This is a genomic window from Candidatus Jidaibacter acanthamoeba (assembly GCF_000815465.1).
Classification (GTDB): domain Bacteria; phylum Pseudomonadota; class Alphaproteobacteria; order Rickettsiales; family Midichloriaceae; genus Jidaibacter; species Jidaibacter acanthamoebae.
The window spans coordinates 1-57,671 of the sequence record NZ_JSWE01000124.1; the positions used below are offsets into that span (position 1 = coordinate 1).

A 57,671-nucleotide genomic window follows, 5' to 3' on the forward strand; every position below is an offset into this window, starting at 1 on the left:
GTGACGTCATTTGAAATCTACAGACTTGTACTTTTTCATATAGCTAATTATTAAGTTGCTTGCCTTACCTTATATTGTTATGAAGGATTTTGCCAAGTTTAAATTTTTTATAAATGGGATAAACTAAGATAAATCTCTTCAATAAGCTGCAAGGTATCTTGAAGTGTATTTAATTTAATAGGGTTAAACTTTTCTAAGGTGTTATTAACTATATGATAAATATCTAAAAATTTTATCTTGCCTTGCAGAAAAGCCTTAACCGCTACTTCATTAGCAACATTTAAGGCAATAATTTCGGATTGGCTTTTGCTTGCGGTATCGATTGCAAGTTTAAGCAAAGGAAACCTAATATAATCCGGTGCTTCAAAATGTAGTTTACTTAGCTCACTTAAGTTTAAAGCTTTATGTTTAATATTTAAACGATCGGGGTAAAATAATGCATAAGAAATGGGAACGCACATATTGGGGTGACTAAGTTGGGCTATAGTTGAGCCGTCATCGTAATTTACCAACCCGTGAATTATCGATTCAGGATGGATTATTACCTCTACCTTAGACGGAAGAAGATTGAAAAGCTTACAAGCTTCAATAAGTTCTAAGCCCTTATTCATAAGAGTTGCGGAATCTACTGAAATTTTGCCGCCCATCTTCCAATTCGGATGATTTACTGCCTCTTCAGGGGTAACATTCTCCATTTCTTTTAAGGTTTTATTTCTAAAGGGGCCGCCTGAAGCAGTTAAAGTTATGCTAGCTACTTTATCTTTCTGGGATAAATCAAGTGATTGGAAAATTGCGCTATGCTCGGAATCAACCGGTATTATCCGGGTTTTATATTTATAAGCTGAGGAAAGCATTATTTCTGAAGCGCAAATTATACTTTCTTTATTTGCTAAGCCGATCACTTTAGAACTTTTAATTGCAGCAACAGTAGGTTCTAGTGCATTAACCCCCATTATCCCGGCAATAGTAACATCGTATGGTTTTCCGGCAATCTCAATGAGAGCATCACTTCCTGCATGGATATTAATCTTTTTGCCCGATAAGCTTGATTTTAATTCATTATAAAAACTTTCATTTTCAATAATTATATCCTCTACATCAAATTCCACTGCCTGCTCGGCAAGCAGTTTCCAATTAGATCTTGCAGATAAAGTTTTTACCTTAAACTTGTCAGGATGCTCTCTTATGATTTTTAAAGTTTGGGTGCCGATAGAGCCGGTTGAGCCTTGAATTTGTACTGTTCTTATATCCATTATAGGTTGCCGTTAATTAAATAATATCCTGCAATAAAAACCGAAGCGGTTACTACGCTATCTATTCTGTCTAAAACCCCGCCATGCCCGGGTATAAGTGCGCCGCTATCCTTAACTTTAAAAATTCTTTTAAAACCGGATTCAGCTAAATCACCTATTTGGGCTACTATAGAAAGAAAAAAACACATTGGAAGCCAAGATGGTATATTTAATCCTGAAAATTTAATATATGCTCCACCGATTATGCATGAAAAAATAATTGCTCCTAAAGCGCCTGACCAGGTTTTAGAAGGGCTGACTAGGGGCATTAATTTTGCTCCCCCGAATGCTATACCGAACACATATGCTCCTATGTCCGATGCCCAAACAGTAAGCAACAGCCATAATATAATATTTAAACCGTTGTCAAGTTGCCTTAAATAAATTAGAGAAAGGCAGGGAAGGGCTATATAAAAAATACCAAGTAGGTACCATAACTTTTTATATTGTCTAAGCGGATTTGAATTTACGATATGCACCCATTCCATACTCATCAAAAGTGCAAGCAAGGTAATTAGAGAATTAAATAAGTAACCCCCTTTATATACTAGATAAAGTATAACCGGAGCAAGTATTACCGCAGATATGGTTCTGGGTAATAAATTTTGCTTTATATAGCGTTCTTTTATATTATTATCTTCCATATCTTCTGGTTCTCTTATTATAATCATTAATCGCTTCACTCAGTTCTTTTTCACCAAAATCCGGCCATAATTTATCAGTAAAATAAAGTTCCGAATAAGATAGCTGCCATAGTAAAAAGTTGCTGATTCTATATTCTCCTCCCGTTCTAATTAAAAGATCGGGGTCGGGTATATTATTCGTATAAAGAAACTGATCAAATTCTTCTTTTGCTATTTCTTTTATATTCTTGTTTTCTTGTTGTATATAGTGAGCAAAGTTTAGTGCAGCCTGCCTAATTTCATCCCTGCCTCCGTAACTTAAAGCAATGATTAAGGTGAAAGTGTTGTTCATTGATTCCTTCTCAGCCTTATCGATTAACTCTTGGATTTTCGTTGAAAGATTGGTACGCTCACCGATAAATTTCACTTTAATTCCTTCCTTGATAAACTTTGAAATATTATTAATTAAATAATCTTTCAGTAAATTCATCAAATATTTAACTTCTTCCTCAGGCCTTTGCCAATTTTCAGAAGAAAATGCATATAATGTAAGATATTCCACTCCCATTTTTCGGCAAGCTTTAATTATTTTTTCAGCTGCTTCCGCGCCTTTCTTATGCCCTAAATTTTTAGGCAGTAATTTAGCTTTTGCCCATTTGCCGTTACCATCCATAATAATTGCTATATGCTTAGGTGGTGTTAAATGCATTTAATTTCCTTATCTTAGAAGTAGCTGGAAGTTATAAATTATTTATAATAAATTCTCAAGTTTTTTAGAACTCTTAAGATACTTCTAAATAATCTAAAAGCACTTTTTTAGTGCTTGTTTTTTCAAATGCTACTTGAGCGTTATCATCGGCAATAGAAAGAATAATTCCATAGCCGAATTTTTTATGAAAAACTCTTTGCCCACGTCTAAGCCTATCAGCATTAGAAGCGCTTGAAGATAAGAAAGAGGGAAGGGAACAATCAAAGGCTTCTTCTTTCTTAAATTGCGGTTTTAAACTTCCGAAGCTATTGATTATTTCAAAATGCTCTTTGGGTAATTCATCAATAAACCTTGAAGGTTGGTTATATTGATAATTACCGTAAATTCTACGGTTGTTGGCAAAGGAAATGTAGAGCTTTTCTTTAGATCTGGTAATCCCGACATATGCAAGTCTTCTTTCTTCTTCTAAACCAAGCTGGCCGCTCTCTTCAATTGATCTGCTGCTCGGAAAAATCCCTTCTTCCCAGCCAGGTAGGAAAACCGCCTTAAATTCCAATCCTTTAGCTCCGTGCATAGTCATGATATTGACAACGTTTTCATTAACAATACTATCTAAATCACTTACTAAACTGACATGCTCCAGAAACTCGCTTAAAGAGCCGTATTCTTCTAAACTTCGAATTAACTCCCTAACGTTATCCAGTCTTTCTCTCGCTTCTTCGGTTGCTTCCGTTTTCCACATATCTATATAGCCAGACTCATTGAGCATTAAATCAACTGTTTCGGTATGAGATAAAGTTTTTAATGTTTCCGTCCATCGACCAAATTGTTGCATAAGTTCGGCTAAGGATTGCCCGGCCTTACCTTTTAATTGTCCGGCATTTAAAAGCATTTTTACTGCAGCAAAGAGAGATATGTTTTTTTCTCTTGCCGAAATATGTATGTTTTGCAGTGATGCCGCACCGATTCCGCGCTTAGGCGTATTGATAATTCTCTCGAAAGCAAGGCTATCATTAGGGTTTACTAATGCTCTGATATAAGCAATCGTATCCTTGATTTCAGCACGTTCGTAGAATTTCATTCCGCCTATAATTCTATAAGGTATTCTTTGGTAATTTAGACTTTCCTCAAAGCTTCTGGTTTGGTAACCGGCTCTAAGTAAAATCGCTATATCGGAATAGGGTAAGGAATGGAATCTTTTTAATGAATCGATTTCATCTGCTATATATCTGGCTTCTTCCTTATCGTCATAGAATGAATTCAACCTAATTTTTTCACCGTGTTGCTGATCGGTCCATAGGATCTTTCCATGCCTTTCCTGGTTAAAGGAAATCAACTTGGTTGCTGCACCGAGTATATGATTGGTCGATCTATAATTTTGTTGCAGCCTTATAACTTTAGCACCGAGAAAGTCCTTATCGAATTTAAGTATATTAGTGATTTCTGCTCCCCGCCAACCGTAAATTGATTGATCATCATCTCCGACGCAGCAAATATTATTGTGTTGCTGAGCAAGTAACCTAAGCCATAAATATTGTGAGACGTTAGTATCCTGATACTCATCAACTAATATATATTTAAACTTCCTTTGATATTCCGATAAGACGTCAAGATTATTATTAAAAAGTTCTATATTATATAGCAGAAGGTCACCGAAATCCACCGCATTTAAGTTTTTAAGACGATTTTGATATTCCGCATATAGTTCGCTTAAACTTTTGCTGCCGAAAAAATATGAATCATTATAAGGGACTTTGTTATGAGTAATTGCTTTATCTTTAAGCCTGCCAATTTGGTATAAAAATAATTTCGGGGAATGCTTTTCAGTATCAATGTTAAAATCGTTAAAAATCTGTTTTATAAGACGCAGCTGGTCATCAGTATCGATAATAGTAAAGTCTTGATTTAAACCGACTTCCTTAGCATGCCTTCTTAAAACTTTTGCGGCAATTGCATGAAAAGTGCCGAGCCATAAACCTTCAACTGCAATACCATTTAAGGTCTCAACTCGGTGCTTCATCTCTTTTGCAGCCTTATTAGTAAAAGTTACGGCTAAGATTTGACTTGGGAAAGCATTTCTAAGGTTTAAAATATGAGAAATACGAGTGGTAAGCACCTTAGTTTTACCCGTTCCGGCTCCGGCAAGAACTAAAAGGGGCCCTTCTATAGTGGTTACTGCCTCGAATTGATCTTTATTAAGATTATCGAGATGTTGCATTTTAGTTTCCTGGGATATCATTTTATTTGGCTTGCAATTTTTTTGATTATTTCGGTTGCTTGCTGTTTGGATTCCGGATTATTTAAAGCTAATTCTATATTTGCTTCAAAGAAACCCATCGGTACTCCGCAATCTAACCTCTTACCTTGTAGTTTATACCCCCAAAACTCTTGATTATGAAGCATTAATTTCATTGCATCGGTAAGTTGTATTTCACCACCACTGCCTTTTGGGGTTTTTTCCAGATAATCAAAGATAGTTGAATCCAATATATATCTGCCGATTATTGAAATATTCGAGGGGGCATTTTCAGGTTTAGGTTTTTCTACCATATCCTCAATTTTTAATACTCTCTCGGAAGAATTATTTCTTGTTTTTATAATTCCGTATTTATGTGTTTCATTGAGCGGGATTTCAGATACGGCAACAAGATTGGATTGAGTTTGGTTATATTGCTCAACCATCTCAGCTAACAAACCTTTCGAGTTAGGGGTGATAAATAATTCATCGGCAAGTAGAACAGCAAACGGTTCATCCTGAATTAAGTTGCGTGCGCACCAAACGGCATGGCCTAATCCTAACGGCTGCTGCTGTCTAATAAAAATAATATTTCCGGGTGCTGGCAACCAATCTCTGGTTAAACATAGTGCTTCTGCCTTCTCTTTTTCTGATAATGCTTGTTCAAGTTCAAAAACATTATCAAAATGATTATTGATTGCGCTCTTATTACGTCCCGTGATAAAGATAAATTCTTCAATTCCCGCATTAACCGCTTCTTCGAATGCATGTTGAATTAAAGGTTTGCTGGCAACGGGTAGCATTTCTTTGGGTAAAGATTTTGTTGCGGGCAAAAACCTTGTACCAAGTCCTCCGACCGGAAATACTGCTTTTCTGACTTTTTTCACTTTAATTTATACCTCTTGCGCAAAATAAAAAAATGGTGCCCGAAAGAAGACTTGAACTTCCACAGCTATAAAGCTACTAGTACCTGAAACTAGCGCGTCTACCGATTCCGCCATCCGGGCTTTTTTAATTTAGGAATCTATGGTGAAATTAGATTGTTGTCAAATAGCAAAACTTAGTAAGTAAAATTACTTTATACAAATTTTACGGGTGTAGCTTTTGGTAGTACCATACACCATCATTCTTCTTTAGGGTATTTATCTTCTAAAGAGTTTGAAAACCTTCGTCATAATAAATATACATAGGCATCGCATGTTTACCCCACAGGGGAACTTCAGGACTTATAGGGCAAAATTATAATTTATAAAATGACCTTATCTTTACTTACCTAGTCCTTTGGGCGGTCTGGCTAATGGCATTGGATATATTTGGAGTTGATAGGGTTTGAGAATTACCCTGATTTGGTTGTGATACGCCGGATTGGCTTAGTTGTTCCCCTAGTTTTCTTATATCGTTTTGGTTAGTGGCACCCTGCTGTTGACCTTGACCTTGACCTTGACTTTGACCTTGACTTTGGTTTTGGCTTTGGTTTTGACTTTGGTTCTGACTTTGGTTCTGACTTTGGTTCTGACTTTGGTTTTGACTTTGGTTTTGACTTTGGTTTTGACTTTGGTTCTGGCTTTGATTTTGACTTTGGTTTTGACTTTGATTTTGACTTTGATTTTGACTTTGGTTTTGACTTTGGTTCTGGCTTTGATTTTGACTTTGGTTTTGTGTCCTATCTAGGTTTTGTGTCCTATCTAGGTTTTGTGTCCTATCTAGGTTTTGTGTCCTATCTAGGTTTTGATTTAGATTTTTATCAATTTCTTTACTTACATTATTAAATAAATATTTAGCAATATTTTGACTAATGTTAATTACTTGCTTTATTGCTTCTCTACCAGTTGTTTTATCTCCTAACTTGTTTGTAGCAATATCTGTAGCAGCTTGACCAGATTTACCTAATATCAAATCAGATATATTTTTAATGAATTTTTGAGTAATACTTTGATCATTGTTTTTTTGAGCAGCTTGCTGTGTTTCTAATGAGTTAGCCTTATTAGCTTTATTAAGTTCCGGCTTCTTTTTATTTTCCGAAAGATTAGGATTTGTTACTTGAATACTATTTTCCTTAGCTACTTGAGGAGTATTTTGTTTTATTCCTTCTTCAGGTTTCTGATCATTTTTTATAGCATCTGAAGCTATATCTTTTTTACTACCCGTTACTTTATTAGCAATCATTTTTACCGCAGCTACGGCCAATCCACCGATAACAGTGGTTAATATAGCTATAATTAAGGGCTCTAATCCTGTCATATCAATCTTATCATAATATTACTTATTATATTAAGATTACATTAAAGATAGTTAATGAATAGTTAATGACCCTAAAAGATTATATTTTCTTAATTAAGAGAGCATATTTATATAAGCTCTCTTAATTTGATAAACTTACATATGTATCGGTTTAAAGTAGGTAGCGAGTGCAGCTTCTTTAACCGCTTCGCTTAAGCCCGGGTGGCCATGGCTGGTTCTTGCTATATCTTCGGAAGCAGCTTTATATTCCATTCCGACTACCAACTCCTGAATCAATTCGCCGGCACTAACTCCGATAATATGAGCGCCTAAAATCCTATCGGTTTTTTTATCAGCAATCAGTTTTACAAAACCGTCGGTCTCACCGTTAGCTCTTGCACGGCTATTAGCAAGGAAGGGGAATTTGCCAACTTTATATTCAATTCCTTCACTTTTAATTTGATCTTCGGTTTTACCTACCGAAGCAACTTCAGGATAAGTGTATACTACACCAGGAATTGCATCATAATTTACATGCCCGTGTTGCCCGGCAATAATTTCAGCAACTGCAACACCTTCTTCTTCAGCTTTGTGAGCGAGCATTGCTCCTCTTACTGCATCCCCGATTGCATAAATATTTTTTATACTTGTTTCAAAATGGTCGTTAATAGGAATTCTTCCTCTTTCATCAAGCTTAATGCCGATATTCTCTAAGCCTAAATTAGCAGTGAAAGGCTTGCGCCCAACTGATACTAACACTATATCAGCTTCAAGGTTTTCTTTCTTTCCATCAGTAACCGATTCAAGCTCTAATTTAACGGAGTTGCCATCATTTTTAGCGGAAAGAACTTTGGTGGAAAGTTTAAATTTGATACCTTGTTTATCAAGAATCTTTTGGAATTCCTTAGAAACATCGCCATCCATTCCCGGTAAGACTCTGGGAGCAAATTCAACTACGGTTACTTCAGCACCGAGTCTTGACCAAACCGAGCCCATTTCAAGCCCAATATAGCCCGCTCCGATTACAACCAGTTTCTTAGGAACTTCAGTAAGTTCAAGAACACCGGTTGAAGATACTATTTTCTTTTCATCTATTTCAATCCCCGGGAGTTGCACAACATCTGAGCCGGTCGCTAAAATAATATTACCGGCTTTAATTTTTTCAATTCCGCCGTCATTTAAGGCTATTTCAACCTCATTGCCGCCAAGTAATTTACCATAACCTTTTAAGTAAGTTATTTTATTTTTTGCAAATAATCCTTCAATACCTTTAGTTAGGCCGGAAACTACATTACGTTTTCTTTCCATCATTTTATCTAATGAAAGGCTAACATCTTTGACGTTAATGCCGTGCTCTTCAGCTCCATGCTTGAATTCATGATATTTATGTGATGAATGCAGCAACGCTTTAGAAGGTATGCATCCGACATTTAAACAAGTGCCGCCTAAAGAACCTCTTTTTTCAATACAAGCAACGGATTTTCCGAGTTGCGCAGCTTTAATCGCAGCAACATACCCGCCCGGGCCACCACCGATAACAACAACATCAAATTCTTTCATAACTCTTCACCTTTTTTTATAACTTTTCTTTTTTTATGCTTGAAACTTTTATAATGACAGTTGCCGCATTCGGCTTCAACCAGGTAACGCTCACTTCTAACGCTTTCAGCGGCATTATTAGTCTTTTTTAACGGTTGAGCGACAGCAAAGCTCTCAATTATAGTCTCATTTACTTGAAAATAAGACCAATGTGATTTGCATTTAGGGCATTTATACATGTTTCTAATTGAAATAAAAGTAATAAATGCAACTAGAGGAGCGATAACAACAGCACCTAAACCCAGCCTTATCAGATAATCCGTAGTATGCGGAAACTCTGCAACTTCAAGAGTTATTGACGGAATAGATAACCCGAATAACACACCGATCATTATAGCTTTTTGCCTTGAAGTAGCTTTTAAGTTACTAGGCTTTATATTGCCATAGTGATTTTGATTTTCCTGCATTTGCATAATTTCCGCACTGATTCAATATTTTATATATCAAATAGTAACTTCTCAGGGTTTTCAACCAGTTCTTTAATTTTAACTAAAAATGTTACTGCTTCTTTACCATCAATAATCCTATGATCATAAGAAAGAGCAACGTACATCATCGGTCTTATTTCCACATTACCGTTCACTGCAACCGGTCTTTGTACAATATTATGCATACCTAAAATACCAGATTGAGGAGGATTTATGATCGGAGTAGAAAGGAGCGAGCCATAAGTTCCACCGTTGGTAATACTGAATGTTCCACCCATCATATCCTGCATGGAAAGCTTACCGTCTCTTGCTTTTTTGCCTAAAGATGCAATGCCTTTCTCAACGCCTGCAAATGATAGCTTGTCAGCATCCCTTAATACCGGAACAACTAATCCCTGTTCAGTTCCGACTGCTACACCGATATCATAGTAGTTTTTATATATAATATCATCACCTTCAATTGACCCGTTTACTGCGGGTATTTCTTTTAACACAGCAACACAAGCTTTAACGAAAAAAGACATAAACCCAAGTTTAATACCATGTTTTTCCTGGAATTTTTCTTGGTAAAGTTTACGAATCCTAAATGCTTCGCTCATATCAACTTCGTTAAAAGTTGTGAGAATAGCAGCAGTGTTTTGCGATTCTTTTAATCTTTGGGCAATGGTTTTACGAAGTCTGGTCATTTTAACTCTAACTTCTCTGTTCGAGTTATCTCCGCTTCCTGAAGTTATTGCCTCAGCTTGTTGAGGGAATAACACATCTTCTTTAGTTATTCTACCGTCTTTGCCGCTACCGGTGATCTGATTTACGTCTACTCCTTTTTCTGCTGCAAGTTTATTTGCCGCAGGAGATAAGATTTTATCACTAGAATAAGCAGGGCTTAGAGCAATGGATTGAGGAGCACTTTTCGGTGCCTCGGCTTGAGTAGGTTGAGCAGCTGCCTTACTATTACCTTCGGACATAGTACCGAGTAATTGACCTACCTTAACTAAGTCACCTTCTTTACTTTTTATTTCTCCGATTGTGCCGGAAGCAGGGGCATTAACTTCAAGAGTAACCTTATCGGTTTCAATCTCAACCAGTAACTCATCAACATTGATGAATTCACCTTCTTTTTTATGCCATTTAGCAATGGTTGCTTCAGTCACTGATTCACCAAGCGGCGGGACTACAATATTTACAGACATCTTAACTCCAAAATTTAAATTTAATAAGGTTAACCGAATACTTCTTCTAAAAGCTTTTTCAGCTCAATTATGTGTAATTTCAAGTACCCGACCGCCGGTGAAGCTGAACGGGCTCTACCTATATACCGGGCACGTTTACATGAATGGCCGATATCTTTCAACACCTGCTCGATTCTAGGCTCAACAAAGTAAAAAGCTCCCATGTTTTCATGTTCTTCCTGGCACCAGAAAATCTGAGCATTATTGTACTTTTTAATCACCCCCGCAAGCTCTTTACTTGGGAAAGGATAGTATTGCTCAAGCCTGATAATTGCAATATCATTTGCCCCCAGCTCTTCTCTTTTTTCGGTTAAGTCATAATAAACTTTTCCGCTGCAGATGATTACTTTTCTAATATCGCTTGGAGAAGTAATTTGATTTACTTCATCAATCACAGGTTTGAATGTAGTTTCCTTATCCATTTCTATAAGGCCGGAAACTGCATATTTATGTCTAAGTAATGATTTCGGTGACATAACAACCAGCGGCTTTCTAAAGTTCCTACATAGCTGTCTTCTTAGAACATGGAAGTATGAAGCCGGGGTTGAGCAGTTAACAACCTGCATATTATCTTTAGCACAAAGTTGCAGGAATCTTTCTATCCTTGCCGAGCTATGCTCAGGGCCTTGCCCCTCGTATCCGTGTGGTAATAACAGCACTAAACCGTTCATTCTAAGCCATTTAGCTTCACCTGAAGAAATATATTGATCAATGATAACTTGCGCACCGTTTGCAAAGTCACCGAACTGTCCTTCCCAAATTGTTAAGGTATTAGGTTCGGTAAAGCTATAACCATACTCAAAGCCCATAACTGCAAATTCTGATAAATTACTATTATGAATTTCTAGAGAGGTTTTTTGATCAGAGCTTAAGTTATTTAATGGTGTATATTGAGATTCATTTTCCTGATCAAATAAAACAGCATGCCTGTGTGAGAATGTTCCCCGCTTAACATCCTGTCCGGTCATTCTTACATTGTATCCGTCATTAATTAAGCTTGCAAAAGCTAAGGCTTCAGCGGTTGCCCAATCTATACCTTTACTGGTTTCTATACTTTGTTTTTTGGCTTGTAACTGTCGCTCAATTTTAGGGTTGATATTAAAGTTAGTCGGATAGCTACATAAGGCTGTTCCTAATTTTTGCAGTGTAGAAATTTCTACTCCCGTAACTTCCGGTGCTCGGTTTTTATCAGCCGGCTTAAAGCCTCCCCAGTTACCCTGCAACCAATCCGCCATAGTCGGGTGATAACTTTGTGATTTTTCATATTCTTCATCAAGGAAAGACTTAAAGTTTTTCTTATAAGTTTTATATTCTTCACTGCTAACTAAGCCTTGAGCGCCTAATTTTTCAGCATAGATTGCATCTGGGGTTTTATGATTTGCTATATTTTTATACATAATAGGTTGTGTAAAGAAAGGCTCATCACCCTCATTATGACCGTATTTTCTATAGCAAACAATATCAATAACTATATCTTTTTTAAACTTAGCTCTATATTCAGCCGCAATCTTTGTTGCAAATATTATACCTTCCGCGTCATCTCCATTTACGTGGAAAATCGGGCAGGCTATACTTTTTGCTACATCGGAGCAATATCTCGAAGATCTGGCATCACTCGGGTTTGTAGTAAACCCGATTTGGTTGTTGATAATAATATGTATGGTTCCGCCTGTATGGTAACCTTTTAATTGGCTTAAATATAATGTTTCAGGAACCGAGCCTTGGCCTGCAAAGGCTGCATCTCCGTGAATTAAAAGCCCTAATACCTCTTTTCTTTCGATATCGTTTCTTCTATCTTGCTTAGCTCTTACTTTTCCTAGCACTATAGAATTTACTACTTCCAAGTGCGAAGGATTCGGAGTTAAAGATAAGTGTACTTTTTGCCCGTCGATTTCAACGTCGCTGGAAGTTCCTAAGTGATATTTCACATCCCCCGGAATATCCATATCAGCCGGAAAAGCAAGCTCACCTTTAAACTCTGAAAGCATAGCATGATAAGGTTTACCCATTACCTTAGTTAGTGTATTAAGCCTTCCTCTGTGCGCCATTCCGATTATAACTTCTCTAACTCCGAAGTTTACGGAATATTTTATTGCAAATTCCATTGAAGCAATTGCTCCTTCACCACCTTCAATAGAGAATCTTTTTGCTCCAGGAAACTTAGTATGAAGATAATTTTCAAATACTTCAGCTTCAGTTAAATCAAATAACGCCTTCTTTTTTTCTTCATTGCTGAGGCTATAATCATTTCCGGCGCTTTCAATTTTATTTTGTATCCAATTTTTTTCTTCTAAGTTCTCTATATACATATATTCTATACCGAGGCGTGAGCAATATTTAGAGGAAAGGAATGACATAATATCCCTTAAGGTAGCTTTTTCAGCTCCAAGTATATTTCCTATATATATTTCCTTATCTAAATCTTCTTCGGTAAGTCCGTAAGTTTTGTAGTCAAGCTCGGCATTATACTCCGGCTCTTTAATCGAGAGCGGATCGTAATTTACATATAAATGTCCTAAACTTCTATAAGCTTCAACAAGTTTTACAGCAGCAATAGATTTTTGAATATCTTGGATACCTGAGGTAGCTGCTTCTTTTTTAGCAGGTTGTTCTTTTTTGTCTTGATATCCGATTATAGTATTTTTTCTCGGCTGCCAAGGAGCAGCTGCAAAGGCTTTTTTTATTAATTCGGGAGAATCACTTAAATTTTTAAAATATTCCTGCCAACTTCCATCAACGGATAAGGGATCTTCTATATATTGGTTATAAAGTTCTTCAATAAAAGGTGCATTCGCCCCATAAAGAGGGGTGGTTAATTTTAACTCAGACATATGGTAAAAATATTTTATTTAATATGAATGTATTTTTTAATGATTACATCTAATATGTAAAGCCTTTTTAGCTTATATATGATAAAAAAATTTTCGTGTAATAATCTAATATGGTAGTGAGCCGCATTAAAAACTACAAAATTATTTCTTTAAAAGGTATATAGGAAGCCCGCTTAAAAAGACTGAAATTGATATGATTATCATTTCAGCACTACAGGCAAATAATGCCCAACCGCAGAACAATAGAGCAGCAATAGCTATTATATATGATATTAAGCTAGCCTTATCTCTAGCTAATATTTTTAGTAAACTTAAAATGCATATTGCATAGATAATTAAAAACACAGTGACTGAGTTATCAATTATCTTAGTAAACTGATCAACTAAATTATCGTTTAAGGTAAATAGTATTAACGGCACCATGCCAAGCGAAGCAGCTAAAATACTAAAATATGGAGATCCATTGCTATTTTGTTTAGCAAAAACTTTCGGGAAGAGGCCATCTTGTGCTGCCCCTAAGGCTATCTGACCACTGACTAGAATCCATGCATTAAGCGTGCCAAAGCAAACAACTGCAGCTGCTAGAGAAATAAAATAGTGCAGATTACCTCCAAATGCAAACTTAGCAGCATCAGTAAAAGGAGCTTTAGAGATTTTCAATTGCTCCATCGGAACCACACCCATTATAGCCAGACTGCATAGTAGATTGATTATAGCAACTGTAATAGTTCCAAAAATAATAGCGCGAGGAATAGTTCTTTTCGGGTTATCTACTGAGTCGGCCGGGGTGGTTGCGCACTCAACTCCGATGAACCCCCAGAAAGTTATAAGAGCGGCGGCATTTAATGCACTTAAATTTGATGTACCGGATGTATTAAGAGGTATAAAATTCTCAATTTGAAAGTGTGGGATACAAGCAATGGGCAGCACTATTAAAGGTACTACTTTTAATACTGTAAATACTATTTCTATGTATCCGGAAGCCTTTACGCCTTTTAAATTAATCCAAGTGAAAAACCAAAGAAGTAGTAGCTCTAAAATAAGACCGGTTTTAATGTCAAACCCTCCGAACAATGAGCCAAAATACCCAATTGATGCAATAATGACTGCAGTAGTACTAGACCATGAAATAACCCAATATCCCCAAGCAACAAAGAAAGCTGCATTTTTACCAAATGCTTCTTGAACAAAAACATGAGGGCCGCCGTTTTTCGGAAATCGTTTGGAGAGTTCTGCAAATGCAAGAGCGAGTAAAATAGCGCCACAACCGGTAAAAACCCAACTAAAGGCAGCAATACCACCGAAATGCGCTAGGCTTGCAGGTAGCATAAAAATACCTGAGCCGACTTGACTGCTGATTACAATTGAAACAAGTGACCAGAACCCGATTTTGCGGGCGACAGAACTAGACATGAATAATCCCGGTAAACAAATTTAATATATAATGAAATAGGCTGATAATAATGAGAAAGAATAATAACACGCTGCAACTCAGCGTTTTCGAATAAGAAATTTACAGCTATGAGAAATGATTATACTAAGTATATTCATATATAAATTTTGCATAATTTTTGGTTATTATATAGCAGGGCTTAGAAACACTCAATCTTTTATTTTGGTTTAAATGAGGTTATGTACTAAGTACAAAGTGGTGATTACTTAATTTTATCATTAAGTCTACTGATGCTTACGAAGAAGATCACAGGGGAGAAGAAACAGAGTCAAAATCATAAAGGCAGGAATGTAGCCTAGGAGAAGCTTATGGGTAGCTTTATTTGCCTAATTATAAAGCTACCCATAAGTAACTTTATTCACCTTTAACTTCTATTTTTTTAGTAGCAGGTTGAGCTTCTTTATTTTTCTTAATAGTTATGTTTAATACACCTCCTTTAAATTTCGCCTTTATGCTGTTTTCATCTATATCTTCGGGCAAAGATATGGTTCTTTGGAAGGTACCGTAATATCTTTCATAGCGGTGATACTGCTCATCCTTCTCTTCTTTTTCTTCTTTTTCTTCTTTTTTCTCAGCTTTAATCAGTAGCATTCCTTTATTTATGCTTAGGTCTATATCTTTTTCCTCAACTCCCGGTATTTCAGCTGATATTTTATATTCATTTTCGGTTTCTGAAATATTTATTTTTGGAGTTAAAAAATCAATATCCGCTCCTTTTCCTCTTTCTCTGGGAAAAGTAGGCAAATAATCATTAAACATATCATTCATCATTCTTTCCATATCCGAGTAAAGTTTAGAAAAAGAAGGGTCTTCTCTCCTTATGCTCACTTGATTTCTTTTGCCATTATCCTTAAGCCAATCCCAAGGTATTAAGCTTTTAGCCATATTATCCTCCATAAATTTATATTCAAATAAGGGTGATAATTAATAGTTAGCTAGTATCAAAAAAATTTCAAGGCAGGATAAAGCAAAAAATATTAATAATTGTAAGACTAATATAAACAAATTTATTCTATTATATATAAGCTTAAGTTTTAATTAAATTTTCTGAGATTCAAACAGGGTAAATTGTTTTTTCTTAGAGGAGGGTTTATATATTTTGGAGAAGATTATAGCAAAAGCACCGTTACCTGTTACATTTACAGCAGTGCCGAACGGGTCAAGAAGCATATAAACTGCTGTAATTAACCCTGTCATTTCTCCAGTAAAACCTAAATATTTTTCAAGCAGAGGGCACATGATTATTAGTACCCCACCGGGAACTGCAACCACAGCAAATTTTGCAAGTGCATAATAAAAGGCAAACTTCAACAATGCTGAGGAAGTAGGGAGTTGATAGTCAAAAGTTAAAAGAGTTGCATAAGAAAGAATAATTAGTCCTAAGGCACTTCCGATAGTATGAATATTAATCGTTGCAGGAATTATGGTTTTAACAATTGTAGGATTATTTAAATTCTTTTCAGTTGCAATAATAAGCATCGGCATTGTGGCCATACTGGAAATTGTACTAAACCCGGTAATTGTTGCAGGAAAAACATTTCTTATATAGGTAAAAAAACGCTTTAGAGAAAAATTTGAAGCTATCATATATAATAATATTATATAACAAATTTGTGTCCCGACTATTACAAAAAATACAGGACTATATACTTTTAAAGATTTTAATAAAACTTGATCTGCTTCAAGTTTGAATACAAAACCTAAAATGAAAAGCGGAAGCAGAGGAACAAAAATCCGTTTTAAAAATCCCGTAGAGATTTCATTAAGCTTTTCAGCTATTTTTTCTGCAATAGAGCTTTTTTTTAATGAAAAGAAAATACCAAATAAAAAACCGCCGATTAAAGCAAATTCAGTGGGAATCAATTTCGGTATGCAAAACTCCCATAAAGGCTTAAGTTGAGCCGGGTCATTAAAGGAATTTTGTATCGGCAGATGTAATTTAGGTAAAGCAGTGAAGCTGATGGCAAATCCGGTACAAATAGCTATAAAATTGGAGATAAACACAGCGGAAATTAGTATTACAACAAATTTTATAATATTAGTTTTTAAAGAAATGAGTGAAGAAAATAAAAAACTGAAAATAATTAAAGGAGTGATCAATATTAAAGTACATTTCATAGTTAAACTAATAGCATAAAAAAAACTTTTAATTTCAAGCGGAACAATACCACCGAAAAATAAAGGTATTAATAAAACAAATAATAATATTAAAGGTAGCTTTATATTTTTAATACTGCTTGCTTTTCCTAACATTAATCAACTCAAACCAACAACTATAAGAATTAAATATATAAGAAGTATAATATCTAAATCAATATTAAATATTAAATTATTATATTTTTACGGTATTAATCGAAAACAATTTTTAAGGATTATTCCTGCCTTGTTCGGGTTCATGAGCGCCTAGTACTTTTGCAGTAAACTTGCCGATAACCTTTCTTCCCCTTGGATCAGCATGATGTTCTTCTTTTGAATCTTCTTCTCTTTCAGGTTTAGTAATCAGCTGATCTTCTATGGTGCTTGCCTTATCAAGCTTATTATTTTCTTCAAGTTCATTTTGAAAATGTTGGCTAATAAGGTCAGCCCCCATATTTAAGGCCTTATGCATTGTCTGTTGTGAATATTCTTTGAAATCAGGCATATTTATATTTTATCTCATCTTATTTTTATATTATAAGATATAAATAGTTAACAAATGGTAAACGTATGGGCTTTTCTTTGGGCGATTTTAATCTTTCACTTGCAATCAGATTTCTCAGCATGGATATGGTGGAAAATGCTAAATCAGGGCATCCCGGTATGCCTATGGGAATGGCGGACGTTGCAACTGTGTTATATAAATATTTTTTAAAGTTTAATCCTCAAGCACCCGATTGGGCTGATAGAGATAGGTTTATTCTTTCGGCAGGGCACGGATCGGCATTATTATATTCATTGTTATATTTAACCGGGTATGAAGACATCGATATCAATCAACTTAAGAGTTTCAGAAAACTCGGCTCTAAAACCGCAGGTCATCCTGAATATCATTTAGCTAAGGGTATTGAAACTTCTACCGGCCCTTTAGGGCAAGGTTTAGCTAATGGTGTAGGGATGGCGCTTGCCGAGAGAATGCTCAATGCCGAATTCGGTGATGAATTAGTAAACCATAAAACCTATATAATTGTCAGTGACGGATGTTTAGCTGAAGGAATAAGTCAGGAAGCAATCTCAATTGCCGGACATTTGCGCCTAAAAAACCTAATTATTTTATTTGATGATAACGGTATTACAATCGACGGCCCAATCAATCTTTCAACTTCCGATAACCATTTAAAGCGTTTCGAAGCTTCTAATTGGAATGTGAAACAAATAGACGGTCATGATTATAATCAAATCAGGCAAGCTTTAGAGGTTGCGCAAACTTCGGATAAGCCGATGTTTATAGCCTGTAAGACTAAAATAGGTTTCGGCTCTCCGACTAAGGAAGGAAAATCTTCCGCTCACGGTTCACCTCTTGGCAGGGAAGAGATTGTTAAAATTAGAGAGAAATTTAACTGGCAATCTCCACCTTTTGTTATTCCTAAAGAAATTTTAAATGAATGGAGAAGTATTGCTGCACGAAATCTTGATGAATACAACAGATGGAATAAAGAATTTAATAATAGTAACAAAAAAGATAAGCTAAAAAGTTACTTAAGCGGAGAGATTCCCCTATCATTCAAGCAAGGTTCGGAATCTTTAAAACGAAAATTATGCATTGAAGCGAATACCGATGAACCTAGTCGCAAATCCTCAGAACGCATAGTTGAATTAATGGCGGAGCATATAGAAAATATAAGAGGCGGATCTGCAGATTTAACTCCTTCAAATAACACAAAAGCGCGTAATCAAAACCCTATAACTCCCGGCGATTACAGCGGAAGGTATATTCACTACGGCATTAGAGAGCATGCAATGGCTGCAATGATGAACGGAATAGTGCTGCATGGAGGTTTTATACCGTATGGCGGGACTTTTCTAGCCTTCAGTGATTATTGCCGCCCGGCGATCAGGCTTTCCGCACTAATGGCTTTGAGAGTAATATACGTTATGACTCATGATTCAATCGGGTTAGGGGAAGATGGCCCCACTCATCAACCGGTTGAGCATTTGGCTGCACTAAGGGCTATTCCTAATTTACTTGTTTTTAGGCCATGTGACGTAATTGAAACCTTAGAATGTTGGGATATAGCTTTAAACCAACAAGGCACTCCTTCCGTGCTTGCTTTAAGCAGGCAGAATCTGCCGCAATTGAGAAAAGAATACTTTAAAGAGAATCATTCTGCATTGGGTGCTTATATAATTAAGAAAGAAGAGAAGGAATTAAAGGTAACCATATTTGCAAGTGGTTCAGAGGTAAGTTTAGCGCTTGTTGTTGCTGAAAAACTTGAAGAAGCGGGAAGCGGTGCAAGGGTGATATCCGTTCCGTGTATGGATTTATTTAAAATGCAGGATAAGGAATATCAAGTTTCTCTTACATGTAATAATAGTCTGAAAGTTGCTATTGAAGCGGGTGTAGAGCAGGGCTGGGAAAGGCTGATCGGTGCCCATGGAATATTTATCGGTATGGAAAGCTTCGGTGAATCGGGAACAGCTTCAGAATTATTTAAATATTTCGGGTTTGATCCAGAAAATATTTTTAAAAAAATAACTCCATACTTAAAAAAATAATTTCCAAGGCCTTCCTATAAGTTACCGCATATATTGAGGTCATATATATTTATCAATTAATAATATGATCCGATTACTCAAATTATCAGCATTAATGATTTTATACTTCATTATGCTTTACCCGAGCTTGACTTTAGGCTGTGAGGAAGAAATTTTCCGTAAATGGAACTACTCGTTTTTATAACCGTATTAAAGTGTATGTAGATACCAACGAAGAAAAGTATTTTAAAGAAGCGGTAGAAAAAATTGAGAAGAACTCTAATCCGGGAAATCACGTCTTGTTACAAAACCGAAGGAATGCCCAGGCTGAAATACTTGATTCTACTAAAGATCTTATATACTCAAAACCTAATCAACCTTTGCTTCCCCCTGATGCGGAAATAAAAATAATACCTGCCCATACGATTTTGCCTAGAGGTATAGATAAAATATGGCCAAAGAGGGTAGACAGCGGTTATTATATTTGGCGCACCCGCTTAGATGATAAAGTTAGAGATTCGCATGCAAACTTAGAGGGCAAAGTTTTTGCTCTTGATAATAAGTTAAGCTTCGGCTTGCCGGGAGAGGACTTTAATTGCCGATGTTACAAAGAAGAAATCCCGATTAATGCTGAAATAATTTCCGAGATTATTGAAGTTAAGTATTTAAGGTCAATGAATATTGAGCTTAATATCCTTATAGGAGCGGCAAAAAGTTGTGTAAATCTATTGCAAAATTATGAAAGTAAACCTGGCGGATTTGTGAATTATAATAGTAAAGAATTTTTACGAAAGGAAAATAGTTATCAGGACTAATTTAAACCTCAAAAATATAAAATTCATTTGCGCTTAGTATTATTTATAAATAATATACCTAAAATATTGTTTATAACTTTCTTTAATGTTTGAGAGAATTGTTTCAGAAGTTACTCTTAGCCCGGAAGAGATTCAGGCACTTGCTTCCGATCCCGCCTGTTCAGTTTATCTTTCCGCTTCCGCAGGTACCGGAAAAACCAAAGTTTTAACCGATAGGTATTTAAGGTTACTATTAGATGATACAGAAGCAAAGAAAATATTATGCTTAACATTTACTAACGCTGCTGCCGCTGAAATGCGCCAAAGGATAATGCAAAAGCTACAAAATTGGTCACTATGCAGTCAAGAAGAGTTAGAAAACGAGCTATTGAAATTGCAGGGGAACAAATCCCCGAACTTAATACAAAAAGCAAGGAAACTGCATAAGTATTTTTCTGAAGAAATTGATAGTATTAAAATTCAAACCATCCATTCTTTTTGTTTAGATATTTTAAAAAAATATTCTACATGTGAAAATTCATTTTATTCATATGAAATTATTGAAGACCACTCGAAGAAGAAATTTTTAAAATTAGCTTTTGAACAAGTTTTTAATACTAATACAACAAGTAGTGATCACAATTTAAAATCCTCTGTTGGGCAGTTAATATCCTTTTATGACTATGATAGGCTGGAAGAATTGGTTCAAGCAATCTTAGCTCCCAGAATTAAGTTTTTAAGATATTTATCTAAATTTAATGATGAAGAGCACCTGAAGCAGGGAATCTATCATAAGCATGAAGCGAGCCCTGAGCTATCCGGCCAAGAAATTTTGGCAAAAGCAATGGAGCTTGGTGATCAGATGATTTCTGATAAGATTTTAAATCTGCTAAGTGAAGAAGGTGAACAAATAGGTAATGCTATACTGCAAAACAAAGATTCTTTCATAAGATATAAGAGATGCTTTTTAAAAGCAGATGGAGAAAGGTTTGCCAGATTGGTCAAAGCAAGCTTTGCAAAGAAGTATCCTGATGTTGTTGAGATTTTAACAAGAGAGCAGGAAAGAGTTTATGATGTTGACCAAACATATAAAAAGTATATCTCTGCCGAGCTTTGCTTTTCACTAACTTTATTTTGCAAAAGAATACTTGAGATATATGAAGCATTAAAAGCAGAAGAACAGTTATTTGAGTATGATGATTTAATTATCAAGACTTTAGATTTGCTACAAAACTCCGAAAGCTCTTATTGGATTCTTTATAAGCTTGATATGGCAATCGATCATATTTTAGTCGATGAAGCTCAGGATTTAAGTGAGATACAATGGGAACTAATAAAATCCGTTTCTGAAGAATTCTTTGCAGGAGAAGGAGCAAAAGACTATGATAGAACGGTTTTTATAGTCGGAGATTTCAAACAATCGATATATAGCTTCCAAGGAGCAGACCCGAAAGAATTTGAGGCAGCCAGGGCTTACTTTGAGGAAAGAGCAACTAATGCTTTAAAAGTTTGGAAAGAACTTAATTTAAGCACTTCTTTCAGGACTACTGCTCCAATTCTCGGATTTATTGATAGCTTATTAGGCGATAATCATGCCTTTATTCATAACTATACAAAACATATTCCTTTTCGAAATGGAAGCGGCTATATCGGAATGTTACCGTTAATAGAAAAACCAAAAAATAAGGAATCGGAAGGTTGGCACTTACCTGAATACGAAGATGATATAAAGCATAATCAAAAGAAATTATTGGCTAAGCAAATTGTAACAAAAATTGACGAATGGATTACAAGTAAACGGAAGCTTTACGGACACTTAAGGGCAATAGAGCCGAAAGATATCATGATACTGGTCAGAAAAAGAAGTGAGCTTATAGATTACTTAATTGCTGAGTTGAAAAAGCATAAAATTCCTGTAGTTGAGCATGGCCAATCAAATTTGCAGGAAAATTTACTTATTATGGATTTGCTTTCCCTCATTAAGTTTATTAATCTGCAATCTGATGATTATAACTTAGCTTGTTTACTTAAATCCCCTATAATAGCTCTTTACGAAACACAATTATTTGAAATATGCCATGCAAGAGAAACATCAATATGGGAAAGTTTAGAATTAAAAAACCCGGATGTTTTTAAATATTTAGAAAATCTAAAAAATTCCTCACATGCTTTAAGTATATTAGAGCTGATCAATAAGGTTTTATATATTGATGAAAAGTATCAAATTTTTATAGAAAGATATGGTGACGGAGCTAAAGACTTAATTAATATATTTATTGAAGCAATAATAAAATTTGAGACTTCCTCATTCAGCCTTTGTGCTTACCAGGAATTTGTGGAATGGTTTAAAGATTATAAAGCTAAGTTCGGAAGCTTAGTTCATAATGATAAATTAAGAATAATGACAGTTCACGGCTCTAAAGGTTTGCAAGCACCTATTGTAATTATTGCTGATAGTGCTTCTTCGGAACAATCTCCTGTTGAAAATGTATATTGGGATAAAAATGAAGATTTATATTTAAGTTGTTATAGTGAATTTGACTGCGAAGTAATCAAGCTCGCAAAAGAGTTCTGCAATTCTAATCAAGAAAGAGAAAATTTAAGGTTACTATATGTTGCTTTGACCAGAGCAGAAGATGAGTTATATATAGGAGGATGGGAAAATAACCGCATAAAGGGAAGTTGGTATGATTTAATTTCTAAAAAACATGATAATAATATTGAAGTTATACCGAACTACGCTGAAGGGGAAGCAGAAATAAAAAATAAAGATAAATATATAGAAGTTAAATTAGACAAATCAATAAACTTAGAAAAGAAAAAAATAATACGACCCTCATTAACTAAAAAGGTAAGTGTTAACCCTGCATTTATGGAAAGAGGTAAAGTAATTCATAAATTGCTTCATGAGCTTCCGCAAATTCCGCAAGCAAGGTGGAATAATATTTTAGAACCTTTAGATGAATCAATAAAACAAGATCTTCTCTTAACTATAAAAGCTTTTCCCGATATATTTTTTTCAGTAAACTCAATTTCTGAACTTCCGATAGTCGGAGAATTAAACGGCTCACAGCTTAACGCTCAAATTGATAAAATAATTTTTAAAGAAGACTTTATTCAAATAATTGATTTCAAAACTGATACTCGGCCTAATTTGAATAAGGTTAAGAATAACTATATAATTCAGCTTAAGTTTTATAAGCAATTGCTCCAAAAAAAATATAGGCAAACTCCTATAAAAATTTATTTACTTTTTAGCAGTAATCAGGAACTTATAGAAATATTTAATTAAAGACAAAAAATGTGTACACATTTTATTTATATTAGATTAGACTAAATTTATAATAATTTTCTATTTAGCTGGTAAATTATTTATAGTTAGCAAGTAGCATATAAATTTTATATCTAAGCAGGATAGAAGATTTAACCCTAACTGATACGGTAAATATGGGTATACCTGAACTTAAGTACATTGAAAGTGTACCGGCTATTCTTCAGCAATCCGGAATAAGTTTAAAGCAAAAATATTTTAAAGAGATTATTGATATTAGTCCTGAGATTGGCTTCTTAAAAATAGATATTGAAAAATGCTTGAATGAAGGTGTTATATTGCATGTTTTAGAGCGAATTAAAGATAAATATCTCTTTAGTTTTCATTCCAACAATCTTTTATTAAGCTCTAATCAAGGAACATTAAATGACAAGTTAATTAAACTAAAAATATTAGCTGAAAAGTTTAATCTGCTAAATATCTCTATGAGTGCAACATGGTCGGTTCTAAAAGGAATTCCTGCGGTTGATTTTCTCCCTTTTCCTTATAATGAGAAAAACCTCAACATTATTAGTGATAATGTTATGAGGATTCAAGATTATTTATCACGTCAAATATTAATAGAAAACCCAATGAGTTATTTTGAATTTAAAGGAAATATCAGTGAGCCCGAATTTTTCATGAGAATGGTTGAAAGAACAGGGTGTAGCCTATTACTTAATCTTAATAACATATATGCGAATTCAATTAATCATAACTTTAATCCGAAAAACTACGTTGATATTATTTCAGACAATATAATTAAAGAAATTCATATATCAGGGCATACTAAAGCCAAAGTAAACGGTAAGGAAAAAATCATTGATATATCCAACAATAAAATCAGCAAAGAAGTATGGGAGCTTTACTCTTATACTATCTTAGAAAAAGGGTGCATTCCGACATTAGTAAAATGGGATTATAATTTGCCTGAGTTTAGCGAGTTGTTAGCAGAAGTAAACAAATGTAATGAAATACTGAAATTGAATAGTTATAGAAATGCTGCTTAAATTACAAAAGCACTTTGAAAGATATATTATTACTAAGCAAGCCTCAAAGCTTATATTAAAGCTAATTAGGAGTAGTGATCTTCCAAAAGAAGTCATGCTTGAAGTTTATAGAAATAATGTTTTTAGTAGGCTAATAAGTTCTTTAAAAGATATATATCCTTTAAGCAATAGCGCTCTTGGAAATGAATTCTTTGAACAGTTAGCTAAAGAGTTTATAAAAAAAGATTTAGCAATTTTGAGTTCCAATAATAAAAATGGCGAAAATCTGGCGGATTTTTTTTTAAGTTATAATCATGTTCATAAAATTGATTATTTATCTGATCTTGCAAGGTTTGAATGGTTGGTGCATGAATCAAGCAATGCTGCTGAAGATTATCCGTTGTTATTATGTATGTTGGATGGAATAAATGAAAATGATATCGATTTAGAATTGCGAGCCTCAGTTAGAATATTTCATTCTAATTATCCTATTGATAAAATTTATAATCGAAAAATAAACTTAAAAGAGGCTAAAGAAACCGGTCAGGAAGTATATAGTTTGGTAGTTAGAAACAATTTTAGAATAGAGCTTTTTACACTTGCAGCTATTGAATATCACTTCTTACTACTATTTATACAAAAAGTTACCCTGGATATGATAATTATTGCATTACTGGAAAAGTTTAATATTACCGAAGATATAGTAACGCAAATCATAGAGCGATTATTATCACTTGGAATTTTCAAGGTAAAATAGTCTGATAAATCTATAAACTTTAATTGAAAATAAAACTTATAATGTTACATTTGCTCAAAAATTGCGGTTAAATTTAAATGCAAGTAAATCAGGTTAGAAAATCTTTCTTAGAATATTTTGAAAAAAATAACCATACAATAATGCCTTCCGGTTCTCTCGTTCCTCGCAATGACCCGAGCTTGATGTTTACCAGCGCCGGTATGGTGCCATTTAAAAATTATTTTACTGGTGCTGAAGTTGCTGTTAATAAGAGAGTAAGCACAGCACAAAAATGCGTGCGTGCGGGCGGAAAACATAATGATTTGGAAAATGTGGGTTACACGGCACGCCATCATACATTTTTTGAAATGTTGGGAAATTTTTCTTTTGGAGATTATTTTAAAGAAGAAGCTATTTTACTTGCTTGGAACTATTTAACTAAAGAGGTCAGCTTAAATACGGATAAGCTTTATATTACAATCTATCATGATGATGAAGAAGCTTATAAAATTTGGAAAAAAATTACCGGCTTCCCCGATGAAAAGATAATAAGGATAGCTACCTCGGACAATTTTTGGTCAATGGGTGATACAGGTCCTTGCGGGCCTTGCTCGGAAATATTTTATGACCACGGCGATAAATATTGGGGCGGGCTACCCGGAACTGCGGAAGCGGACGGCGACAGATTTGTTGAAATCTGGAACTTGGTATTTATGCAATATGAGCAGTTAGCCGGAGGCTCAAGAATTGCATTACCTAAGCCGTGTATTGACACCGGTATGGGTCTGGAAAGAATTTCAGCCGTGCTGCAAGGCACTAATCATAATTATGAAACCGACTTGTTTAAAAGCCTAATCAAAGCTTCAGAGCAGGTGTCGGGTAATAATGAAAATCTTACTTCTCATAGAGTTATCGCCGATCATTTAAGATCCAGTGCCTTTCTTATTGCAGATGGAGTTTTGCCGTCTAACGAGGGCAGGGGATATGTTTTGCGAAGAATTATGCGAAGAGCTATGCGCCATATTCATATATTAGGTGCTAAGGAGCCTTTGATGCATAAATTAGTACACACTCTCGTAAATGAAATGGGTGATGTTTACCCTGAGCTAAAACGTGCAGAAACAGTTATCACCACTACTCTGAATCTTGAGGAAGTAAAGTTTAGAGAGACTTTGGATAGAGGATTAAAATTATTAAATTCCAATATTGAAAATTTAAGCATGGGAGAAGAACTAAGAGGTGAAGTAGCATTCAAGCTTTATGATACTTACGGGTTCCCGCTTGATTTAACTAAAGATATATTAAGATCCAAGCAAATTGCGGTTGACGAAGTCGGGTTTGAGAAAGAGATGGAAGCTCAAAGGAAAAGAGCAAGAGCCGCATGGGTAGGATCGGGAGAAAAAGCTACCGATGAAGTTTGGTTCAATATCCATGAAACTTCAGGTGCGACCGAGTTTTTAGGCTATACGTCAGATGAAGCTGAAGCTATTGTGAAAGCAATTATTGTTGACGGCAAACCTGTGGAACAAGCTTCGGATGTAGAAGCAATCATAGTTTTAAATCAAACCCCATTTTATGCGGAATCAGGAGGCCAGGTAGGAGATTCCGGGTTTATTAATCGGCATGAAGTAAAAGATACTAAAAAATTTGCCTCTCATATTTTCGGCCATATTACTGTTCTCAATGGAGAGATAAAATGCGGAGATACTGTGCATGCTAAAATTGATATTGAAAGAAGAGATAGAATAAGAGCTAACCATTCCGCAACTCATCTGCTTCATAGGATTCTAAGAAAACAATTGGGCGAACATGTGACCCAGAAAGGCTCAATTGTTACTGCCGAGAAACTGCGTTTTGATTTTTCTCATTCGCAAGCTTTGAATAAAGAGCAGATACAGAAAATTGAAAAAGAAGTGAACCGAATGGTTATTAAAAATCATGAGGTGCTTACAGAACTTTCTTCCATGGATAAAGCTATAGAAAAAGGTGCGATGGCACTTTTTGGTGAAAAGTATGGTGAGGAAGTAAGAACAATTGGTATGGGAGAATCTCTGGAGCTATGCGGCGGAACCCACGTGGCAAGAACCGGAGATATCGGTTTATTTAAAATTATTTCTGAAGAAGCTATAGCTGCGGGAGTAAGAAGAATCGAAGCGGTCACGGCGTTGGATGCTTTAAATTATGTTATACTTAAGGAGGAAATAATTAAAGATACTGCCGGTATGTTAAAATGCTCGGAAAATGATATACATGCAAGGGTGGAATCATTAATTGAAGAAAAACGAAAAGCTGAAAAAGAAATTTCCTCACTCAGAATAGCGCTCGCTTTATCATCAGAAATTACTTCGGAAGAACTTGGAAGTGTTAACTTTACGGTGAAGAAACTGGAGAATATTCCACCGCAAGACTTGAAAAATGTGGCATTTGAAATCCAAAAACAGATAAAAGAAGGCGTGATATTAGTTACAACCACTTTTGAAGAAAGAGTTTCAGTTATAGTGATTGTTAGCCAAAATTTACAGGATAAATATAAGGCCGGAGAGATCATTAAAGAGGTTTTAACTGCAATAGAAGGCAAAGGCGGAGGAAAAGCCGATATGGCTCAAGCCGGGGGAACTAAAGTAAGCGGTATCGATCAAGCTATTGAGAAGGTAAGGGAGTTTATTTTACAATTAAAATAAACTAACTATATTCATATAAATTTAATATATTAAAAATATTAAAATATCACTTTTATGTTAAAAATAGCCCTTATGATAAATATTAGTGCTAAAAGTAAAATGTTAAATGGAAAATTTAATTATAAAACCGTTATAAAAGGCCGACAAATTGAGGTGCAAGATGTTCCTTTGAATATAGGGCTTTCCCTCATAGAAATAATTAAATTCGGAGATTTGGATCAAATAAGGGCTTATTCAGAGGATATTGAAAATATGGAAGTGGTAAACCATAATCAGCAAACTTTGCATACTTATGCATATTGCATTAATAACTATATTGTAAGTACTTATGAAACTGTAAGTATACCCTATAACAAGCAACAAAATACAATAACTCTTCAATGGTTATATATTTCCTTATGCCACTTAGCTGCAATGAATAATAATAAAGAAATATTACATTATCTATTTCAAACTACAAAATTTCGAACTTTTTCGGTAGCTTATCAAAATTATATTATTTTGAATGCTCTTGATGTTGCACTTGAGTTCGGTAACAAAGAAACTGCAGCATTTTTATTAGAGTCAGGGGCGAGACCTTTTTATAAAGATCCCTTATTGGCAAAGTGGAGAGATATATTCGGAGGTGAAGAGCCCTATTCCTATTTTTATAAAATAATATTATATAATATTTTAAATAAAGAAAATAATTTAAAATATTATGCAGAGCATTATAGCGGATTACCTGCTGAGATAATTAACCATATTTGGTCATATAAGGATAAGTATGCACTTGAAAACACTGAACTCATGGTATCTTGCAGAGATGAAATATTTGAAGAAAGGAAAAATAGTGCTATCATATGCGGAAGTATTATACTAGCAACTTCCTTAGGTTTATGGTTAGGGACAAGCTTAACCTCCCCGTTAATTACAACAATACTTTGCGCTAGGGCTGGCTTGATGTATTACGTATATAATATAGAACACAAGAAAAATGCACTAGTATTTTCTGAAGCAGTGAATTTTGCATTATTGTCCTATTTCTTAGGAGGAATGGATTCAGTAGTAACAAATTTAATATCAATGGTTGCCGTTGAAAGATTCAGATCATTAGGAGCTGAACTCAATAGTAATTTAAAACTTGCAGGAACAGCGCTTGCCGGAATAGTTACGTTTGCCGTTACTAACTATGCTTTTAACTATGAATATAGTTATCTCTCTTGTATCGGTTCATTATTTTTAATTTACGGGACAGGAACAGGTATGAGTAATATATTGAATGCATCTGAAGGGCATGGATTAAAACCATGGCTTAATTATGGAATAAGCTTAATCCGCTCGGAAGTTGAGATATTTGCAGATGTTTCATATAAAACCTGTTTACACGCAAAAGATTATGCAATGAAAAGTATAGATAAATTTACTGATAGAGTATTAAAAAGCTCAAATAATTCACAGCACGGCATGGTAGGAGAAGGAATGGCTCATTAGAGTAACCTTTAATATTTATCAAAATTAATAATATATTAAAACATTAAATTAACATACTCATGCTATTATCCCACTATTTAGTAAAAAATTAAAAGGTAAAAATGACATCGAAATTTATTTTTTTAAATGGAATTGAAATAGAGATCACAAACCTTAATAAGAAAAATAAGTTAACATTAATTAGTAAAATATTAAATGATGATATAGAAAATATAAAGAATTATTTGAATGGTTTGGAACACAGCATTTTTAGAAAAAATACAATAGAATATTTTAATACTTTTAAAGCTAATCAAGAAGATTCATTTCTTGTTATAAATAATAATAAGCAAATAACATTAAAATGGTCATATGCAGCTTGCTTTTATTTAGCGGCAATAAATAATAGTATAGGCGTATTAGATTACCTTATACAAAATAAACTATTTAAAGAATTTTTAGAAAGGGAAATTAAATTACCATCTGAAGAACTTCTAGAAGCTATAATAACCTCTCATTATAAGTACATATTAAGGAATTCACTTGATCTTGCTCTTGAATTTGCCAGTAAAGAATCGGCATTATTTTTGATTGAACAAGGAGTGGAACCTTCATACGAGAAGGGCGAGCATTATTCATATACATACAAGTTAAATTTACATAATGCATTAGCTGCAATTAATAATTCAATAGTATCTTTAAAATATTATTTAAGACAAGCTTACCCTTTACCTAATGAAATGCTTCATGAGATTGCTTCTTACGTAACACCGCTATCTAAAAGAGCTGTTGTAATGATTGAGCCTCTTAGGCAGGAGATATTTAAAGATAGAGTAAAAAGTATTATGAAAGTCAGCTCTTTCATATTTGGGTTCTCTATTATTTTAGGATTGGGAGCGAAGTTTTATCCCTTAGAGACTACCGCACTGTGTGGAGCGGTAGGATTTATGTATATGTGTAATGATACAAGATTTGAAGAATACATGACGAAAACATTTATTCCATTTATATTAGGGGTAGGATTATTTTTTGCATCTATTATAATACAATTTGAAAAAGGTAATAACCCGGAGAATATTAGTATATTATCAGTCTTAGGTTCTCAGGCCATAGTTTTATCTCTATATGAAAGTATTAATAATAATAAGAAATCTATAATTGATTATATTGCAACTTTAAATGAAGAGAATAGTTTGATATTTGCCGACATCTCATATAAAATCTGTTTATCGGTGAAGGAAGCAGCAATAAAAAGTGTAAGCAAGTTTACCGCCAGAGTATCCAAAAGTTTGGAAAATTTAGCTGAAGGAGTAAGTGACTTGCAATCAGACAAGTTTAGCGGGATGATTCGTTAGTATGGAAGAAAAAAGTGCGCCTTTTAAAGAACGCACTTTCTTAAATATTTAGACCTTATAAGCAGCATCAATTGATTCGGGTAATGTTCGTGTTCTTTCAAACTTACTGAGTAAAGGTAATATTACAAAGAAGTGAAAGAAGTACCAAGCCGTAGAGATTTGCCCGATTGTGATATAAGGCTCTTCCGGTGGGTTGCCCCCGATATAACCGAGAATCATGAAGTTAATGCAAAATATAAAGGTAAATATTCTGAATATCGGCCTGTAATTTCCGCTCTTTACGGGAGAGCGGTCCAGCCACGGTAAAATAAAGAGTACAAGTATAGCGCCGAACATTGCGAGCACCCCAAGTAATTTATCGGGAATCGAACGAAGAATTGCATAGAAAGGCAGGAAATACCACTCCGGTACAATATGAGGCGGTGTAACCAACGGGTTAGCTTCTATATAATTATCCGGATGACCTAGCTTATTAGGTTCAAAAAATAAAAATGCAAAGAAGACCAAGAAGAAAACCCCGATACCGAAGAAGTCCTTCACCGTGTAATAAGGATGAAAAGGGATCGTATCTTTTTTAGATTTAACTTCCACTCCCGTCGGGTTATTAGAGCCGTGAATGTGGAGAGCAACAATATGGATTATAATTACTCCGACAATTACAAAGGGCAGTAAAAAGTGCAGGGCAAAGAACCTGTTTAAAGTCGGGTTATCAACCGAGAAACCGCCCCAGAGCCACACAACTATGCTTTCACCAATAAAAGGAATCGCCGAGAATAAGCTGGTGATTACCTTTGCTCCCCAAAAACTCATCTGTCCCCATGGTAACACGTATCCCATAAACGCGGTTGCCATCATAAGCAGGAAGATTAAAATTCCGAAAAACCAAACCATTTCCCGAGGCGCTTTATATGAGCCGTAAAATAAGCTTCTGGCAATATGAAGGTAAACTACGATGAAAAACATGGAAGCACCGACCGCATGCATATAACGAATTAACCACCCGTAGTTAACATCACGCATAATATGCTCAACACTATCAAAAGCCATTTTTACATGCGGGGTATATTGCATAGCTAAAAATAAGCCGGTCAAAATTTGTATAACAAGCGCAAGGCCTGCAAGCGAACCGAAGTTCCATGCATAATTCAAGTTCTTAGGCGTTTGATATTCGGCATTATGTTTTATAAACGAGAAAACTGGCAATCGGTATTCAACCCAGTCAACCACATTTTGAGCTATAGATTTTTTATCTTTAACTTTCATTTTTATAATTATCCTATTTTTATAGTAGTATCGCTAACAAATTCATAAGGAGGAATAGCAAGATTAGTTGGGGCAGGGCCTCTTCTTATTCTACCTGAAGTATCATATTCAGAACCATGGCAAGGACAGAACCACCCTTGATAATCTCCTTTATATCCAAGCGGAACACATCCTAAATGGGTGCATACTCCAACTGTTATCAACCATTTTTCATGGCCTTTTTTTACTCTGTCTGAGTCATCTTGAGGGTCTTTCAACTCGGAAATTTGCACGGCTCTTGCTTCTTCGATTTCTTTATCGGTTCTATGTCTCACGAACACCGGTTGTCCGCGCCACATAACAGTTACGCTTTCACCTTCATTTATTTTTGATATATCAACCTCTGTGCTACCTACGGCGAGCACTGCCTTATCAGGCGCTAATGATTTTACAAAAGGAATAGCCGCGGTTGCAGCACCTGCACATGCAACTGCTGAGGCCGTAAGCACGATGAAGTCTCTCCTTGTGGTTCCGTCTTCATTAGTTTCTTCCGAAGTATTTTCGGTTATATTGTTTTCTTTGTTCTCAGTCATTTTCTTAATTTAAAATTAATAATTGGAAGTATAAGGAATGCACGATTTCTGTCAATTAGCTTATAAAAAAATATTATTTGGCAAGATAATATTCTTTATACCAATCTACAAATAAAGGTATTCCCGTATATATATCAATTGCCGGTATAAAGCCTAAATCCTGCTTAGCATCACTTATGTCAGCAAATGTTTCTTCAACGTCCCCCGGTTGCATAGGTTGATAATTAATTATTGCTTTCTTTCCGACGCATTCTTCAATGACTCTGATAAATTCTTTTAAATCTTCAGCTTTGCTGTTACCCAGGTTATATACTTTATGCCCGATAAAGTTTGATTTAAGTGCGCCCATAACCCCGTAAACAATATCGTTTATATATGTAAAATCTCTTTTCATATTTCCCATATTGTATACATCAATAGGCTTTTCTTCAAAAATGTTTTTAGTAAACTTAAATGGAGCCATATCCGGCCTGCCATAAGAACCGTATACGGTAAAGAATCTTAAACCGATAGCATTAATTCCATAAAGGTGAGCATAAGTATAGCTCATCATCTCGTTAGATTTTTTAGTTGCTGCATATAAAGAGATCGGTTCATCCGTTCTATCCTGAGTAGAGAAGGGGAGTTTCTTATTATTTCCATAAACTGAGCTGGAACTTGCATAAACCAGCTTGTTAAAGTTTTTTATATTGCGACAAAGTTCAAGAATGTTTAAGTGCCCTTGCACATTGCTTCTCTCGTACTCAAAAGGATTTTCTATTGAATATCGTACACCGGGCTGAGCTGCTAAATGAATGATATCTCTGAATTCATGCTTTTTAGCTAATTTGGTTAGGAATCCATAATTGCAGATGTCTTCCTCATAGAACTTAAAATTCTTATGCCGGTTTAATAGTTTAGTCCTACTTTCCTTAAGCTGCTTGGAATAATATTTATTCATATTATCAATCCCAACCACAGAAAAGCCTTGCTCAAGAAGATATTTGGCAACATGAAACCCGATAAAGCCGGAGCACCCAGTAACTAATATTTTAGATCGGTCGATAACATCTTCTATAACATTATCCAATTTAGCAGTTATATCTATTGCACCGACAAGCGGAATTGCTCCTACTCCGGCAGCAGTGCCTGAGAAAGAAGATTTTAGCGTAGAGTTTTCAGATATAGAGGAATTTTTACTCTTTAAGAATTTTGTTATACTATCCATTTAGCTAGCAACATTTTTTATGATGAAAATAAAGGATATAAGCTTTATGTCAATTGTGAAGTAGTAAGAATTTGAAGGAAGTCATATGATTAAAAGAAAAGTAATTTTCTTAATATAGTGTTCCTGAGCACATAATTACTGAAATTAAATTATGTTTTCTAACATATAATAACATTTTTAATTGAATTTATAAGTATTGTATAATAATTTATAACAAATATCAATACATTAAATTAATTGTAAATAAATACAATGATATTAAATGTAATCATTATTGCAGGAAGGGTTTATCTTACTAAAGAATTTGAGCTGTATTTAGAGAATAATTATCATGAAATTGCGAAGAGATTATATGATAATGCGGTGGAAAGCACTGCAAAGCTATATTTTTTTGTAAACGGTGGTGATTTACCAAAGGTGTTTGCAGGTATTATGGGAGAAACTAATGCTTCTCTTCAATTAACCAATGATACTTTACTTGCTGTGCATAGTATTAAAAGTAAATTGCTTCCGTTTTGTAAAACTGAAGAAGAGGTAGAGCAAACTTTTGTTATATTTGATTCAAAAGTAATTTTGTTTAATGATGAGAAAACTAAGTGGAGTGAGGAGTGGGATATTAAAGCCTCTAATCAGATGGCTAAGGTAAAAATTAGTTTTCAGCTAGACGACGGCAAAGGCGGAGCATATTATACTCTCAATGAATCCGAAATTATTAAACATAAGTAGTCTAAACAAAAAGGGTAAAGCCTGAAACTTTACCCTCCTTATTGTGAACTTTAATTATATAAAACTTTATATAAAACTATTTATTCTCTTTATCTTCTTTGTTTGTATAAGAAGAAGAGTGAGCCATTTGCTCTTTACGCGCATTACCGCCTTTTTCGCCAATATCATGATAAAATTCGCTTCCGTAAGTTTCTTTAGTAACATTACCGCCGATTTTACCACCTTCATGACCCATTGCCGCATAATTATCATGCATTTTTTTCTTTTCATCTGCACTTAAATTCTCTGAGCTTTTCTTCTTATTATTTTCATTAACTGCCATAATAGCCTCCATTATTTTTTATTCAACTTTAAAGCATATAGTTAATAAACCACAAATAGGCTACCAATGTTACATTAAATAAAATTAATTTTTAACTTAAAATTTTATTTTAAAGCAGTAAAATATTATGCTATTAAAAAATCTCTAATCTACAGTTGAAAATATTTTCTCTATTTTTTTTAAGAACAAATCTTTTATAATTTAAGTTTCCCATTTATAAAATGCTCTAAGTAAAAATGAAAGTTAACTACCTCCCACAACAACCGCTAAAACTATGATAATATATATTATGGAAAATAAGTTATAGTTGTATGTCGATTATGAGTTTGTATTAATGATAACAATAGAAGATAAATACAAAAAAAAGGGTAACTCTCTTTTTTATAAAGCTACCCTAGCACAACCTTGTCAAGGATTTAAACTATAACATAAAACTTTCTATAATCATTAAAAAATAAGCCAATCCGGTAAAAAATTAAAGCATACTGATTGCTAAGGTAGCTGCTATTGCTGCCGAATCATAAGAAAAGTCTATTTCAGGAATTAAAGAAGTTTCTTCATATGCTGGTTCTGTACCGTTAACTAAAGTATTTAAAGATTTAGTGGCTGATACGCTGTATTCCAAACCTTTACCTATTGTATAAGGGATGTAGCTGGAATAACCGGCAACAACTGATCCTAGGGTTAATAAGTGAGCAGGAAGTTGTATAATTTTATCAAAAGTATAAGAAATACTATCTTCATATTCACTTCTAAAGAGAAGCTGCATAGCTTCGGTCTCATTATTAGTAAGTTCTACTAAATTATAATACTTTAAAAGTTGTTCCTTTTCTAAGTGATAAGAACGAGTCACGCAATTTGAGTAATATAAAAAAGATGCTCCGGCAGGCTTATTCCATTGAGTTATTGATTCAAGAGAGCTCCAATATTCATCGGTCAAACCTGCAGGAGTTATACTGCTGGAATAATGTGATAATTTATTAGATAATGTATCTAAAATATCAGAAGTTTTTAAGAAAGAGCTTGCTAAAAAATTAATTGTGTTGTTAATCATATTTGCATTCCGTTAATCTTAGTTATATATTTTATTATATACTATATTTATTACAAAAATATTATCAAAACTCTGATTTAACACAACTTTAACAAAAAACTTTATTATTAATAACCTTTTACTCCCCTTTAACAGTAAAAATGGTGTATAAATTTGCTACAATAAGATAAACACCGGAAGCACCAACTAAAGAATAGATAATTCTGCTCATTAAAGTAAGTTCACCAAAAATAAATTTTACTAAGTCAAAATTAGCGGTACCTATCAGCCCCCAATTAACTGCTCCTATAATTGTTAGTATAAAGGCCGTTAATTCCATCCAGTTATTTGTATCTCTCATAGTATTGCTCCTTTGTTTAATACAATATCAAGTTATTATCTAACTAATATAATTAAATAAAAATCACTTTATTATTAATTTTTTGTTAAACATTGCTAATTTAATGTTAAGGAGGACTTAAAATACTTAGACTTAAATTCTCTACCGGCTTATTTCGGCACTTCCTGGTACTGCGGGGGTAGGATTTTGATCGGAGTCACTTTATTTACTCTTAAGAGGTATACAAAGCTCTTCCAATTTGCGTTTTATATCACCTATTAATTCATTTGCCGCATCTATACCCGCTTGATAAAGCTCCTCATTTTTGCTGCCGTCATCAAAAGTGCCATAACCGTCCATATTCGGATGTATCTCTATATCAGCCTTCTTGGCTTGTAGTCTTGAGAGCTCATAATAAAATATCCAAAATGCTCTATAAGTTAAATCCAGCATATTACCCAATTCATCTTTTGGCGGCGGTGCACTGATATCTACGGCAATTATAATTTTAGGCCCGTATTGTTTAGCAACCTTCACGGGTACAGGCGCTTTAACTCCACCGTCAACTAAGGTTCTGCCGTAAATTCTTACCGGGGTAAATAAGGGCGGGATAGCTGATGAAGCATGCACGGCAGGCACAATAGGCCCTGTTCTTATAGCAAAGAGATTATTGGTGCCTATATCGGTCGTAACTGCTACAAAAGGAATTTTTAAAGATTCAATATTCCTTGTATTAAGGTTCTTTGCTAAAAACTTTTGATAATGATATCCTCTAATCGGCCCTTTCAGGGTAACAAGCATTTGCAAGGAATCACCGATTGAAGGATCCAATAATTCTTCTCTTTTAATATTAATTAATTTATTTTTGATCTCCTCTGCGTTGGGGTTATCTGCATATAAAGCTCCAACGGCACTACCTACACTACATCCGACAATTAAATCTATAGGAATATTATTTTCCTCAAAAACTTTCAATACTCCAAGATGAGCGATCCCTTTAGATCCCCCTCCCCCTAAAACTAGTGCCACATTAACATTTTTTAGCGGCGGAGCATAAGGCGGTTCCTTAGGTGCTTGAACAAACAGCTTTGTTTGTGTACAAGCGGAAGGAAGTAATACTAATAATAAAATAAAGCACTTAAAAAACTTTTTCATAAATAATTGTAAATATTCAACTCATCCTTACTATAGGTATACAAGCAAACCAGCTAAGATTAAATAAATTTTTTATAAGTTATTTATAGTGTGTTAAGTTGAATATCCGGCGCCTTTATTCATAATAAGTTAAGTTTAATATATAGTAAATTAAGTTACAAATCATACAATAGCATTTATTTAACCCGGGTGCTTTATAACAAAGTAAAGATACATTAATAAATGTGCAAGGTATTCAACTTAATTTAATATACTATAGTCTACAACTGAGTCAAAATAGTAAGAAGCACGCGCCATAAAGTGCGGCTAGAGACGGACTTCTTAATCTTTCAATATTTATTAAAAACTTAACTTAGTATACTTACTTAACCTGCAATTAAAGACTTTAGCATCCAACATATTTTTTGATGAAATGCCAGCCTTTGGGTAAGCATATCATTTGTAGTATAATCCTGCTCCTCTTCGCAAATTTTTATAAACTTTTCAATATTAATACACATGTTTTTATGATCATTTAAGAGGTCTTCTACCATTTTTCTCCACGGATACTCCGAATTTGGGTTTTTTGTACTACTAAGTGCGCTGAATTCACTAAAAGTTCCCGGAGCTTTTTCCCCTAACATTCTAATTTTTTCCGCCGTTTCATCGACCATTTCTGCTAACTTCTCATATTGCTCTTCAAGCATTTTATGTAAAGAGTTGAAATGCTCACCAACAACATTCCAATGATAATTTTGAGTTTTTAAATAAAGTGAATAAGTATCAGCTAAAACAACTTTCAATTGGTTAATAACCTTAGTCATAGTTAACTCCCCTTTTAACTATTATTGCCTCTTATATTTAAGTCTAGCTCTTAAGCAATGAAAAGACCACTATTTTTTATTTAACGCACTGAAAAGAGATTCAATTTTAGCTGCCTTTTCTTGTGTTTCATCAAGTACAAACCTGAGCTCAGGAGAAAATCTTAATTTTAATTTTCCTGACATTGCTTTACGAATTTCAGGGACAGCTTCTTTTAAAAATTTTAAAACTAACGGCTTGTCTTCAAAGTTGGAAATAAGTATAAAAACGGTAGCATGTTTTAAGTCAGGGCTAATTCTTACTTCCGTAATAGTAATCATAACGCTTTCTAATAGAGGGTGATAATATTCACCCTTTATAAAATATTCCGATAATGCGCTCCTTATTTCTTGGCCGATTTGCAGCTGCCTACTGGATGGAGGTTTAGAGTAAATTTTAGTCATTATAAAGTTCTTGCCTCTTCAATAAGCTCATAAGCTTCAACTTTGTCACCCGGCTTAATATCTTCATAGTTTTCAAATGACATACCGCACTCAAAGCCTGTTCTAACTTCTTTAACATCATCTTTAAAGCGTTTTAAAGCTTTTAGTTTACCATCGAAAATAACTACGTTATCACGAATAAGCCTAGCATTAGCTTGTTTTTTAATCATCCCTTCCGTTACATAGCATCCTGCTACTTTACCGAACTTACTTAAATCAAATACTTCTTTAATATCAACATACCCTAGAATATGCTCTTTAATAGTCGGTGAAAGCATACCGGACATAGCTGCTTTAACATCATCAACCAGGTTATAAATAACCGAGTAGTATCTGATTTCCACACCATGCTTTCTGGCGAGATCACGCGCAAGGTTATTCGCTCTCACGTTAAACCCGACGATGAATGCTTCGGATGCATTAGCAAGAGTAATATCGGATTCCGTAATTCCACCAACGCCCATATGCAGCAATTTAACTTGAATTTCTTCGGTAGAAAGCTTCATTAAGCTATTAGAAATAGCTTCGACGGAACCTTGTACGTCCGCTTTAATAATAATATTAAACTCTTTAAAGTGGGAGTTTTTAGCTTTTAAGAATAACTGCTCTAAAGAGGTTTTTCTGGAACTTATTAAGGCTCTTTCCTTTTCTTTATTAATTCTGAACTCAGCAATTTCTTTAGATAATTTTTCATTAGCCGTTATGATAAATTCATCTCCGGCAATCGGAGCTTCATTTAATCCGAGAACTTCTACAGGTGTTGAAGGCCCTGCTTCGGTAGTTCTCTGTCTTTTATCATTATTTAGAGCTTTAACTTTACCATATGCTGTTCCGGCCACAATAAAGTCACCGTTTCTTAATGTTCCGTTTTGAACTAAAAGAGTGGTTGCTACTCCTCGTCCTTTATCTACTTGAGCTTCAATTACTACCCCTTTGGCAAGCCTATCAGGATTAGCTTTTAAGTCCATCACCTCAGCTTGTAATAATATTGACTCTTCAAGCTTATCAAGATTAATCCTTTTTTTAGCGGAAACTTCGACAACAATGGTATCACCACCCATATCTTCAGGAACAAGCCCATGGATTAAGAGTTCATTTTTAACTCTATTAACATCCGCATCCGGCTTATCAATTTTGTTAATTGCAACAATTATAGGAACTTCAGCTGCTTTTGCATGGTTAATTGCTTCAACTGTCTGCTGCATTATCCCGTCATCAGCCGCAACAACCAGAACTACGATATCAGTCGCTTTAGCACCCCTGGAACGCATTGCGGTAAATGCTTCATGTCCGGGCGTATCTAAGAAAGTTATATAATGGCCGCTTTCAAGTTTAACTTGATATGCTCCGATATGTTGAGTAATACCCCCTGCTTCACCGCCGACTACATCGGTAGATCTTAGAGCATCAAGCAATGAGGTTTTACCGTGATCAACATGCCCCATTACCGTAACAACTGGTGGTCTAGTTTTTAAACTTTCAGGAGAATCTTCAATTTCACTAAGCAATGATTTTTCAATATCTTCAGCAGTTACTCTTTTAACTTTATGACCGAATTCTGTGGCAATAAGTTCAGCAGTATCCGCATCAATTGATTGATTTAAGGTAACCATCATCCCCATTTTCATTAATGCTTTTATAACATCTGCAGCTTTTTCCGACATACGATTTGCAAGCTCTTGAACACTGATTACATCAGGTAAAATAACTTCACGGAAAACTTTTTCCTTATCTTTCGGAGCATCAAAATTTCGCTTAAATTTATCTTTAGACTTTTTAAACGGTGAGGAACTTTTATTTCTTCTGAAAGTTCCGTCTTCCTGATCCATCATCATAACTTGTGCAACAGAGAGCTTTTTATTAACTCTCTTATCCGGCTCTGCTTTTTTAACCGGAGCAGTGAATTTTTCTTCTTCCTCAATCTCAGCTTTAGTTTTCTTCTTAGCGATTATAATCCCGGGCTTAATATTAGTGTCCGCAGGTTTGGTCTCTTTATCCGCTACACCGACAGTATCTTTTTTAACTTCGGTTTCAGGTTGTTTTTCTTCTTTAGGTTTTAAACTTGCACCAATGGTATTTAAATTTTTAACTTTACCTTTAGTAAGAAGTATCGCCTTTAGCTCATTACTTCTTTTCTTAGCTTCTTCTTCATGTCTCTGTTTTTCTTGTGCAATTCTTTTTTGCTCTTCAGGGCTTATGTTTTCTTCTACTTTTTCCACTACCGGTTCAGGTTCTACAACTACTACTTTTTCTTCTTCTTCTTTCTCTTTCCGGGCTTTATTTGCTGCGGCCTCTTCAGCCTCTTTTTTAGCTTTGCTGATAAGCTCCTGTTGCTCTAAGCGTATTTTTTCTTCTTCTTTAAGCCTTTCTTGTTCTCTTTTTTTATCTATTTCAGCTTGGCGTAAAACTTCAACTCTTCTTTCTCTTTCTTCTAAAGTTAATCCGTCTAATTCATCGGTTCCGTAATTACTGACTTTTTGTTTAGGAGCAGCCTTAGTTGAACCTCTTGCTTTAGTAACAACTACAACAGTACCTTTTGAATGAGTAACAGGTTGTTGAGCAGGCCTGTTTTTTATCTGTACCCCTCCGGATACACCAAGCTTACCTCCGGCATTACTAAGACCTAAAGTACCTGACTTTAGTGTTAAAGTTTTTTTGCCTGTAAATTGGTCTTTATTATCACTCATTAAATACTACCTCGCCGAGAATTTATTTTTGAGCTGCCTCAGGTTCGAAATACGCAACCTTTCTTGCAGCCATAATTATATTATCAATTTCTTTGTTGCTAAGCCCGCTTTTCGGACATAGCTCTACCAACTCATCATGAGATAAATCCGCTAAATCATTTAATTCTTTGATATTGCTCTTATATAATTTTATAGCAAAATCATTAGTTATACCTTCCAGCTTTAGAATTTCAGGATCAACTTTGCTTAGCTCTTCCGCCTGCGGAGTAATTAATTGCGAAGCATCCTCATGAACTAAAGCATATTGCCCGGCTCTGGAAATCAACTCTTCGGCAATACCTTCATCAAGCCCCTCAATATTAGCTAAATCTTTAATTTCCGCATCAGCAATGTCTTGAATTGAGGAAAATCCTTCTGAAGCAAGAAGTTGCGCTAAAATTTCTTCCAAATCAAGAGCAGCCATAAATTTAGCAGTAATTGCATTAAATTCTTCAGTTCTTCTCTTAGATTCCAAATCTTCGGTAATTACATCCAAGTTCCAGCCCACTATCTGGGAAGCAAGCCTCACATTCTGCCCCCGCTTACCGATTGCAATACTTAATTGCTCATCAGGAACGACAGCCTCAATTCTTTTCTTATCCTCATCAATAATAACTTTAGTGACTCCGGCCGGAGCAAGCGCATTAACAACTAGTGTTGCATAATCCGAACTCCAGGGAATAATATCAATCTTCTCGCCGCCCAGCTCGGATATTACCGCTTGAACTCTTGAACCTCTAACGCCTACGCATGAACCGACGGCATCTATTGAAGAATCCGAGGAATACACTGCTATCTTAGATCTTAAGCCCGGGTCTCTCGCCACTGCTTTAATCTCAATAATTCTATCATAAATTTCAGGAACTTCTTGAGTAAATAATTTAGAAAGGAAATCGTTGTGAGTTCTTGTAAGAACAATTTGAGGTCCTTTGCTATCTTTATTAACTTCAAGCACTAATGCCCTAATTCTATCACCTTGCTTCACTTTATCATTTTTAAGCAGATTTTCTTTTTTAATTAAAGCTTCTGCTGAACCGATTTTAATTAGAATATTTCCGTATTCTACTTTTTCAATTACTCCGCTTATAATCTCGCCGACTCTGTTCTTAAACTCGTCATATTGTTTATTCTTCTCAATTTCTCTAACTTTATTGGTAATTACCTGCTTGGCGGATTGAGCAGCAACTCTTCCCAGGTCAATAGGAGGAAGCGGCTCTGAAATTATATCGCCGACTTCGGCATCTTCACTTTTATTTTTTGCATCAGAGAGCGCAATTTTGTTTAAACTTCTAATATATTCATCAACTTCTTCACCTAATTCGTCTTCAACGTTGTCAACGACCAACATTTCTCTATAAAGCCTAATCTCCCCGGTTTTACGATCAATTTCAGCACGAACGGAATGTTCATGACCATACTTTCTTCTTGCTGCAATTCTCACAGCTTCTTCTAATGCCTCAAGAATTAAATCTCTATGTATGGATTTTTCTCTTGCAACAGCATCTGCGATTTGTAAGATTTCAGTACTTCCAAAACTTCTCTCGCTCATCTTAGCTTAAAACCTCGTTTATTTCGTGTTAGAGTTTATATTAGAATCAAAATATTGCAAGAAAGCTTCTTCAATATTATTAAAATTTAAATTTATTATTTCATTTGCATCTTTCGGCAAAATTACAATATTTTCTTCGTTGACTTCATTGATTTTACCGACGAACCTTCTTCTTCCGTCTACTGCCTCGAATATAGTTAACTTGATTATATTACCTATATTATTTTCAAAATCCTTTAAACGAGTTAACGGTCTATTTAAACCGGGAGAGCTAACTTCTAGGGTATATCTTTCATCGATTATATCCTCAACATCAAGCAGTGCGGATATATGTCTGCTAACTTGTTCACAATCTTCAATAGCAATATTCTCATTATCCATTCTATCAATCATGATTTGCAAGGTCTTGCTTTTCCCTGCTTGGAGATTTTTAATTCTGACTATATCAAAGCCTAAAGCCCTAACTGATTCATTAATAATCTCAAAAATCTTATTTTCCGCCTGTGTTTGGTAAATTGCCATGTCTTTTAAAAATTAATTAAAACAAAAGGCGGGAAACCCCCACCTTTTGTGGTATATAAACACTAAATTAGACTGATTGTCAAGAATTGTTATTATCAATGAAATTATAATAACTCTGCTAATTTTCGCCTAATATAGGCTTCTCCGATATGAGAGCTAAAAGCCACGAAATTCGGGCATCTTAAAGAATTTTTATTGTAGGTTAGTATATTACCCTTTCTATCGAAAATTAAACCTCCGGCGCAAGTCAAAATAGCATGCCCGGCGGCTATGTCCCAAGTGTTTATGCGTGAGAAATTTGAATACATATCATATATTCCTTCTGCGACTAAACAAAACTTAAAAGAGCTTGAAACCTGATCTGACGATGTAACATTCAGAGAGGCAATAAAATTTAAAGCATCTTCGCCTAAGTTTCTTGTAGGGATTACAATATTTAGAGCTTTATCGTTTTTTATATTTCGGTTAACTTTTATTTGAGTAGTAATGCCATTATATTCCTTATAAGCTTTTTTATCAGCACCTGTATAATATAGGGCTTGTTTTAAGGGTTGGTAAATAATACCAAATTCAGAGGTTTTATTTTTAATTAAAGCGATATTGATTGTAAAGTCGCCCTTTTTTCTAATAAAAGATTTTGTGCCGTCAATAGGGTCAATTAGCCAGTAAGTATCGTTTTCTTTTAATATATCCATATTATGTTCCAGATCCGCTTCTTCGGAAATAATCGGTATATGAGGAAACATTTGTTTAAGTTGAGCAGTGATTAAATCGCTTAATTCCCGATCAGCAATTGTTACAGGAGATTTATCGGACTTATACTGCACACGGATGTCAGAAAAATCATAATACTTTCTGGCTTGCTCTCCGGCTTCTTTAACTAAAATAATAAGCTTTTCTATTTGATTTTGTTTAAGCAACATTTTTAAGTTTCATATCCAATAGTTTGGTTATTTCTTTAATAAGTTTAGAAGCATTTAGCCCCGCTTCTTCATACATAACATCCACATTATTATGATCGATAAATCGATCAGGTAAGAACATTGCTCTAAATTTTAAATTATTGGAATCAAGTAGCCCCTCTTGAGATAAAAATTGCATTACATGGGAACCGAATCCGCCGATCGATCCTTCTTCCAGTGTAATCAGCACCTCATGTTTTTCGGCAAGATTTAAGATTAACTGCTTATCAATAGGTTTAGCAAATCTTGCATCAGCTACCGTAATTTTAATATTAAATTGTTTTTCAATTTCGTGAGCAGCTTTTAGGGCTTCCTCAAGCCTGGTACCAAGCGAAAGGACGGCTACTCTCTTGCCTTCTCTTACCACCCTACCCTTACCGATGGTAAACGGCTCAATCTCGGCAGGTATCTCAGCACACGCAGCTTCACCCCTGGGAAATCTGAAAGCTGACGGTCTGTCATTAATCATATAGCAAGTTTGTACGGCGCGCATTAATTCAAGCTCATCGCTTGGTGCTATAACTACAAAGTTCGGTAACATTGCCAGATATGCTATATCAAACGAACCTGCATGCGTAGAGCCGTCTGATCCGACTAAGCCTGCTCGATCAATTGCAAATCTTACCGGTATTGATTGAATAGCAACATCATGTACTACTTGATCAAATGCTCTTTGCAAAAATGTTGAATAAATAGCAACAAATGGCTTAACCTTATCAAGTGCTAAGCCTGCTGCAAAAGTTACCGCATGTTGCTCGGCAATCCCGACATCAAACATTCTATCCGGGAACCGTTCTGCAAATATATTTAGCCCTGTACCTGAAGGCATTGCTGCTGTGATACCGACAACACTTTCATCATGTACGGCAATTTTAGTTAAACTTTCGGCAAACACTTTAGTATAGGTAGGTCTAATACTTTTTGACTTGATTTGAATTTTAGTATCTAAATCAAACTTGGATACCGCATGGAATCCTTCCAAACACTCTTCAGGTGAACCGAATCCCTTTCCTTTTTTAGTTATAACATGAAGAAGTATCGGGCTTGAAATCCCTTCCGCTTCTTTTATATTCTCCAAAATAGGAACCAGTTGGTCAAGGTCATGCCCGTCAACCGGGCCTACATAGTGAAATCCCATTTCTTCAAAGAAGTTTCCGCCTGTCGTAAAATCCTTAGCATATTTTTTAGCTTTCTTAGCAAAATTTTCTATAGGGGAAGGCATATGATTTAAAAAATTTTTCGCTAGACTTCTTACACTTAAATAAGGCTTCGATGACATGAGCCTGCATAAATATTGGCTCATTGCGCCGACTGCCGGTGCAATCGACATTTTATTGTCATTTAATATCACAACCATTTTTTTCTTTAGGTGCCCGGCATTATTCATCGCTTCATAAGCCATTCCTGCACTAATTGAACCATCTCCGATTACCGCAATCACATCATGGTCGCTTCCATTTATATCTCTTGCAATAGCAAGGCCTAAAGCAGCCGAGATAGAGGTGGAGCTATGCCCAGCCCCGAATACGTCATATTCACTTTCGGAGCGTTTTAAAAATCCTGAAATACCCCCGGGTTGTCTTATGGTATGTAACTTATCTTTCCTGCCGGTTAATACTTTATGTGGGTATGCCTGATGCCCGATATCCCAGACCAGCAAATCTTTCGGAGTATTAAAAACATAATGCAATGCAACCGTAAGTTCGGCGACTCCTAAACCGGCGCCCAAGTGTCCGCCTGTTTTAGATATGGTAGATATAATTTCTTCTCTTAACTCTTCAGAGAGCTGTTTTAATTCTTCAATATTTAAGTTTTTTAAATCGGAAGGGTAGTTAACACTATCTAAGATTTTATATGGATGTTGTTTGACCATGCCGGAGCTTCATATTTTTGCCCCTAAGTATAATGAAAAAGATTAATTTTATCAAAGAAATAAACAAATAGATGGAATATTTTTTTGCTTGTTTTATATAGGGTATATATAAAGTAGGCATTATCAGTTAATTCAGAGGGAAGATTTATGGAATATAAATTAATTGTGCAAGACTCTGAAAATTCTGAAATTACAGAAATACTTAAGCAAGGAGTTAGATCTTATAGTTCTGCCTATTTTAACGGAGTGGTGGGGGGAGATAGCTTTGTTATATATACTCAAAATAAAGAAGGGAAAGTGATCGGAGGTATCTCGGGAAATTTGGGAAGGTATGCAAAGGTTGCGTGGGCGTGGGTTGATGAAGAATATCGAAGTCAAAAGCTCGGGACAAAACTTTTTAACGAACTGGATAAGTTTGCAAAATCAAAAGGTTCGCGATATATTCTGCTTGAAACGTTTGAGTTCCAGGCAAAACCATTTTATGAAAAAATAGGTTATGAATGCATCGGTACGGTAAAGCGGTTGATAGAGGGCTATGATTGCCACTTTATGAGAAAAGAGTTATGAATTTTTAGGGGGAATAACGTATGAAAAATCACTTGTTTTGTTTCGGGCTTGGTTACACTGCTCTTGAAGTTATAAGAGAGCTAAATTCATTAGAACCTGAAAGTTGGAAATATTCGGGCACAAAACGCAATCCGGCCAACGTTCCCGATAAGCCGATAATTGAAATAATTGATTTTGATGATCTTATCATTATACCCAAATCAGTTACTCATATACTTCTTTCCATACCGCCTAAAGAAGATGGTGATATAATTTACAACCGATTTTTACATCAAATTAAAAAGTTACCTAACCTGAAATGGATAGGCTACTTTTCAACAACCGGAGTTTACGGGGATTATCAGGGTAAATGGGTAAATGAACAGAGTTTAACAAAAACTGAGAACTTCCGATCAATTTTAAGGCTTAAAGCTGAATCACAATGGCAAAGTCTTACCGAATTAGCAGCTGTTAATATATTTAGGCTTTCTGCAATTTACGGAGTTAATAGAAGCGAGTTTGAAAAGATTTTATCAGGTAGAGCTCAAGTTATTATTAAACCTAATCAATTTTTTTCCAGAATTCATGTAAATGATATAGCTCAAATAGTTGTAAAAGCGATAAATTTTTTAGCTAAAAATGAAGTTTATAACTTATCCGATGATTACCCGTGTGCGCAGAATGAAGTTACTGAACATGCTTATAAGCTTTTAAACTTGACTCCTCCGAAACCGATTGCTTTTAAGGAAGCTGAGTTATCGGAAATGGCACAATCATTTTATCTGGAAAGTAAGCGTGTCAGCAATAATAAAGTTAAACAGGGTTTAGGTGTTAATTTAAGATACCCAAGCTATAAAGAAGGGTTGCAAGCTATATTTAAAGAGATTCATGAAAGCTAAATTTTATTATATTTTAATAGTAATTGTAATAACTATTTCTCCGTTTGTATCTTTAGCATTCGGCGCTCAAGAGAAAAATACTGTTTATGTATATCATGATGAAGGTGTTAGCGACGAATCATTATTACATACCATCTCTACCTTAAAAACTATTTTACCCTCAAGCTATATTGTAAATAAAATTAATGCAAATGAAGTAATAGAATATAAGTGGACTAACAAGGCTGCATTATTTGTAATGCCGGGTGGAGCTGACCTACCTTATGTTAAAAAATTAAACGGTAAAGGTAATAAAAATATAAAAAATTATGTTAGCAACGGAGGTTCATATTTAGGTATTTGTGCCGGTGCTTATTATGCTTCAGCCTATGTAGAATTTGATCAAGGAGGTGAATTGGAAGTATTAGGAGATCGAGAACTTGCATTTTTCCCGGGCAAATCAATAGGATCTATTTTAGCTAAGTATAACTACAAAAATAACAGCGGCTCCCGAGCTTCTAAACTACATATTACCTTAGATAATGTTAAAGAAACAGTTACTTATTACAATGGGGGCGGGTATTTTGCAGATGCAAACAAATATCCCAATATTACAGTCATCGGGTATTATGAAAATAATTTACCTTCAATAATACATATTGCTTATGAGAAAGGTAACGTTATATTATCAGGTGTACACTTTGAGTATAAACCCTCCTTATTCGATGCAAATGATCCATATTTAAAAGATATTTTGCCGGCATTAGAGCGTCATAACATCTCACGCAACCTTCTAACAATAGAAATACTTAAAAAACTTGGTATAAATTATAATTAAGATTCTATTATTACCTTATAAGTATTCAGGCAACAACCTATTTTATTGATGATACGAAAACTTAAAATTTAAAGATTATGGATAATACAATATCTCAAGTGCTTATATATATTACATACTGATATATATAATATTATAAAAAATATCAATTTAAATTGATGGTTATTCAAACTTGAGTATAAACTCTGTATATTTGCCCAGTTCTGATCTACATTCTAAAGTTCCCCCCATTTCTTCCATTACCATTTTGCAAAAGGATAAACCTATACCGGTACCTTTACTACTCTTAGTATAAAACCTTTCAAAAATGTGCGGGAGGTCTTCCCCACTAATCCCTTTTCCATAATCTTTAAAATATAGCTTTTGATCTTCAGACCAAATATCTATTTCTACATTACTGCCGCCATGCTTTAATGCATTGCTGAATAAATTATATAATACATGCTTTATATAATGCTTTGATCCATGAAATATAATATCATTTTCAATATTTATATTCACTTTTCCTAAAGATTCAGTTGAAACCATAAAATCCTTTATAGTTTCTTCTAAGCATTCTTTTATTGAATATTCATCTTTATCTTGGGCAATTATCATAGCTTTTAAGGAAGTTAACAATCTATCTACTGTGCTTATTCCCTCTATACTTGCTTTCTTCAGTAATATACAAGTTTCCTGCAAAGCTTTTAAAGTATTATCTTTTTCAGCTATGCTTGACATAGCCTTTTTTTTATCAATTACTTTTTGTGCTAGAAGTGAGATATATTGAGCTCCCATATTGATTGTTGCAAGCGGAGTTTTGACCTCATGAGCAATTGCCCCTCCGAATAATTGCATAGCCTCAAGTCTTTCTTCGGAATTAAGTTCCTTTGGACGTGCAAACAAAATACCGATTAAGCTTGCAAACAGGTAAACATATATAGATAAATATATAGTTTCAAAATCAGCCGGAAGAATAGCATCGCCAATAATCAATTCATAAAATAAAAATCCGAAAAGCATACCAGCTAATGAGATCAAAATAAAACTTAACCAATCTACAAGCATTGTAAGCAGCATTATTGATAATGTTAAATTAATTAACCACTCATAGTGAGCTTCTAATATAATTAGCATTACGGTTGTAACAAACGGCAAACAATACATAAGTGTAAAATACCAATATAAGGGAAAATAATGTTTTAACTTTTCAGGCCAATAATCTTTCATTAATAAACCGACGCACAGCATTCCTGCAAACAGCCTTAATCCAAGCATAACAAGATAATGCGTAGGTTCCTGATACGTCCACATAAAGTAAGGTACCACATAGTTAATACAACAAAATATCCCGAACATTAAGTAGTTAGCACCATATCTTTTAACTTTATCATTAGAGTATTGATATATATTTTTCGGAGTGGGTAAGTATTTACTAATTATTTTAATCAACGGAATGATATTAAATTTAATATTTTTCTTTTTTTTAGGGGTTTTAGGGTCGACAAAAGCAATACAACGGTTTTGTATAATATGGGTTGAAATAAAACTGATAAATCCCAAAAGAGCAATAATAATCGGGATTGAAAAATTTGGAATACCAATCTCCTCTGCGGCAAGGAATGATATTATAGAAACTAAGTTACATACCCAAAATGATTCTTTACTTACTTTAAATTTAAGTAAGCCGAAAAGCAAAGGGATTCCTATTGAGGATACCAGCAATAAACTGGTAATTACAAGTAAACTTACAATATTATAATTTTGTAAAGATATAAATATCCCTAGCGCACCGGTAATTAAAGTTGACACCTTCATTAAATTTAATTTTCCGATTTCCGTATTAAAACATTTTTCAGGGAAAACATTATGGGCTATCAGTATGCCTGCTGAGTTAAGGGAAGAATCTGCAGTCGACATAATAACTGCAATCATTCCTGAAATTGCAACTCCTTTCATAAACGGAGGCAATAAATTATCTATAATGGTTGGAATTACAGCTTTCGGTTCAATATTCGGAAATAATTTAAGCGCAGAAAAAGCCATACATACTACTATAAATATTAAAGCAAAAGAAAGGAAAGAGTATATATATGTTATCCTACTTAGTTGATTATGGTTTTGCGCCATTAAATATCTTTGAATTAAATGCGGCTGAAAAATTACAAGCGGGATAACCATAAAAAGAAATAATGCAATATACTCATCAAATTTCTGGTGAGAAAGAATATGAAAATGATAGGTTAGATTCGGGTTAGAAAAAACTTTAGCTAATCCTCCTACTTCAGTTATAGCAACGCTTGCAACTAACGGGATAACGACTATTAGTATGGCAAACTGCAGCACATCAGTCATAGTAACTGACTTTATCCCTCCGAACGTAGAGTAACAGACTATTAAACTGCAAGCTATTAAATTGCAGTTGAATAGTTAATGCTTAAAAAAGAAGCTATTAAAGAGCCTAAAGCAGTGAACTGCATTCCAATCACTCCTAAGCAAACGGCATATCCGACAATACCTGAAAACACCTCTGCTTTTACTCCGTAAAAATATTTAATTATATCCGAAACAGAAATCATACCATCAAAACGATTATCAAATTTAGGCGCTATATACTTAGCAGCTAGAAATATCGCAATCGGAATAGCAAGGCTTGGGATAAGATATACCAATCCGTCTTGAAAGAATTGGGCAGTGTCACCGGTTGTAGTTCCTCCCCCAATCATGGTTGCAAGCAGAGTAAGTGCAAGGACGGGAGTACTATATGACTTATTAGCTATTGCATAATCTTTTATATTCTTAATATCTCTGCCGGCAATAATCCCTACTATTAAGGTGATTGCTAAAAAAGCTAATACTATAGCTTTATCCGGATCAAAAAATTTAATAATACTTCCCATTGCCGTGTACTCTGAATAATTTAATTAATTGATCATGTTGTAGATATAAATTAATCGGATAATTACCTATATCTCAATAACCCTTACCAAAATTTTACAAATACATAAACATATGTTAAAAATTATGCAACATTCTTATAATTTAATTATATTTAATATTTCCTAAATAAAAGAATAAGGCTTTGAAACTTAATATAATAAATACAAGGTGAATTATTGTATATAAGGCAAGCTTATTCTTTACCTAGAACATGTCTTTCAATACTTTCAATCATGCTGCCGGCAATATCTTCACCGCTAACGCTTTCAATACCTTCTAAGCCGGGAGAAGAATTAACTTCCAGAACTTTTGGCCCGGTATCAGATCTGATTATATCTACTCCCGCTACTTTAAGACCTAATATTTTTGCAGCAGAGATTGCCATTTTCTTTTCCTCGGGAGTAAGCTTTACGGGAGCAGCTACTCCGCCTAAATGTAAATTTGCTCTAAATTCATCATCGGCTGCTACCCTTTGCATTGCACCGACTACCTTACCGTCAATAACAAAGCATCTGATATCTTTTCCTTTTGCTTCCTTGATATATTCCTGAACCAAAATATTTACTTTTAAACTCTTAAAAGCATTGATGACACTTTCAGCGGCTTTATTAGTTTCAGCAAGAACAACTCCCACCCCTTGGGTTCCCTCTAATAATTTTACGATCAACGGAGCTCCTCCTACCGTCTTTATCAGATGCTTAGTATCTTCAGGTGAGTTTGCAAACCCGGTTATAGGCATATTAATACCTTTATCGGCAAGCATTTGTAAACTTCTTAGCTTGTCTCTGGAGCGAGTTATTGCAACCGCTTCATTTAATGAGAATGCTCCGGATGCTTGAAACTGGCGGGTTACCGCACAACCGTAAAAAGTGGTAGATGGTCTAAGCCTCGGTATTACCGCATCAATACTTTTTAATATCTCACCGCCTCGATAGCATACAGTCGGCTCATTGGCGCTTATATTCATATAACAGTGGCGAACATTTATAAACTTCATATTATGTCCTCTTAGCTCACCTGCTTCCATAATCCTTCGATTAGAATAAAGATCAGGGTCGCTTGCAAGAAGAACTATATTTAAAGAAGCTTTTTTAGACACATGAAGTTTATACAGATTCCTTGCTTCTTTACCGGAAATATCGGAAACTATGAACACAGCATCAGGATCAACTAAAACTTTATTTTGCATAGCTTCTCTACCGAGCAGCATACGATAACCCATAGAATCCCGATTGGTCAAAGTGATTTCAATATCCCAAACTTGATCACCAAGCTTAATAGGCGTAACTACTACTACTCGCTTTTCCACTTCACCGTTAGAACTTCTGACTACTCTTCTATCGACAACGGGAGCTATGCATCTATGAATAATTTTACGGTTATTTTGAATCGGGTGAACATCAAACTTCGCATAAGCTTTGCCTCCCTCATCATAACAATGAATATTAAAAGCATGTAAAGCAGAAGTTTTGGCTCCGGAGTCTACTCTAATCTTTACTGCGGGTAATCCAAGCTCCGGTAAAGAACACCATTCCTCACTTCCAATTATAAACTTTTCGGTCATTTATTCACTAAAATTAAAATCTAATAAGTTATTTCTGATATATATAAAAAATTTATTAAGTAAATATATTTTTAATATATTATTTAAATTGTTTTTATTTTAGCATCAGGTGACCTAATGTAAAGAGGATCAACTTCATTTAATAACTTAGTATTAGAATTTTGCAAATACTTTAATGCTACCATACCAACATTCTTAGCATTTGGAATATTTATCTCCTCGACAAATTTATTACCTATTATTTTAAAACCGTCAGCAAATTCATTTACTTGGCTATACTCAATAAGTTCAATAGTGCTATGCGGAATTCGGTTAATAAATTTTTGTGCATACACTTGGTTTCTTCCCGCGTCCAAAACCGAACAAATTTTTTCATTCTTGCCGAAAGCAATTATCTCTAAGCAATTTATACCGATTACTTTTTTACCGGCTGCAAAAGCGATTGCATTGGCGGTTGCAACCCCTATTCTTATACCAGTAAAGCTCCCCGGGCCATTAGAAACTGCAAGGTAATCAAGCTCCTCGTAAGTAGTATTATTTTCCTCAAGCGCCTGCTCAATCATTAAAATTAACTTTTCCGATTGTTTATGAGCCCTGCTTTCTAAGATATAAGATATAACACTATACCCCTTTAGGAGAGCGACCGAGCACTCTCCTAAACAAGTTTCTATAGCTAATATTAACATATAGACTTAGTTCTTATGTCTTCTAGGGTCACTTTTTAAAGTCATATGGCTTACAACTTCTTTTACGCCTTTAACTTGGCTTGCTAATCTAACAGCTAAATCTAATTCTTGTTTAGTTTTAGCAATACCGATTAAATATACTACCCCGTTATTTACATCAACGGTGTAGTTAATTGAACTTACGCCTTTTTGGAAAAGAAGCTTTGTTCTTACTTTGGTAGCGATCCAAGAGTCATTTGCTCGTGTTTTTATATCTTTGTCACCGACTTCCAGTTCATTAATTACTTCATGCACGCCTTCCGTAGACCAAGCTATTTTTACGGCTCTTATGGCATGTTGATTCTTAGCAACGCTTCCGGTTAAAAGGACTCTGCCCTCTTTAACGGTTACGCTGATTTTAGATAAAAGGTTTGCTACATCTTTTTGAGCAAACTCATTCTTTATTTTTGCCATGATGGTTGCATCATCAATTATATGTCCAAGAGTTCTCTCTTCAGCAATAGAGGCTCCGACTTCACCTGTAGCTACGACTGCTACCGGTGCACAGCTGGTAGAGCTTAAGACTATAATTCCAAGTGATACCATTATACTAAATTTATTCATTGCGACTATCTCCTTTTAATAATATATCTTTTGCTTTATTTAACTTTTGGGCTATGTACTTTGAACCTCCGTGGTCAGGGTGGTTCTTAAGTATAAGCTTTTTGTAAGCTGCTTTTATTTCTTCTTCGGAAGCATTTTTATTTACTCCTAAAATTTCGCATGCTTCATTTTTGCTTACCTCTTGTCTATCACTACTAGCATTATTTTTTTCAGATTGCACTCTAAAATTCTTTATAAAAGGCAGAATAGCTAACAAAAAATTTGCAAAATACATTAATTTCAATTGACTCGCTCTTAAAATAATAAAGAGAACGGCAATCAGGCTTCCGAGGCTAAATAATTTATTGGTTTTTCTAACCCTATTGTTTTTTCTATTTAGAAAGATAAAAGCTAAACATATTAACAAGATTATTAATGCAATATAAAAAATCAAAGAAGTTAACCATATTATATTTTTAGCAGTGTTACCTAAGTTGATAGCTAAATCAACAGAGAATCTAATATTCAATTTTATATATAGTCCTTAACTAAGAAAGCCCCACCTTAATCTTAACGTTCTGTTAACTAAGTTACTATATTCTTTAATTCAGATGAATAAGATTCGAGTATAATGATGAAAAGCATAGAACAAATTTTTCATGAAGCAAAAGTTTCCCCAAGAGAATATGAAGGCATAGAATATCGTAAAGATGATGAATATAATCCGAGCTACCTTCTTTCACATGAGCAAATTCATGCCGCTGCATTATTAAAAATTCAAGAACAGAACGATATAACTCTGAATGATACGGTAAAAAAATATTATGTTGACGGAATTTCCTTAGTTTATGATGAAAGAGGCAAAGAGCCGGATTTGTCCATGGAGACGCTTGAGGTATTTTTCGGCAATACAATAAATAATGCTATCAATGAGGCTAAAAAAGGTATGCCTTCTTTTATCTCTATTGATAACGGAAAGCATTTTGTTTTAGTTGCAATAGTACCTGAGGTAGATAATCCTAATAAACTTTCGGTAGTATATGTAAACTCAATGCCGCAATCATTACCAGAATATGCTGACCACCCTTTTTCACAGACAGGTAAGAAATTTGCTGATTCTCTTCTGAGCTATATTACCGAGAAGCAATATGAATCGGGAATTGAGTTAGGTAATACGCAAGTTATAGATAAATCACAGGAACAACAGCTGGCAAATTGTTGCGGGCTATCCGTAGCATCTAATATTGCAAGTATTGCAACACATCATGCTGATAATAAAAGTTTAGCCAGTTTGAATGATTCGATGTTTAAACCAAAAAATGCTTCTGAAAAAGAAGCATTTTATAAGGCGTTCGGAAATAAACTTTTTACTAAACTTGATGACCCGAAATTAGATTTTAATAGCAATGCTTCAGAAGTTAGAGGGAAGCAGCAAAATAAACATGAAGAAAACCTTACTAATACATTAGAGGAAGTAGGCTCTAAAACAAAAGTAGACATAAAAGATCCTCTACACAAAATTGCTGCTGAATTCGGCAAAGGAGAAGAAGTAGGTATATTTCTTTCACAAGTCCCGATTAAGACAACAATTAATATGGATGTTAAAGAACAGGGAATGCTTGAAAATGCTACAGAGCAAGCAATAAAAGAAAAAAGCTTACATACAGCCTACTCTAAGTTTGAAGACTTATGTCCTGAAAATAGTAAATCTTTAGTATCTCCGATTGTTAAGTATCTAACTCAATTAATTTCTAATGTTAAACATTGGGTAAAAAGTATTGTAAATAGCATTCAAGACAATGGGAGATCGCCCTAGTTTTAAACTAAAGCTTTTAAACCCCTCTATATAACGGGTATAAAAATGACGTTGTTAGTCAGATCAAATGGTATAATACTATCCTTTCACAGCATTAACAAGCTGCAATGGCGTTTTAACCGGAGGTAGGCATTTGCCTTTCGTACAGATATATGCAAGTGGAGAAACTTCATTGCTTTCAATATTCCTTATTTGTTCTATAATAATATTAGCATTTGGGATTCGTGCTGCTTCTAATACGAGTGGATAAGCTGAACCTGCATCACCTGTTATTTTAATATGGATTGCATGCTCAAGTAGTGCTGCTCCTGATAATAATGAGCTTATGGAAAATGCTTCTATATCAGTGCTATATAAGGCACTAATTAAATCTCTTGCTTCGTCATGAAATTTACCTTCCCCTAATAGGTAGTATAATTTTGCTAAGACAATAGTTAATATGCCGTTTCCTGAAGGAGTAACACTATCTTCAATTATTTTTGTTCGGCTGATTAGGTCTTTCTGAGCAGTAGTATCAAAATAAGCTTTGCTTTCTTCGTCATAAAATAATTCTTTTATAGTTTTAACCCATGTTACCGATTGATCAAGATATGCTCTATCTCCGGTTGCACTATACAGCTCTAAAGCAGCAAGGCAAAGATTGGTATAGTCCGCAAGGAAAGCGATATTCATTAACTTCCCTTTACAGTAGCTATGACCAAGCATCATATCACTACTTTGCATATTATCTTTAATAAATGCAAAAGCGGAAACCGCAAGCGCAAGCCATTCCTTTTTATCAAAAACCAGGGCTGCTTTTGTTAAGGAATAAATCATTAAACCATTCCAATCAGCCAGCACTTTATCATCGCTGGAAGGTCTTATCCTCTTTTCTCTTGTTTTAAAAAGCTTTGTCTTGCAGGAAATAAGTAATTCAGTTGGGATGGAAATATCATGATTTTGATGATTCCTATATAAAATATTTGTGCCTTCTTCCCAATTTCCATCCTCCTTAATACCATATGCTTTTTTAAATATGGCACTATCCTCACCTAATATTTCATCAATTTCTTTTGCTTTCCATACATAAAACTTACCTTCCACTCCTTCACTTTCAGCGTTTTGGCTTGAAATAAATGCTCGATTGCCTTGGCTATCAGGAACGGATAGCATTTCTCTTTTGAGCCATTTAACTGTTTCTTCTATGCGTGCTTCATATAATTTATTTTTCGATTCCTGCCATACTTCAATTAATAAGCTAATAATAAGTGCATTATCGTATAACATCTTCTCAAAATGAGGGGCAAACCACTTGCTATCTGTGCTGTATCTAGCCCATCCGCCGCCGAGGTGATCATAAATACCGCCTTCGCATAGATGAAATGCCGTATTTTTAACAACTTGCTTCATATCATCCCGATTTTTTCTCATCCCGACGCGCCATAAATATTGCCACATTAATGTCTGAGGGAACTTAGGCGCTTTTTTTATACCGCCGTATTCCAGATCTGATATTCCCATTAATTTCTCTGCCGACATATCAATATCTTTGAGTGAAATATTCGCTGCCTGTGCAAGACCAGGCTTTCTTGAGATATCTGCATTTAGAGCGTTAGTTACGGTTGTTGCTATATCGGAAAGACCTCTGTTATTTTCTTCCCAAGCTTGACGGATATGGTTTAGCACATCTTTAAAACCGGGTAGGCCATAACGCCGCTCTTT

General features: G+C 34.7%; 48 protein-coding genes and 1 tRNA gene (1 of these 49 running past the window's edge). 13 read left to right on the plus strand and 36 right to left on the minus strand.

All coding sequences use genetic code 11. The features are described from left to right. Window positions 1-107: 107 nt before the first annotated feature. The 15 genes from dxr to NF27_RS05640 form a co-directional block, all read right to left on the minus strand. On the minus strand, window positions 108-1,253 hold the full coding sequence (dxr, locus tag NF27_RS05570) for a 1-deoxy-D-xylulose-5-phosphate reductoisomerase (RefSeq protein WP_053332617.1): 1,146 nt from the start codon (window positions 1,251-1,253) through the stop codon (window positions 108-110). Beyond that, the gene (locus NF27_RS05575) at window positions 1,253-1,963 is read right to left on the minus strand and encodes a phosphatidate cytidylyltransferase (protein WP_053332618.1); all 711 of its coding nucleotides are present in this window, start codon (window positions 1,961-1,963) and stop codon (window positions 1,253-1,255) included. Before NF27_RS05575 ends, dxr begins: the two co-directional genes overlap by 1 nt. After that, window positions 1,926-2,624: an isoprenyl transferase gene (locus NF27_RS05580; RefSeq protein ID WP_039456846.1), complete on the minus strand. Its 699-nt coding sequence runs from the start codon at window positions 2,622-2,624 to the stop codon at window positions 1,926-1,928. The genes NF27_RS05575 and NF27_RS05580 overlap by 38 nt, the downstream gene beginning before the upstream one ends. A 73-nt stretch (window positions 2,625-2,697) precedes the next feature. Then, window positions 2,698-4,842 carry an ATP-dependent helicase gene (locus NF27_RS05585; RefSeq protein ID WP_204367868.1) on the minus strand — a complete coding sequence of 715 codons (2,145 nt, stop codon included), beginning with the start codon at window positions 4,840-4,842 and terminating at the stop codon, window positions 2,698-2,700. 17 nt (window positions 4,843-4,859) lie between these two features. Then, window positions 4,860-5,747, minus strand: coding sequence for a UTP--glucose-1-phosphate uridylyltransferase GalU (gene galU / locus NF27_RS05590; protein WP_039456853.1), 888 nt, complete (start codon window positions 5,745-5,747; stop codon window positions 4,860-4,862). Between the two features lie 33 nt (window positions 5,748-5,780). Then, window positions 5,781-5,867 (minus strand) — tRNA-Leu (locus tag NF27_RS05595). A 262-nt stretch (window positions 5,868-6,129) separates the two neighbouring features. Further along, the gene (locus tag NF27_RS12465) at window positions 6,130-7,101 is read right to left on the minus strand and encodes a hypothetical protein (protein ID WP_068982012.1); all 972 of its coding nucleotides are present in this window, start codon (window positions 7,099-7,101) and stop codon (window positions 6,130-6,132) included. A gap of 135 nt (window positions 7,102-7,236) precedes the next feature. After that, window positions 7,237-8,640 (minus strand): dihydrolipoyl dehydrogenase, encoded by a 1,404-nt coding sequence (gene lpdA / locus NF27_RS05605; RefSeq protein WP_039456856.1) that lies wholly within the window; start codon window positions 8,638-8,640, stop codon window positions 7,237-7,239. Next, entirely contained in the window at window positions 8,637-9,086 is a 450-nt protein-coding gene (locus tag NF27_RS05610; protein WP_152606852.1) for a hypothetical protein, read from the minus strand. Before NF27_RS05610 ends, lpdA begins: the two co-directional genes overlap by 4 nt. A 29-nt stretch (window positions 9,087-9,115) precedes the next feature. After that, complete coding sequence (gene odhB, locus NF27_RS05615) at window positions 9,116-10,297, minus strand: 2-oxoglutarate dehydrogenase complex dihydrolipoyllysine-residue succinyltransferase (protein ID WP_039456862.1); 1,182 nt, start codon at window positions 10,295-10,297, stop codon at window positions 9,116-9,118. A gap of 29 nt (window positions 10,298-10,326) precedes the next feature. Continuing rightward, window positions 10,327-13,167, minus strand: coding sequence for a 2-oxoglutarate dehydrogenase E1 component (locus NF27_RS05620; protein ID WP_039456866.1), 2,841 nt, complete (start codon window positions 13,165-13,167; stop codon window positions 10,327-10,329). Window positions 13,168-13,308: 141 nt separating this feature from the next. After that, window positions 13,309-14,580, minus strand: coding sequence for an APC family permease (locus NF27_RS05625; RefSeq protein ID WP_039456869.1), 1,272 nt, complete (start codon window positions 14,578-14,580; stop codon window positions 13,309-13,311). Window positions 14,581-14,974: 394 nt separating this feature from the next. Next, on the minus strand, window positions 14,975-15,505 hold the full coding sequence (locus NF27_RS05630; RefSeq protein ID WP_161791816.1) for an Hsp20/alpha crystallin family protein: 531 nt from the start codon (window positions 15,503-15,505) through the stop codon (window positions 14,975-14,977). A 153-nt stretch (window positions 15,506-15,658) separates the two neighbouring features. After that, window positions 15,659-16,873, minus strand: a complete 1,215-nt coding sequence (locus NF27_RS05635; RefSeq protein WP_039456872.1) for a cation:dicarboxylate symporter family transporter — start codon at window positions 16,871-16,873, stop codon at window positions 15,659-15,661. Window positions 16,874-16,985: 112 nt separating this feature from the next. Further along, entirely contained in the window at window positions 16,986-17,261 is a 276-nt protein-coding gene (locus tag NF27_RS05640; RefSeq protein ID WP_039456875.1) for a hypothetical protein, read from the minus strand. Between the two features lie 65 nt (window positions 17,262-17,326). Between NF27_RS05640 and tkt the strand changes: the two genes are divergently transcribed. The 8 genes from tkt (at window position 17,327) to NF27_RS05680 (ending at window position 30,608) form a co-directional block, all read left to right on the plus strand. Next, the gene (gene tkt, locus NF27_RS05645; RefSeq protein WP_039456878.1) at window positions 17,327-19,312 is read left to right on the plus strand and encodes a transketolase; all 1,986 of its coding nucleotides are present in this window, start codon (window positions 17,327-17,329) and stop codon (window positions 19,310-19,312) included. 140 nt (window positions 19,313-19,452) lie between these two features. Next, window positions 19,453-20,106 (plus strand): phage minor head protein, encoded by a 654-nt coding sequence (locus NF27_RS05650; RefSeq protein WP_084212826.1) that lies wholly within the window; start codon window positions 19,453-19,455, stop codon window positions 20,104-20,106. Between the two features lie 85 nt (window positions 20,107-20,191). Then, complete coding sequence (locus tag NF27_RS05655) at window positions 20,192-23,377, plus strand: UvrD-helicase domain-containing protein (protein WP_039456882.1); 3,186 nt, start codon at window positions 20,192-20,194, stop codon at window positions 23,375-23,377. A 155-nt stretch (window positions 23,378-23,532) separates the two neighbouring features. Next, window positions 23,533-24,405, plus strand: coding sequence for a DUF692 domain-containing protein (locus NF27_RS05660; protein ID WP_053332621.1), 873 nt, complete (start codon window positions 23,533-23,535; stop codon window positions 24,403-24,405). Then, entirely contained in the window at window positions 24,395-25,141 is a 747-nt protein-coding gene (locus NF27_RS05665) for an HvfC/BufC N-terminal domain-containing protein (protein ID WP_039456886.1), read from the plus strand. Before NF27_RS05660 ends, NF27_RS05665 begins: the two co-directional genes overlap by 11 nt. 77 nt (window positions 25,142-25,218) lie before the next feature. Next, window positions 25,219-27,801 carry an alanine--tRNA ligase gene (alaS, locus tag NF27_RS05670; protein ID WP_039456889.1) on the plus strand — a complete coding sequence of 861 codons (2,583 nt, stop codon included), beginning with the start codon at window positions 25,219-25,221 and terminating at the stop codon, window positions 27,799-27,801. 72 nt (window positions 27,802-27,873) lie between these two features. Further along, the gene (locus NF27_RS05675; protein ID WP_161791817.1) at window positions 27,874-29,274 is read left to right on the plus strand and encodes an ankyrin repeat domain-containing protein; all 1,401 of its coding nucleotides are present in this window, start codon (window positions 27,874-27,876) and stop codon (window positions 29,272-29,274) included. Between the two features lie 101 nt (window positions 29,275-29,375). Beyond that, window positions 29,376-30,608, plus strand: coding sequence for a hypothetical protein (locus NF27_RS05680; protein ID WP_039456895.1), 1,233 nt, complete (start codon window positions 29,376-29,378; stop codon window positions 30,606-30,608). A 48-nt stretch (window positions 30,609-30,656) separates the two neighbouring features. Here the strand turns inward: NF27_RS05680 and NF27_RS05685 are convergent, their stop codons facing one another. The 3 genes from NF27_RS05685 to NF27_RS05695 all read right to left on the minus strand — a co-directional run bounded on the left by NF27_RS05685 (window position 30,657) and on the right by NF27_RS05695 (window position 33,650). Next, a complete protein-coding gene (locus NF27_RS05685) occupies window positions 30,657-31,871 on the minus strand; it encodes a cytochrome b (protein ID WP_039456898.1) in 1,215 nt (404 codons plus the stop codon). Window positions 31,872-31,879: 8 nt separating this feature from the next. Continuing rightward, the gene (gene petA / locus NF27_RS05690) at window positions 31,880-32,443 is read right to left on the minus strand and encodes a ubiquinol-cytochrome c reductase iron-sulfur subunit (RefSeq protein WP_039456901.1); all 564 of its coding nucleotides are present in this window, start codon (window positions 32,441-32,443) and stop codon (window positions 31,880-31,882) included. Window positions 32,444-32,516: 73 nt separating this feature from the next. Next, complete coding sequence (locus NF27_RS05695) at window positions 32,517-33,650, minus strand: GDP-mannose 4,6-dehydratase (protein ID WP_084212828.1); 1,134 nt, start codon at window positions 33,648-33,650, stop codon at window positions 32,517-32,519. 252 nt (window positions 33,651-33,902) lie between these two features. On the opposite strand from NF27_RS05695, the gene NF27_RS05700 reads away from it, so the two are divergent. After that, a complete protein-coding gene (locus tag NF27_RS05700; protein WP_039456903.1) occupies window positions 33,903-34,376 on the plus strand; it encodes a hypothetical protein in 474 nt (157 codons plus the stop codon). A 76-nt stretch (window positions 34,377-34,452) separates the two neighbouring features. Here the strand turns inward: NF27_RS05700 and NF27_RS05705 are convergent, their stop codons facing one another. The 11 genes from NF27_RS05705 to dxs form a co-directional block, all read right to left on the minus strand. Beyond that, window positions 34,453-34,698, minus strand: a complete 246-nt coding sequence (locus NF27_RS05705; RefSeq protein ID WP_204367869.1) for a hypothetical protein — start codon at window positions 34,696-34,698, stop codon at window positions 34,453-34,455. A gap of 475 nt (window positions 34,699-35,173) precedes the next feature. Beyond that, complete coding sequence (locus NF27_RS05710) at window positions 35,174-35,752, minus strand: hypothetical protein (RefSeq protein ID WP_039456909.1); 579 nt, start codon at window positions 35,750-35,752, stop codon at window positions 35,174-35,176. Window positions 35,753-35,870: 118 nt separating this feature from the next. Beyond that, the gene (locus tag NF27_RS05715; RefSeq protein ID WP_039456913.1) at window positions 35,871-36,092 is read right to left on the minus strand and encodes a DUF378 domain-containing protein; all 222 of its coding nucleotides are present in this window, start codon (window positions 36,090-36,092) and stop codon (window positions 35,871-35,873) included. 201 nt (window positions 36,093-36,293) lie between these two features. After that, a complete protein-coding gene (locus tag NF27_RS05720) occupies window positions 36,294-37,226 on the minus strand; it encodes a patatin-like phospholipase family protein (protein ID WP_068982013.1) in 933 nt (310 codons plus the stop codon). A 365-nt stretch (window positions 37,227-37,591) separates the two neighbouring features. Next, on the minus strand, window positions 37,592-38,029 hold the full coding sequence (locus tag NF27_RS05725) for a Dps family protein (protein WP_039456916.1): 438 nt from the start codon (window positions 38,027-38,029) through the stop codon (window positions 37,592-37,594). Between the two features lie 69 nt (window positions 38,030-38,098). Beyond that, the gene (rbfA, locus tag NF27_RS05730; RefSeq protein WP_039456919.1) at window positions 38,099-38,470 is read right to left on the minus strand and encodes a 30S ribosome-binding factor RbfA; all 372 of its coding nucleotides are present in this window, start codon (window positions 38,468-38,470) and stop codon (window positions 38,099-38,101) included. After that, window positions 38,470-41,196 (minus strand): translation initiation factor IF-2, encoded by a 2,727-nt coding sequence (gene infB, locus NF27_RS05735; RefSeq protein ID WP_039456922.1) that lies wholly within the window; start codon window positions 41,194-41,196, stop codon window positions 38,470-38,472. The genes rbfA and infB overlap by 1 nt, the downstream gene beginning before the upstream one ends. 22 nt (window positions 41,197-41,218) lie before the next feature. After that, complete coding sequence (gene nusA / locus NF27_RS05740) at window positions 41,219-42,784, minus strand: transcription termination factor NusA (protein ID WP_039456925.1); 1,566 nt, start codon at window positions 42,782-42,784, stop codon at window positions 41,219-41,221. Between the two features lie 18 nt (window positions 42,785-42,802). Then, window positions 42,803-43,306 carry a ribosome maturation factor RimP gene (locus NF27_RS05745; protein ID WP_039456926.1) on the minus strand — a complete coding sequence of 168 codons (504 nt, stop codon included), beginning with the start codon at window positions 43,304-43,306 and terminating at the stop codon, window positions 42,803-42,805. A 104-nt stretch (window positions 43,307-43,410) separates the two neighbouring features. Then, window positions 43,411-44,229: a 3'(2'),5'-bisphosphate nucleotidase CysQ gene (gene cysQ, locus NF27_RS05750; protein ID WP_053332622.1), complete on the minus strand. Its 819-nt coding sequence runs from the start codon at window positions 44,227-44,229 to the stop codon at window positions 43,411-43,413. After that, window positions 44,219-46,141, minus strand: a complete 1,923-nt coding sequence (gene dxs / locus NF27_RS05755; protein WP_039456928.1) for a 1-deoxy-D-xylulose-5-phosphate synthase — start codon at window positions 46,139-46,141, stop codon at window positions 44,219-44,221. The genes cysQ and dxs overlap by 11 nt, the downstream gene beginning before the upstream one ends. Window positions 46,142-46,288: 147 nt before the next feature. On the opposite strand from dxs, the gene NF27_RS05760 reads away from it, so the two are divergent. Genes NF27_RS05760 through NF27_RS05770 form a run of 3 tightly spaced genes read left to right on the plus strand, consistent with a single transcriptional unit; the run spans window position 46,289 to window position 48,403 of the window. Continuing rightward, window positions 46,289-46,708, plus strand: a complete 420-nt coding sequence (locus tag NF27_RS05760) for a GNAT family N-acetyltransferase (protein WP_039456930.1) — start codon at window positions 46,289-46,291, stop codon at window positions 46,706-46,708. A 20-nt stretch (window positions 46,709-46,728) separates the two neighbouring features. After that, window positions 46,729-47,586 (plus strand): Rossmann-fold NAD(P)-binding domain-containing protein, encoded by an 858-nt coding sequence (locus NF27_RS05765; protein ID WP_039456932.1) that lies wholly within the window; start codon window positions 46,729-46,731, stop codon window positions 47,584-47,586. After that, window positions 47,576-48,403: a BPL-N domain-containing protein gene (locus NF27_RS05770; RefSeq protein ID WP_053332623.1), complete on the plus strand. Its 828-nt coding sequence runs from the start codon at window positions 47,576-47,578 to the stop codon at window positions 48,401-48,403. Before NF27_RS05765 ends, NF27_RS05770 begins: the two co-directional genes overlap by 11 nt. Before the next feature lie 162 nt (window positions 48,404-48,565). On the opposite strand, the gene NF27_RS05775 is transcribed toward NF27_RS05770, so the two are convergent. The 6 genes from NF27_RS05775 to NF27_RS13020 all read right to left on the minus strand — a co-directional run bounded on the left by NF27_RS05775 (window position 48,566) and on the right by NF27_RS13020 (window position 54,395). Continuing rightward, window positions 48,566-50,794: a sensor histidine kinase gene (locus tag NF27_RS05775; RefSeq protein ID WP_320408645.1), complete on the minus strand. Its 2,229-nt coding sequence runs from the start codon at window positions 50,792-50,794 to the stop codon at window positions 48,566-48,568. Then, window positions 50,794-51,282 (minus strand): sodium:solute symporter family transporter, encoded by a 489-nt coding sequence (locus NF27_RS05780; RefSeq protein WP_039456937.1) that lies wholly within the window; start codon window positions 51,280-51,282, stop codon window positions 50,794-50,796. Before NF27_RS05780 ends, NF27_RS05775 begins: the two co-directional genes overlap by 1 nt. Before the next feature lie 233 nt (window positions 51,283-51,515). Then, window positions 51,516-52,886 (minus strand): 30S ribosomal protein S6--L-glutamate ligase, encoded by a 1,371-nt coding sequence (rimK, locus tag NF27_RS05785; protein ID WP_039456940.1) that lies wholly within the window; start codon window positions 52,884-52,886, stop codon window positions 51,516-51,518. An 83-nt stretch (window positions 52,887-52,969) separates the two neighbouring features. Further along, window positions 52,970-53,572 carry a tRNA (adenosine(37)-N6)-threonylcarbamoyltransferase complex dimerization subunit type 1 TsaB gene (tsaB, locus tag NF27_RS11225; protein ID WP_053332624.1) on the minus strand — a complete coding sequence of 201 codons (603 nt, stop codon included), beginning with the start codon at window positions 53,570-53,572 and terminating at the stop codon, window positions 52,970-52,972. Between the two features lie 6 nt (window positions 53,573-53,578). After that, the gene (locus tag NF27_RS05795; protein WP_039456942.1) at window positions 53,579-54,175 is read right to left on the minus strand and encodes a BON domain-containing protein; all 597 of its coding nucleotides are present in this window, start codon (window positions 54,173-54,175) and stop codon (window positions 53,579-53,581) included. Further along, a complete protein-coding gene (locus NF27_RS13020) occupies window positions 54,168-54,395 on the minus strand; it encodes a DnaJ domain-containing protein (RefSeq protein WP_239647824.1) in 228 nt (75 codons plus the stop codon). The genes NF27_RS05795 and NF27_RS13020 overlap by 8 nt, the downstream gene beginning before the upstream one ends. A 393-nt stretch (window positions 54,396-54,788) precedes the next feature. On the opposite strand from NF27_RS13020, the gene NF27_RS05805 reads away from it, so the two are divergent. Then, a complete protein-coding gene (locus NF27_RS05805; protein WP_152606855.1) occupies window positions 54,789-55,970 on the plus strand; it encodes a hypothetical protein in 1,182 nt (393 codons plus the stop codon). A gap of 78 nt (window positions 55,971-56,048) precedes the next feature. Here NF27_RS05805 and NF27_RS05810 read toward each other — a convergent pair whose 3' ends face one another. After that, window positions 56,049-57,671 carry the 3' portion of a thioredoxin domain-containing protein gene (locus NF27_RS05810; protein WP_039456948.1) on the minus strand. Its footprint extends 387 nt past the window's final position, so only the last 1,623 of its 2,010 coding nucleotides appear in the window; its start codon lies beyond the right edge, outside the window — the gene reads right to left on this strand; its stop codon occupies window positions 56,049-56,051.

Bases quoted from the DNA above. Each gene is read 5' to 3' on its own strand.
- NF27_RS05665 (WP_039456886.1), top strand. From the start codon at position 24,395: ATGCTGCTTAAATTACAAAAGCACTTTGAAAGATATATTATTACTAAG.
- NF27_RS05700 (WP_039456903.1), top strand. From the start codon at position 33,903: ATGATATTAAATGTAATCATTATTGCAGGAAGGGTTTATCTTACTAAA.
- NF27_RS05680 (WP_039456895.1), top strand. From the start codon at position 29,376: ATGACATCGAAATTTATTTTTTTAAATGGAATTGAAATAGAGATCACA.
- NF27_RS05575 (WP_053332618.1), bottom strand. From the start codon at position 1,963: ATGATTATAATAAGAGAACCAGAAGATATGGAAGATAATAATATAAAA.
- NF27_RS05630 (WP_161791816.1), bottom strand. From the start codon at position 15,505: ATGGCTAAAAGCTTAATACCTTGGGATTGGCTTAAGGATAATGGCAAA.
- NF27_RS05585 (WP_204367868.1), bottom strand. From the start codon at position 4,842: ATGCAACATCTCGATAATCTTAATAAAGATCAATTCGAGGCAGTAACC.
- NF27_RS05580 (WP_039456846.1), bottom strand. From the start codon at position 2,624: ATGCATTTAACACCACCTAAGCATATAGCAATTATTATGGATGGTAAC.
- NF27_RS05675 (WP_161791817.1), top strand. From the start codon at position 27,874: ATGATAAATATTAGTGCTAAAAGTAAAATGTTAAATGGAAAATTTAAT.
- NF27_RS05710 (WP_039456909.1), bottom strand. From the start codon at position 35,752: ATGATTAACAACACAATTAATTTTTTAGCAAGCTCTTTCTTAAAAACT.
- NF27_RS05620 (WP_039456866.1), bottom strand. From the start codon at position 13,167: ATGTCTGAGTTAAAATTAACCACCCCTCTTTATGGGGCGAATGCACCT.
- rimK (WP_039456940.1), bottom strand. From the start codon at position 52,886: ATGACCGAAAAGTTTATAATTGGAAGTGAGGAATGGTGTTCTTTACCG.
- NF27_RS05685 (WP_039456898.1), bottom strand. From the start codon at position 31,871: ATGAAAGTTAAAGATAAAAAATCTATAGCTCAAAATGTGGTTGACTGG.
- tsaB (WP_053332624.1), bottom strand. From the start codon at position 53,572: ATGTTAATATTAGCTATAGAAACTTGTTTAGGAGAGTGCTCGGTCGCT.
- NF27_RS05715 (WP_039456913.1), bottom strand. From the start codon at position 36,092: ATGAGAGATACAAATAACTGGATGGAATTAACGGCCTTTATACTAACA.
- NF27_RS05695 (WP_084212828.1), bottom strand. From the start codon at position 33,650: ATGGATAGTATAACAAAATTCTTAAAGAGTAAAAATTCCTCTATATCT.
- NF27_RS05795 (WP_039456942.1), bottom strand. From the start codon at position 54,175: ATGAATAAATTTAGTATAATGGTATCACTTGGAATTATAGTCTTAAGC.
- dxs (WP_039456928.1), bottom strand. From the start codon at position 46,141: ATGGTCAAACAACATCCATATAAAATCTTAGATAGTGTTAACTACCCT.
- rbfA (WP_039456919.1), bottom strand. From the start codon at position 38,470: ATGACTAAAATTTACTCTAAACCTCCATCCAGTAGGCAGCTGCAAATC.
- NF27_RS05705 (WP_204367869.1), bottom strand. From the start codon at position 34,698: ATGGCAGTTAATGAAAATAATAAGAAGAAAAGCTCAGAGAATTTAAGT.
- NF27_RS05635 (WP_039456872.1), bottom strand. From the start codon at position 16,873: ATGTTAGGAAAAGCAAGCAGTATTAAAAATATAAAGCTACCTTTAATA.
- lpdA (WP_039456856.1), bottom strand. From the start codon at position 8,640: ATGAAAGAATTTGATGTTGTTGTTATCGGTGGTGGCCCGGGCGGGTAT.
- cysQ (WP_053332622.1), bottom strand. From the start codon at position 44,229: ATGTTGCTTAAACAAAATCAAATAGAAAAGCTTATTATTTTAGTTAAA.
- NF27_RS05805 (WP_152606855.1), top strand. From the start codon at position 54,789: ATGAAAAGCATAGAACAAATTTTTCATGAAGCAAAAGTTTCCCCAAGA.
- nusA (WP_039456925.1), bottom strand. From the start codon at position 42,784: ATGAGCGAGAGAAGTTTTGGAAGTACTGAAATCTTACAAATCGCAGAT.
- NF27_RS05780 (WP_039456937.1), bottom strand. From the start codon at position 51,282: ATGGGAAGTATTATTAAATTTTTTGATCCGGATAAAGCTATAGTATTA.
- NF27_RS05765 (WP_039456932.1), top strand. From the start codon at position 46,729: ATGAAAAATCACTTGTTTTGTTTCGGGCTTGGTTACACTGCTCTTGAA.
- NF27_RS05660 (WP_053332621.1), top strand. From the start codon at position 23,533: ATGGGTATACCTGAACTTAAGTACATTGAAAGTGTACCGGCTATTCTT.
- NF27_RS12465 (WP_068982012.1), bottom strand. From the start codon at position 7,101: ATGACAGGATTAGAGCCCTTAATTATAGCTATATTAACCACTGTTATC.
- NF27_RS05655 (WP_039456882.1), top strand. From the start codon at position 20,192: ATGTTTGAGAGAATTGTTTCAGAAGTTACTCTTAGCCCGGAAGAGATT.
- alaS (WP_039456889.1), top strand. From the start codon at position 25,219: ATGCAAGTAAATCAGGTTAGAAAATCTTTCTTAGAATATTTTGAAAAA.
- NF27_RS05640 (WP_039456875.1), bottom strand. From the start codon at position 17,261: ATGCCTGATTTCAAAGAATATTCACAACAGACAATGCATAAGGCCTTA.
- NF27_RS05770 (WP_053332623.1), top strand. From the start codon at position 47,576: ATGAAAGCTAAATTTTATTATATTTTAATAGTAATTGTAATAACTATT.
- petA (WP_039456901.1), bottom strand. From the start codon at position 32,443: ATGACTGAGAACAAAGAAAACAATATAACCGAAAATACTTCGGAAGAA.
- NF27_RS05625 (WP_039456869.1), bottom strand. From the start codon at position 14,580: ATGTCTAGTTCTGTCGCCCGCAAAATCGGGTTCTGGTCACTTGTTTCA.
- NF27_RS05745 (WP_039456926.1), bottom strand. From the start codon at position 43,306: ATGGCAATTTACCAAACACAGGCGGAAAATAAGATTTTTGAGATTATT.
- NF27_RS05760 (WP_039456930.1), top strand. From the start codon at position 46,289: ATGGAATATAAATTAATTGTGCAAGACTCTGAAAATTCTGAAATTACA.
- NF27_RS05610 (WP_152606852.1), bottom strand. From the start codon at position 9,086: ATGCAGGAAAATCAAAATCACTATGGCAATATAAAGCCTAGTAACTTA.
- NF27_RS05720 (WP_068982013.1), bottom strand. From the start codon at position 37,226: ATGAAAAAGTTTTTTAAGTGCTTTATTTTATTATTAGTATTACTTCCT.
- tkt (WP_039456878.1), top strand. From the start codon at position 17,327: ATGGGCTTTTCTTTGGGCGATTTTAATCTTTCACTTGCAATCAGATTT.
- odhB (WP_039456862.1), bottom strand. From the start codon at position 10,297: ATGTCTGTAAATATTGTAGTCCCGCCGCTTGGTGAATCAGTGACTGAA.
- NF27_RS05725 (WP_039456916.1), bottom strand. From the start codon at position 38,029: ATGACTAAGGTTATTAACCAATTGAAAGTTGTTTTAGCTGATACTTAT.
- dxr (WP_053332617.1), bottom strand. From the start codon at position 1,253: ATGGATATAAGAACAGTACAAATTCAAGGCTCAACCGGCTCTATCGGC.
- infB (WP_039456922.1), bottom strand. From the start codon at position 41,196: ATGAGTGATAATAAAGACCAATTTACAGGCAAAAAAACTTTAACACTA.